This is a genomic window from Microbaculum mangrovi, assembly GCF_051390635.1.
Taxonomy (GTDB): Bacteria; Pseudomonadota; Alphaproteobacteria; order Rhizobiales; family Tepidamorphaceae; genus Microbaculum.
Genome location: NZ_JBPODT010000007.1, coordinates 1 through 52,580, shown reverse-complemented (window position 1 = coordinate 52,580; position 52,580 = coordinate 1). Strand labels below are relative to the sequence as shown.

The following is a 52,580-nucleotide window of genomic DNA, read 5'->3' as shown; positions in this document are numbered from 1 at the left end:
CCGACCTGCGGCAGGTCGCATACGAGGCCGACCAATCGGGCGGTAAGCTGGGAGACGCCCTCGCCGCGTTCGGCGAGACACGCGGCATCCGTCGTGTCCGGATCCTGAAGACCGAGAAGTCGGTCCGGATCGTCCGTCATGGCGACGGCTTCACCAAGGCCTATTCCCCCGGCGATAACCACCGCATCGAGATATACGCGCTGCCGGACGGCGAATGGGCCGGGGAAGGCGTCACTGTTTTCGACGCCAACCAGCCGGGCTTCGCGCCGGAATGGCGCAGGCGTCACCCGGCCGCCCGCCTCGTCATGCGGATCCACAATGGCGACCTGATCGAGGCCGACTTCGGAAGCGGACGCCAGATCGCCCGCGTCTATCGGCTCGAGCCGTCCGCCAAGCGGGTCCGGCTCGCCCTGCACAACGAGGCGGGCGCCATCGACGTTCGCCACAACGATCCGGACGATCCGCTTCGCTGGATCTTCGGCACCTACGCGCGCCTCAGGGCCGGCGGGGCCCGCCGCGTCCGGGTCGACCCGATCGGACGCGTCGCGCCGGCCGCGGAGAACCGATGATGGCCGCCATCTGGCGAAGTCGCACGGTTTCCTGACCCTCAGCGCGGACGACGCGGAGATCGGCCGGGTGCCGCTGGACGACATCGCGGCCGTCGTTGCCAGCGCCCACGCCATCACCTATTCCAACACCCTGCTCGTGGCGCTCGCCGAGCGGGGCGTGCCGTTGGTCGTTTGCGGTGCCAATCATCGGCCGGCGGCGGTTTTGTGGGCTGCCGACGGACACCACGACCAGGCCGGCCGCATGAGCGAGCAGGCCGCCGCCCCTCTACCCCTCAAGAAACGTCTTTGGGCGCAGGTCGTCAGCGCCAAGATCGAAAGCCAGGGCGCGACCCTGGAGACTGTCGGCGCGCCGCACGAAGGCTTCGCCCTTCTCGCGCGCAAGGTCAGGTCCGGCGACCCCGACAATGTCGAGGCGCAGGCGGCCCGCCGCTATTGGCCGCTGCTGTTCGGCGAGGACTTCCGGCGGGAGCGCGCCGGGGGCGGCGTCAATGCGATGCTGAACTACGCCTATACGGTGCTGCGGGCGGGCACCGCGCGCGCCATCATGGCGGCGGGGCTCCATCCCAGCCTTGGCCTTGCCCATCGCCAGCGCGGCAACGCCTTCGCCCTGGCGGACGATCTCATGGAGCCTTTTCGGCCGTTGGCCGATCTTCTGGTGCACGATGTCGTTTCCGGCGGCGCGACGGAGGTGGACAGGGAGACGAAGCCCGAGCTTGCGCGGATACTGATCACGGACATGAGCACGAGCGACGGGGTCAGCCCGGTCGCACCATGTCTGGAGCGCCTCGCTTTGTCGGCGGCGCGTTGCTTTGCCGGCACGGCGCGCAAGCTCGATCTGCCGCGGCGGACATTGCCCCTGGAGGGATGATCCGATGACCGCCCGGCGAGCGGCGTTGAGCGGGTACCGGACGATGTGGCTCTACGTGATGTTCGATCTGCCCGTGGGCACCGCCGCCGAGCGCAAGGCGGCGACCCGGTTTCGCAAGTTCCTGCTCGACCGGGGCTTCGAGATGGCGCAGTTTTCGGTCTATCTTCGCTTTGCCGAAAGCAAGGAGGCGGCCGAAACCCATATCGCGCGCATACGGGACGCGTTGCCGCGGAAGGGGAAGATCCACATCGTCGCGATAACCGACAAGCAGTATGGAAACGCACGAATCTTCACGGGACAAAAACGGGAACGCAGCTCCGGAAATCCGGATCAGCTTGCGCTCTTCTGATGCCGGCGCGCGGCTTTTTCCTGTTCTGCACAAGGAAAAAGCCCCTGAAAATCAGGGGCTTATCCAAGGGTCTATTGTAGCCGCTTAGAGATCGAGGGCCAGCCGCAACCCGAGATCGGTTCCTGCTCGATCGGCTCGGATTGTAGCCGCTTAGAGATCGAGGGCCAGCCGCAACCAATGCGGCTCATCCCTCTCCTTCCCCTCCATTGTAGCCGCTTAGAGATCGAGGGCCAGCCGCAACGACGCCGGCGCCGCCCTTCCGACCGATGCCGGGGTGGTTCGGTCGGCGCCCGCCGCGTGTCCGTTCACAATGCCATCCCTACGCCGAAACTGCCGGGAGCAGGCCCCGCGTTCACGCTGCTTGTTGGGGGCGGCCAAGGACGGTATACCCACCACGGAAGTCTGGAGCGCCGAGACAGGGCGTTGCCCGGTCGGCATGCGGGGCCCCGGTCCGGATGCGGCAAGGGCCGGCTCGATTCAGGTGCAAGACATCGTGACGGTTGCCGCTAATGCCTTACCGGTTGTCCGGCCGTGCTTCTTGTCGCCGCCTCATCCGATGGGTCGGCGGCCGTGAACCGACGCCCGGACACCTTTGGATTGCATGGGCGGCCGGGCCCGGCAGACGGGCAGGCCGGCAGGAGAAACGAATGGACGAACTCGCCGCGGTCTACGAGCGACACGCCAGTCGGTGCGACGAAACCGATTTCTGGGGGCAGGTCCGTCGCACCGTGAACGGCCAGCCCGTTCCCGAAGAGCAGATCCACCTGATCGTCGAGGCCATGGTTGCCGCGCTCGACCTGCGCGAAGACGACGTCCTGCTCGATATCTGCTGCGGCAACGGAGCGCTGAGCGCGCGGTTCTTCGAGCGCTGCGCCGGCGGGCTGGGGATCGACTATTCGCCGACCCTGATCGGCGTCGCGCGCAAGCATTTCGACGTCGGCCCCTCAGTCGCCTACGAGACCGGCGAGGCGGTTGCCTATGCGACCAATGCCCCCGATCCCGGCCGCTTCACCAAGGCGATCGTCTACGGCTCGATCAGCTATTTCCCGCGCGAGGCCACCGAGGCCCTCTTCGCGGCGCTGCGGCAGCGCTTCACGTCTCTGTCCCGCCTCGTCATCGGCAATGTCGCCGATCTCGCCCATATCCGCGAGTTCTTCGGCGACCGCTACGAGCCGGGCATCGAGGACCGGCCGGATTCGGCGATCGGCGTGTGGTGGTCGCGCGAGGAATTCGCGGCGATGGCCGCGCGCGCGGGCTGGAGCGTGGAGTATCAGCGGATGCCGGAGGCGTTCTACGCCAGCCACTACCGCTTCGACGCGATTTTGAAGCCGGTTTGAGCCGGGATGCCCCTGATGCGTGACGTGCTTTGGATTGCGGGCATGCCGAGGTCGGGGACGAGCTGGTTCGCGCAGATCATGGCGTCGCATCCCGACACGCGGCTTAAGCTCTGTCCGCTCTTTTCCTATTCCTTCAAGAACGCGCTGGACGAACGCAGCACCCGGCGGCATTGGGAGGATTTCTTCCGCGCCGTCTACGAAACCGACGACGCGTACATGGATCAGGATTTTCTGCGGAAGGACGGCCTGGTTCCCGAATTCGCCGAGAAGGCGGATAATCCCGACGTTCTGGTCATCAAGTCGAACCGGTTCCATCACCTGCTGCCGCACGCGATCGAGCAGGGCGTCGACGCCAGGTTCGTATTCATCGTTCGCGATCCGCGCGCGACCATCGCGTCCTGGCTGAGCAACCCGATGGAATTTCCCTCCGACCGCGCTCCGCTCGAGGAATGGCGCAGCGGCGCGTGCCGGAAGACGGCGCCCGGAGAATTTTGGGGCTTCGAGGACTGGATGCACGTCACGCGATTGCACCGCGATCTGGCTCGCCGTTACCCGGACCGCGCCCACGTGGTCAGATACGAGGATCTACTTCGTGATCCGTTGACGGTCGCCGAGGGCGAACTCTCCCGGGTGGGCCTCGAGATGCATCCCCGTACGCGCGATTTCATAGCGGCCTCGCGAAGTCGCCACAGCGACAACCCCCGTTCGGTGTACAAAGACCCGGGCCAGATCGGGGACTGGCGTGCGAAGCTGCCGGCCGCGATCCAGGAGACCATCTCTGCGGAAATCGAGAACTCGGATCTGCGGACTTTCCTTGCCAGTGATGCGGACTAGTTCGAATTGATCAAGCGCACTCTCGATGATCTGGCGGTATTCGGCGGCGAGCGGCTGTATGAGAGCCCGCGACCGACGGGGCAGCTCTACGCGCCCGATCGTGCGAAGTTCCTTGCGCGACTGGAGCAGATCCTGCACCGGCGCCGGTATTCGAACGGCGGTCCGATGCAGCTCGAACTCGAGGCCCGGCTGGCGGACATGCACCGGGTCGGCCATGTCGTCAGCTTCGCCAATGCGTCGCTGGCGCTGATCGCCCTGCTGCGCCATTGCTCGCGGGATGGCCGTCCGGACATCCTCCTGCCCTCGTTTTCCTATCGGGGGCTGCCGCATCTTATCCAGTGGGCCGGCAAACGGCCGTGGTTCTGCGACGTTGATCTGTCCACCCATACCCTGTCGGCGGAAACCGTGGAACGGGGCATTGGGACCAGTCGCGGGGTCGCGGCGATCCTCGCGGTCAACCATGTCAATGCGCCGGCGCACCTTTCCGAGCTGGAGCGGATCAGCCGGTCGCTGGACATCCCGCTGATCTACGACTCCGTTTACGCGATCTGTGCCGAATACGGTGGCCGCCCGTTCGGAGGCAACGGCAAGGCCGAGGTCTTCAGCCTCCACGCCACCAAGCTGATAAACGGCTTCGAGGGCGGATACGTCACGACGAATGACGACGCCCTTGCCAAGGCTCTGATCGCGATCCGGAATTTCGGCTACGAGCCGGACCGCCCCGAGATCAGCTATCTGGGCATGAACGGAAAGCTAAACGAGATTCACGCGGCGATGGCGCTCGGAAGCCTGGAGAACGCTTCGGCGATATTGCAGTCGAACGAGGCGATCTTCACCGCCTACAAGAAATCCATCTCCGGGATCGACGGGCTGCGTATCATAGATCCCGCCGCGGGCATGAGGGCCAATCACGAAATGGTGCTGATGCACGTGTCGCCCGAACTCGCCATCGACCGGGACACGATCCTGAAGGTGCTTCAGGCGGAGAACGCCCTGGCGAGGCCCTATTTCGCACCGCCGCTCCATCTCTCGAAGCATTGCCCGCCCGACGTGAAGGTCGGGGCGCTGCCGAACTCCGAGCATCTGGCCGGCGAGTTCATCCAGTTGCCGACCGGCGCCTTCGTGCACGCCGGAGACCCCGAGCGGCTGGCGGAAACGCTCGATTTCATCACCGGGCGGGGAGCGGATATCGCTGCGCGGCTCGGTCGCGCAGCGGGAAACGAGCCCGGAGACAAGCCCGGAGGCAAACAATGAGCACGGGCACGCCGAAGGGCCCATCGGCCCCCGACGAGAAGCAGCTTTATGTCGGGCAGCTGAATACGCCGTCGACCGACAAGGTCATCGATGCCATGAACGGCATTTTCGACCGGCGGTTCTACACGAACCACGGGCCGCTGGTGGCGGAGTTCGAAAAGCGCATCGCCGACTTTCTCGACGTCAAGCACGCGATTTGCATGACGAACGGCACGGTGGCCCTGATGGTCGCGGCAAAGTCGCTCGGGCTGCGCGGCGAGGCGGTCGTGCCGGCCTATACGTTTCCGGCGACCGCCCAGGCACTGTCCTACGCGGGCCTGCGCCCCGTTTTCTGCGACGTCGATCCCGATCGCCACACCATATCCGTCGAGACCGTACGCGCGGCGATGACGGACGAGACGACCGCAATCGTGCCCGTTCATCTGTGGGGACGGGCCTGCGATATCGATGGTCTTCAGGCCTTGGGCGACGAGGCCGGAGCCGCCCTCCTGCCCGATGCGGCCCATGCGTTCGGCTGCACCTACAAGGGGCGCAAGATCGGTGGTTTCGGACGCTGCGAGGTATTTTCCTTCCACGCCACCAAGATCCTCAACTGCACCGAGGGCGGTTGCGTCACGACCAATGACGACCAGGTGGCGTTCGCCGTGCGGACCGCGCGGAACTTTCACGATCAGGAAACCTTCGTCGACGTTCCGCTGCGGGTGAACGCCAAGATGTCCGAGGCGCAGGCCGCGATGGGACTGATCGCGCTCGACGAACTCCATACGCATATCGCCCGCAACCGCGAACGCTACGCCCGGTATCGTGGGCAATTGTCGGATGTGCCCGGCCTGCGTTTCATCGATCACGCCGCCGGCGAGGCGTCCAATTACCAGTATGTCGTCTTCCAGGTGGAAGAGGCCGACTTCGGGCTGACCCGGGACCAGCTGATCGCGCGCCTGAAGGACCGGGGTATCATCGCCCGGCGCTATTTCTATCCGGGCCTGCACCAGGCCTTTCCGTACTCGGAAGACCACTGGACATTGCCGGTGACCGACCGGCTGTGCGACTCGATCGTTCAGGTTCCCTCCGGCGACATGGTCACGGACGCCGATATCGACAGGGTCTGTGCGGCGATCCGGAGCGCTCGGAAGGACCCCGGCGGTTCGCGGCCCGGGATGGATTCCCCGGGAGCGTGACGACCATGCGTCTGGGCATCATGCAGCCCTATTTCTTTCCGTATGTCGGGTATTTCGACGTGATCCGGAAGACGGACAAATGGGTCGTCTTCGACGTCGTGAAGTACCAGTCCAAGCACTGGATGAACCGCAACCGGATCCTGGAACCCAACAAGGGCGAGCAGTATGTCACCGTACCCGTCGACAAGCGCTCGTCGCGGGAGCTGTCCGACATCGCGGTGAAGGATCCGCGCCAGGCGGGCGAGAAGATCCTGCGCCAGCTCGGCGTCTACCGCCACGCCGCGCCGCATTATGACGCCGTCCACGCGCTGGTGGAGGAAACCTTCGCGTCCGTTGGCGAGGGGCCGGTGCGGCTTCGCGATCTGAACGTCGCCGGGCTCGAGAAGACCTGCGCGATGCTCGGCATCGCGTTTGACTACGAGATCTGCTCCGGGCTTGGTCTCGATTTCTCGAACGTGCAGCACGCCGGCCAGTGGGCGCTCGAGATCTGCGACCAGCTCGGCGCCGCCGCCTACGTGAATCCGTCCGGCGGCAAGGCGATCTTCAAGCCCGAGGACTGGCGCGCGCGCGGTATCGACATCGCCTTCACACGCATGCCGGATTTTCGCTACGAGGTCGGCGGCAAGTTCACCTTCCTGCCGAACCTCTCGATCCTCGATTGCCTCATGTGGGTCGGTGCCGAGGAGGTCCGCGGCTATCTCGACACGCTGCCGCTCGATCGCGATTTCGCGGCTTAGGGCAGGCGGCGCCATGGACGAGGATCGGCGACGGCAATGAACACGGACGCTTCCGTACGCATCGACCGGGACTTCTATGCGCGCACCTACGCCGCCGAACTCGGCGGCGCGAGCCCTGAGGCGCATTTTGATGCGGTCGGCCGCGCGGCCGGGTTCCTTCCCAACGCCGGGCATGATCCGACGCTGGCGGTCGTCTCCGGCATTGCCGGAAGCGAGGCCCGACCGCTGCCGGAGCGATACGAAGCGCTCGCCCGGGCGGTGTTGAGACACTTCCCGGATCCCGCATACGACGGCTATTTCTGGACCTTTCTGGAAACCCACAAGCCCGCCGATCCGGCCGCGAAGCGTCCCTACGACGAAGACGTCCTGAAGGCCCCCGAAGACCGCGGCCGCATGACGTTCGACCACCGCGGAACGCTCCATGGGATAGGGCAACCATCGACCGGCGCATTCCTCGATGCGGTCGCCGGTTCCTCGCCCGTCTTCCATGCCCGCCTGCCGCACGGTTTCTGGGACGCGCTGGCGCGGGTCTTCGTGCTGAGGCGCATCCTGCTGGACCATTTCCCCGTTTCGGACCTGACCCCGGATGCGCTGCTGCGCCTCTGCGTGCGGCTTGCCTCGCATCTCCATCCGCATAACATCGTCTTTATCGAGAACTTCGTTTCCGAGGTGGCGGATCTGGCGCGGGGACTACCCTTGAACGTCCCGATCGCGGTTGCCTTCAAGGCGTTTCCCGACGGTGGGCCGGGGCTCTTCGGGTCCGCGCACGAGCTCCCGCCGCGCGCGCGTTACGTTTTCGACGCGGTCTCGACGGTGGTGCCGGAGCGGACCGGGTTCGATGACGCGATGCTGATGAAGCGCCTCGTCATGACCGGCGAATTTCCGCGGTTCATGGAGCTTCTCCGGGGGCGACCGGTGTTGCTGGTCGCCAATGAACTGTTTTCCGATTTCGGCGAGCGCTTCGACTTGGACGATACGGCTTTCCTCGAAGTCCCGCCGCGCGAGTCGCACCGATCCCGAAACGAGATCGTCGCGCGGTTCCGGGCCGCCTTGCGAACGCTATGCCGGGCTGGCACGCGGCCCGTCGTGCTGACGCGTTGCGGCGGATCGTTCGCCTTCCTCCTCCTCACCCGGCTCCGGGAGGAGTTCCCGGACGTCTCGTTCTTCGATGTCGGCCAAGCCATCAACCTCTGGTTCCTCGACCGCGACGGTATCGTTCGCACGGGCGGGCTGCCTTGGTCGCCGGGTGTCGAAAAACAGATCGAAATAAACCGGCTCAGCGATTTCTACCGATCCCGCCGGGGGATAGCGGACATCAAGGCATTCCACATCGAGCGGCATGGCGAACATGATCCGGACCGGCGCTGGGCGCGGTCGAGCCGGCATCTCCAGTATGCACAGTTCGTGTTTCAGCACGGCCTTCGCGACGCCGCCGACATCTTCGTCCGACGGGCGCTGGACGATACTGCCGACGATCCGGCACTGATGCGTTTCGTCGATCGGCTGCGGGCGAGCGAACGACCCGGCAGCTAGTTGCCGGCCCGCGCTTTCATCAAGGCTTCCAGCTTTCTGATCCGCTTGCGCACGCGCGGTTCGTCTCCCTGCAGCGCGATCCTGCGCTGCAAGAGGTCCAGGGCTTCCGCGTATCTGCCCTGACGTTCGTGAGCGGTGCTCATCTGCAAGAGCGGCAGCTCCCCGGACGGGAGGTCGATCGCGGCCACGGCTCGAAGGTAGCTTTCATCGTCGCCAAGATCGAAAAGAAGCTGGGCGTGGATCTGGCGAAGCTGCCGATGATCGGGCGCCAGCCCAATCCCGGTCTGCGCCATGGCGAGCGCCTCTTCGAGCCGGCCGAAGCGGCGGTAGAGACGTGTCAGCAGTACGATCGGCTGGATCGCATCGGTCGTCCTGGCGTGGGCGCGCTCCGCGAAAACCAGCGCGCGGTCCGGCAAATCGAACCGCAACAGGCGCGCGGCGAAGTCGCAATCGCCGCCGTGGCCGGGCAGTTTCCTCAGATAGTCCCCGTTGAAATAGGTCTCCCGGAAGAACGAACGGCTGTCGCCACCGGGAACGAGCGGGTCGTAGAAAGCAAACAGCTCGTTTGCGTCGAGAATGCGCTCCCAGAAATCCTGCAGCCACAGCATTTCAGGTTTCGCGGCGCCCGGATCGTCCATGAACCAGATGTTGATCGCCTGTCCGACATCGAAATAGCTGGCATGGGGAAAGCGACGCCAGAGTTCGTAGAGAAGCCATAGCGATAGCGATCCGCCTGCCTGGGTCAAAACGATCGCGGGCAGCCGGTCGTCCTTGCCGACGTCGAGCGCTTCGAAGGCCGCGGAAATCTCGTCAAGCAGTCTGTGGCGGATCAGGTGACTGGCTGCCGGCGGGATTTCCAGGTGGTGGAAATCGGTCAGGCCCCAGCGCTCTCCCAGCGCGGAGAAACCGCCATTGGCGATCAGCACCACCCGCCGGTTCCGCATGGCGTCGATCAGCGAGGCGATGCGGCCGGTCGCGGCGTACCGTTTCCAGGCGATGCCATCCTCGAATTCGTACCCGTCGGGAAAATGCCGCGCGACGACGTCCATTGCCGCTTCGTAGCGGATCGGGCTCGGGTCCGACGTGCCGAACAACCGGTCCGGACTGTCCGGGTGTGCCTTGAAAGCCAGGCAGATCGGGAACGAGGATCTGCTCGCAGCAAGGATCTGCAGGATTTCCTGGGTGAAGTTCTCGGTGAAGACCGGTGACTTCGGGTGCAGGACGCGGACGATGCGGATCGAGAAGCGCTCGATCTTTTCGTCGGTATTCAGAGCCGCGCCCCACAGGCCACGAACGATCGGTCGCACCGATGCGACCTGTCCCATTAGGTCGACGAAACCGTGCGGCAGGCGCGGCTGCAGGCAGGGCGTTCCGCTTGCGATCAGGTCCCGTACCTGTTCTGGCGAGCGCTTTCGTACGCTGTAGGACTTTTCCTGTGCCGCGAACGGTATAGTCCCTTCCGCATCGAGCTTGTCCCAGTCGGCGATGGTCGAAGCCGGTCGCCTGAAATGGTCCTTCTCCACCTGGGTGTCGGAGAAGCGCCAATGGAACGCGTCGGCGGCCTCGATGTGTGCAAGGACGTCGCGGGCAAGCGCCTGCATATGCGCCTCCAGCCCTTCGGCGGCGAGTGCCTTCGCCGCGGCCGCTTCGTCAAGGGCCGGGAACCGGATCGCCGCGACCAGCGGATCGAACTCCGGATTGGGCATCAGCCCCCGGGTGCGCCCGTCATCGTCGTAGTGGCGCGCCGGGTCCGTTCCCTCGAGGAGGGCGGCGTAATGCTGTCTGTAGAAGTCGGCGTCAACGAACACGGCAGGCTCCGAAGAGTCCGTCGCCGCGCCCCGCCACATTTTCGCATGCCATGGCCGCACGCCCGTCAGACCGCGTTCTTCTTGATGAAGACAAACGCATAGTCTCTTGGAGCCTGCGGTGCGTCCTGAAGATGCCGATGGCTGTTGATGTAGCGTATCAGCTTGCCGCACTTCTTCTTCATTTCCGGGTCGCCGGTGGCGTTGGAGAAATGTTCCATTGCGAACATGGTCATGGACAGGAATCGGTTGCCGTTCGGATAGACGTGTAGATCCAGATCGTGACGCGCGGCGAGGTCCTGGCAGAGCTCTATCGTCGGTGTGTCGCATTGCAGATGGTCGACGATCCAGCCGAGCGGCCCGTAGACATCCAGCAGGAACCGCTGGCGTTCCTCAGCGTCGCCCGTGTCGGTCGGATTGCACAAGATCACGCCCTTTGTCGATATGTCGACGAGCGACTCGAAGAACGAGGGCTTCAGATCGGCGGGAATGTGCTCGAACGTGTGGATCGACAGGGTCACGTCGAATTTGCGACCTGCCTCTACGAGGTCGTGCGAATACATGCAGTTGATGGACGGTTCGCAGAGAAGGTAGCGGGTCTCCGGCGCCATATGCGACATGATGCCGGTGTGGCCACCGACATCGACGACGCTGAGGGCGCCGTCGCCGAAATGCTCGGCGAGGAGGTCCGCCACGCGCATGTTGCGCTGGTACAGGCTGCCGCGCCCCTTGAGCTGGTCGTCGCTCAGCAGCGTTGCCTCGAGTTCGCCGTCCGGAACGTCTGCACCGAGGGTCTGCGCGCACCGCAACATGGTATGGGCGAGGACTGTCTGCTTCGCCTCGCGTGCGCGCTCGGCGGCGGCGAGGTAGGCCTGCGGATCGAGGAATTCTTCCTTTTGGACCCAGCGCACGTCCGGCGACAGTGCTGGCGTCGGCCCGACGGTTTTGGGCTGGTTGCCCGACGGACGGCCGTCGGCCGGCTGCGGGCGGGCCGGCCGGGCGCTACCCGTCGGTGCGGGCCCAGTATGGCCTCGCCTCATCCGCCTGATCGTCCTCTTCACCGAATTGGGCAAGACGGCTTTCGCGGCCGCGGTGCCCGCGGCGGCAAGACGGTCCAAGGGTGTTCGTGCCTTCACTTTGCGGCTCCTACTTGCGCAGTATCAGCCAGGACATCGCCGCCAGCGCCTTTTCGAGATCGAGCCCGGCATAGACCGGCTCGGCCTCGCGCGGCCGCGTCGGATCGTCGAACAGCTCCGCCGCCCCGAAATGGGTCCGCGCAACCGCCGCGTTTCCATCGGCGAAGCGCTCCAGAAGGGCGAGCCGCTCCTGGTAATGGACGACGGGGGCATCGCGGAAAAGGTCGCCGCCCTCGGTCGTTAGCTGCATCAGCTCGTGGTGAAAATGGCGTTTCTCGACGATCGAGATGGGCAGGCGGTTGATGACCCGCTGTATCTCCAAAAGATCCCGGCCGAGGCTGATATTGGTGCGGTCGCCCGCCGACCGTTCGACGTCGGGGAGTATCCCCGGGCAGACGATGCTCCAGAAGTCCGTCTGGAGTTCGCCCGGTGCATTCCGTCCCGGATAGCGCCGCACGACCATGCGGTCGACGCCGAACACGTCCGTCCAGCGGTCGAGCTCACGGCGATAGTCGCCAAGCCACGTGCTATCGGCGAGCGAGTCCGCGAACGTGCCGGAATAGCCCTGCGCCTTGACCATCTGGTTGTACCAGGAGACGAGCAGTTCGTCCTGCCGGCGCAGGTACACGATGATCCTGATATCCCGGTCGCGGTCCAGCCCGTGGTCGGACAGAAACCGGCGCAACTCGGCCGGGCGCGGAAACAGGTAGAAGTCCTCGCTGGAGAGAAGGACGTCCCCGGCGAAGTCGGCGCACTCCGTCGCGAGGTGTTTCGCCAGAACGTCCAGGGATTCGTCCTGCGGCTTCGCCCAGACCGGATAACCGCCGTCCAGCAGGAAGGCGATGTCGTGATGGCCGAAGCCGCGGCAGGCGGCTTGGGGATACAGCAGGCCGAGTTCCCGCAGTCGGCCCTGTGACGCCGTCGCGAAGCGTTGCAGCGCGGTGGATCCCGTCTTCGGCGCGCCGATGTGAATGAACAGCTTCTGGTCCGGCAATGTGGTGTCCATATGTGGTTTCGCACCGCGTTCCCGCTTTTATAGGCCCTCAAAGCCGAAGTCGATCCGGCGCGGACAGGCGCCGAGGCGGGTTTCCGGTTCACGACCCGGTCACGGCCGGCGGGGCAGCGCGAGCGGCCTGCGTGCCCGCCCGATCGCGCGACATCACCGCGTCGCAATCATCCAGCCATCGCCGGCAGCGCTGCGGCCACCGCCGGGCCATTGCCTCAATCAGCGGTCGATGCCGTTCGGCAAGCAGCGGCTTCAGTTCGGCCGGCACGATGCCCGACGCGTCTCCGCCTGCGCCGACCCGCCGCGATGCGGTCTCGACGAAAACGGCGCGATCGAAGGCGACGCCCAGATGGCCGGCAACCCTTTCGAGGACCCCGAACGGATCGGACGCGATATCCTCGTAGAACTCGACATGGATGGCATCGGGGCCGAAGACCTCACTCCACAGGTCCAGCGTCTCGGGATAGTTATTGCGTCGCCTGATCGAGGGCTGGTCCAGGTACTGGAGATAGGTCTCGACGGACCGGGCCTCGAACGCCTCTTCGACCATATGGAAATGCTGCTTGGCGTGGCTGAAGTCGCGGTCGATCGGATTGCGCAGCATCATGACGATCCTGACCCTCTCGCCAAGCGCCCTTTTGAACTTCGCGATCTGTCCGCGTTTGGCGATGCAGTAGACCGGCGAAATGTCCATGGTCACCGGCGAGGGGACGATACCGCGCATGAGCACGCGATAGTCGTCCTCGCTGTGGCGGTCCGCCGCGGCCCAGGCCTTCGCCCATAGCGCGTCGTATTCCCCGGGGTCCCGTGCGGCAGTCTCGGCAATCCGGGTTCGAACCTGCGGATTCGCCTTTCCCACGAACTGGCGAACTTCCTTGACGGGCGGCAGGAAGATGTCCGGATGCCGGCGCAGATTGCGGTAGAGCCACGTGGTTCCCGACCTGGGCGCCCCGATGCACAGGGCGGTCAGGTCGTTCAGGATCCGTGTTGAGGAGCTGGATTGCGCAAAGACGCTAATGGATTCCCCCATCGAAACTGCCGGGCCAAGCCATCAATACGTCACGTCGGCCGATGCGGTGTCAATCAGCGCATCCATCGTTCCGGTCGCCGTCCCGGCGCGGAACATGCTCGCGAGCGCGTCAGGCCTCACCAGGCTGGCGCCGCGTTCGATCTCGCACTAACAATCAACATGGATCGACTGGATCCGCCTGCGCCAAGACGCAGTTGCGCGCCCGATAAATTGAAGCCCCGGCGAGAAACGACTGTATGAAGCTGTTTGATAGCCTGTTCAACCGCGCCGGTCCCGTGTTCATTGGCCTGCATTTCGCCAAGACCGGGGGCACGAGCATCCTCGCCCATGTCGTGCAGCACATCGACGACCGGTTCGCGGTGCACGGATACGGCCCGCGCGCCAATACCGAGCGGTTGTTTTCTGGTGAACGGCTGCTGGAGGAGTACACCGACGCCGAGTTGCGCAGGGTCCGTTTCGTTTTCGGACACGGGGTCAACGCAGATGTTCCCGCGCTGTTTCCGGATGCGCGCGTGCGGCTGTTCACCGTCTGCCGCGATCCGTTCGATCGATTCATCAGCTCCTACAAGCATCATCTGCGGACCGGCAAGTCGAACAGGCAGCTGACCGCCAGGGCGTTTTTCGACCAGAGCGTCGAGAACCCTTTCGCCAGCGCCGTTCTGAACGGCTTCGGCGCCTACGTGCCGGACAATGGCGATGAGCGCCTTCGCGAGACGCTGCGCAATTTCGAGTTCGTGCTGACGACGGAGCACCTTGACACCCAGTCCGCGGCCCTGTTCGGCCAGCTCGACCTGCCGCCCCTGGCCATCCGGAAGCGCGTCTACCCGGGAACGCCCGACCTCGGCGACCTGACCCGCGAGGAGATCTACGCGCGCGACGATCTCGATACGACGGTCAACCGCAGCGTCAACGAGCGGTTTCTCGACACGGCCGACAGGGGCGGCGATACCCTGAATCCCTTCGGCTTGGACACATCGCGCCGGCGGGCGCATGGCGACACGGTGCGACGCGAGCTCGGGCGGGAAAAGCTCATCGAAAGGGCTTATGGCCGGCTTTTCGCGGACCTCGTCGAACAGGACCGGCTGGTGGCCGCGGAGCGCATTCTCGCCATTGCCGATCCGAATGCGGTGTTGCCGCGGCTGCGGCGATATTGTGCGCTGAACGAAATCTCGCTGGACGAGGATGCCCTCAGCGGCAACGGCTTCGGCTATCTCGGCGAAGCGCTGCTGCGGGCGGGACGGATCGACGAGGCGCGCGCCGTCCTGCGCCGCGCGATCGAACGCTATCCCAACAGCCTCCTGAGCTTCTATGTCCTCGGCCAGTCCTACCGGCGCACGGGCGACTGGCAGGAGGTGGCGGACTACTGCCAGCGGGCCGTCGACCTCAACGCGATGCACACGCCGTCCCTGGTGCTGCTGGGGCATGCGCAGCTGAACCTGGACCGGCTGCAGGAAGCGCGCGAGTCCCTTACCCGCGCCCTGAGCCTCGAGCCGGCGCGCCACAACGTGGCCAAACTGTTGGCCGACGTGGAGGCGCGACTGGGCTAGGTCCGGTGAGCCGGCCGAGGCGCGGCGGTCCCGTAGCTCGGGCGTATCCCGTCGAGATTCGGTCCACGGCTTTAGTATCCATTAACTAGACGATTGGAATTTGCTCCGTTACGAAATGGTTCGCACCGAATCGTGAGATCGGTGGGATGGCAATCGTCGCAGGATTGTTTTCGTTGTCTGATACGAAGCCAGACGGCAGCGTCCTGTTACCGGTTCTCTACTGACTTGGGCCGTGGGGGCGGTACGGTCAATGGCTGCTCGCTCGCGCACACGTTTCGGCATATCGGCGCTGCCCTGGCGCCGTCTCGATCGTCGTTCCCAAAGTGTCCACACCGATAACAAGGTCGCGGTCCGCGCCTCTTAGAGAGTACGAAATACCGATGTTTTCGTTCCCATTCCCGGTGTTGTGCCCCCCGCCAATCAACGGTCGCTCGGTGCGGCCGACCATCGGCCGAGACCTGGCCGGATTCCGGCGGCGGTTTTGATATGCCGGCAGATCTGACAGACGGCGAGAAGACGCTTCTACACGAACTCTTCTATGAGCCCTACTACCGGCGGTACGCACCCAGGCGGGTCTGGGGCGACGAAACGGCGTCCTTCGAACATTTCCTAGCGGAAGGATTAGCGGCAAACGCCTCGCCGGGGCCGTTCCTGTCGATCGACTACTGCGCCGCCAGGCTGGACAGCGGCGAGACCGCCAAGGCTGGAGTCGCGTTGGCGTGGCTGCGCGCGGGAGCGGACCAGGCCTTCGTGCCCAACAGGGTCTTCGATCCCGGATACTACGACAGCAAGATTCCCGGACGGCAGCGATCTGATCTTTCGGCCTTCCAGCACTTCATCCGGGAGGGCGAGGCGAAGGGGGTGCCCCCATGTGCCCCGCTGGAGGGGCTGGTCGCGGGCGAGGAGCTGCGCCGGGCGTTCAGCAGGCCGTATTCGCAGTATCTGGCACTCGTGCCCGATGGGCACGAGGTCGATATCCTTGATCCGGCCTACAGGGAGCTGATCCACAAATACATCGACAATGAATATTACGTCTGGGCGAACGGCTTGAGCATCGATCCGGACGACGATCGCGGCGTACACGACCACTTCTTCTCCGTCGGTCTTCTGAAGGGCTTCCGGCCGCACTACCTGTTCAACAAGGACCTCTACGCCAATCGCGTGCGCGACCGCATCGAGACGCAGCGGCACGAAAACGGTGCCGGGATCCCGCCGATCGACGACATCCAGGTCGGCGAGTCGGAGTTCCTCCACTGGTACTTCATCGGTCGAAAGGAACGCATCTCGCCTACGCCCTTCTACGATGACGAGATCTACATGGCGCACCCGGACATGGCGGGGGCCAAGGGGTGGGGCTTCGATCACTTCGTCATCCACGGCGTGAACGAGGATCGCCGCGCGAGCGTCTTCTTCGACGCGAATCGCGTCCGAAAGATCATGTTCCCGGACCGCGTCGAACTTGAAGTCGTGCCGGCGGCTGCCGACGTGTTCGAGGGCGTCGACATCGATTCCATCGCGACCAGACGGCACAGCCAACGCCGGCGACTGGTGCCGGAGCAGATCCGTCGCTCGAGGCGCATCGCACGTATCCGCAAGTCGGCCCGCATCGTCACAACCACGATCCGCGAGCAGATCGACAGCGTGCTGGGCCCGGTCCCTAGGCCGCCCAAACCGCTCCTCAGGCAGTATTTCATGTGGCCGGACAGAAACGTCACGGCGCCGACCGAAGACATCTTTATTCCCGGGGCCATGCGAAAGCCGGGGGACGAAGATCGCCGGTTCTGCGCGGTCGAGGATCTCGCGGCCGAACTCCTGCGCCGCGTCGAGCGGCTGAACAGCCCGACGCTTCGCGACGTCGTTCGCCGTGCCGCTGAGATCGAGCCGCTGATTCACCGTCCCTACGGCCCGCGGATGATCCAGCTCGCGCCGATCAAGCACATGTCGGCGGGCGCGATCCTGGCAAGCGAGAAACTCGTCGCCAGGCTGCCGGTGAAGCGGGCCGACATCGTCGTGACGATCCCCAGCTGCCGCATGTCGGGCGCCGCGCGCGTCGCGGGCGAGCTGACGCGCGGCCTTCGCCAGTTGTTTCCGGACGCGACAATCGTGGTGTTCGTGACCGACTTGTCGGATTTCGAGTATCCGGAATGGTTCGACGAAAAGGCACACGTCGTGCCTGTTTCCGACGCGGTCGCGCCGCTGCGCCAGGACGAGAAGACCGCGTGCCTCCTAGATCTCGTGCGGGGCTTGCGGGCAAAGCGCCTGTTCAACGCCAACAGCCGCCTGTGCTGGGACATGACCCAGCAGTTCAGTCAGCAGCTCGCCGAAATGATGGAGGTGTACTGCTATCTGTTCACCTGGGACCTGAACGAAATGGGGCACAAGGGCGGCTATCCCATCTCCTATTTCGAAGGCGTGTTCGAGCACGCCGACGCCTTCATCTGTGACAGCACGGCGCTGGATCAGGAACTGACCCATCGCTTCCAGCTGCCGCGCGTGCTTTCGGACAAGCTCCATGTCCTGCATACCCCGGGCCAGAAGAGCGAACTATCCCATGCCGCGGTTTTCGAGACGCGGCGCAGCGAGCGGCAGGGGCTGAGGGCGATCTGGGCGGGCCGCATGGATCGGCAGAAGCGCTTCGACGTCGTCAAGGCGATCGCGCTCGCCCGCCCCGATATCGAGATCCTCGCCTGGGGCAAGCCCGTGCTCGGCGACAGCGACGAGCTCGCCGATCTGCCCGGGAACATCAAGCTGATGGGGACTTACCAGTCCTTCGACGACATGCCCTGGGAGACGTCGGACTTCTATCTCTACACATCGCAATGGGACGGCGTGCCGACCGTTCTCATCGACGCCGCCAGCCGCGGGATCGCCACCGTTGCCAGTCGCGTCGGCGGCGTCGGGGACGTCGTTACCGAGGATACCGGCTGGCCCGTCGAGGACGTGCTCGATCCGGCCGCCTATGTCGCCGCGATCGAGCGGATGTGTGCGGATCCGGCCGAGGTCACGCGCCGCGCCACCAACCTGAAGCGGCATGTCGAAGAACGGTTCTCGCCGGAGGTCTATCTCGAGAGCCTTCGCACGATCGTCGGAAGGGATTGAGCAATGGCGCAATCGAAGCGGCCGGACATTTCGGCGATCCTGACCGCCCATGGCGAAGGCGTCATGGCGGGCGCCTCGTCGCTCAGCATGATCGAATGTAAGGACGAGGCGGAGCGGCGCGGCCTGAGCGTCGAGCTCATCGTCACACTCGATCGGGCCGACGACGTCACCCGTCAGATGTTCTCGGAAAGGGTCGGCGACGGCTGGCAGGTCCTGGAGACCGATTTCGGCGATCAGGGCAAGGCACGCAATTTCGCCGCCGAGAAGGCCAGAGGCCAGTTCGTCGCCTTCCTCGATGGTGACGACATCTGGAGCTACAACTGGCTGACGGCCGCGTGGGATCTATGCAACCAGGCCCCCGACACGTACATCGTTCATCCGGAATACAATTGCTTTTTCGAGGGAAGCAGCAACATCCTGATCAAGTGCGATCAGGAGGACCCGTTCTTCAATCCGGCGTTTCTGCGCTTCGGCAATTACTGGGACGCGCTGACCTTCGCCCGGAGGGACGTTTACATCGCAACGCCCTATGTCGCGCGCGAGATGAGCAAGGGATACGCCTTCGAGGACTGGAACTGGAACTGCCAGACCATCGAGAAGGGCTATGTCCACCGGATCGTGCCCGACACGATCCATTTCAAGCGGCGGCGCAAGATCTCGCAGACGATCAGGGCAAGCCAGCGCGGGGCGCTCGTCCGCCCCACGGAGCAATTCTACTTCGACAATCTTCCGGACTAGCGGTGCGCTCGGACTAGCGGTGCGCTGCTGAGCAGATTTTCGCGGGCGGCCTGCCTTGCGGCCTTTCGCCGGCCCGACGGGGTTTTCGGGCGCCGCCCCATTGCCTGGACGACGCCCGAAGACATGTGTTCGGCGCGAGCCGGCGTCCCAGGGCCGGGACCGCTTCGCGCCGCGGTTGGGATGGCGCCCTCAGATGACGCCCATGGCCCGCATGGCCTCCGCCACGCGGACGAAGCCGGTGACGTTCGCGCCAAGCACATAGTCGCCGGGCGCGCCGTATTCCTCCGCGGTGCTTGCGCACGCGTCATGGATATTGCGCATGATCGCCGCCAGGCGCTCCTCGGTCTTCTCGAAAGACCAGCTGTCGCGGCTGGCATTCTGCTGCATTTCCAGCGCGGAGGTGGCGACACCGCCTGCATTGGCGGCCTTGCCCGGGGCGAACAGGACCCCAGCCTTCCGGAAATTATGCACGGCCTCGGGCGTGCAGGGCATGTTCGCGCCTTCGCCGACCGCGACCACGCCGTTGTCGACAAGGGTCTTGGCATCGGCGCCGGTCAGTTCGTTCTGGGTCGCCGACGGTATCGCCACCTCGCAGGGAACATCCCAGATCGAGCCGCCCTTGACGTAGTGGCTTCCCACGCCCTTGAGCCGCGCGTACTCGGAAATCCTGCTCCGGCGGACCTCTTTGATTTCCTTGACCAGATCAAGGTCGATGCCGTTCTCGTCGACGACGTAGCCGTCGGAATCCGAACAGGCCACCACCTTGCCGCCGAAGGACAGGATCTTCTCCATCGCGTAGATGGCGACATTGCCGGTCCCCGAGACCACGCAGCGCTTGCCGTCGAAGCTGGTGCCGCGCGTGCCGAGCATCCGCTGCACGAAATAGACCGTGCCGTAGCCGGTCGCCTCGGTGCGGGCGCGCGAACCGCCGTATGACAGTCCCTTGCCGGTCAGCACCCCGGCCTCGTATCGGTTGGTCAGGCGCTTGTACATGCCGAACATGTAGCCGATCTCGCGCCCGCCGACGCCGATGTCACCGGCCGGAACGTCAATGTACTCGCCGATATGGCGGTGCAGTTCGATCATGAAGGACTGGCAGAAGCGCATGATCTCGCGATCCGAGCAGCCCTTGGGATCGAAATCGGTCCCGCCCTTGCCGCCGCCGATCGGAAGCCCGGTCAGGGCGTTCTTGAAGGTCTGCTCGAAGCCGAGGAACTTGATGATCCCGACATTCACCGACGGATGAAACCGCAACCCGCCCTTGTAGGGGCCGAGGGCCGAATTGAACTGCACGCGGAACCCGCGATTGATTCGCACATCGCCCTTGTCGTCGATCCACGGCACCCGGAAGATGATCTGGCGCTCGGGCTCGCAGATCCGCTCGATCAGCGCCTCGTCGGCATATTCGGGATGTTTCGAAATCACGCGTCCGAGGCTTTCCAGCACCTCGTGCACGGCCTGATGGAACTCCTGCTCGCCGGCATTGCGGTGCAGAACCGTGCTAAGGATCGGTCGCAGTTTCTCGTCGATTGAGTTCATGAATCCTCTTTCAGAATACCGGCGACGGGCCCGACGGCCTCCGGGAGGCTGGCGCGGGCCGTTTAACCGAGACGTGCGTATTGCACAGCCGTTGTTTCCGCCAGCCCCTTGCCGGGTCGGTCCGGCTGACCTGCGAGCGATGTCTCTTTCACGAGGCGTGAGCGTCCGCCCCGGCACTTGTCGGGCAGATGACGCGGAAGCGGTTCGCGGAAGATCAGATCATCTCTGTTGTGCGTGCGCACGAGGCGGGAACGAAGACGGGGATTTCTTAGCGGCTGCGACCGGACTTGCCAAGACGTGGGCCCGCGACCGATCGCGGCTGGCCCTCGATCTCTAAGCGGCTACAATAGAAGGGGGCGGCGTGATGACGGACTACAGTTGCGGCTGGCCCTCGATCTCTAAGCGGCTACAATGCTGTGATCGCCTCCCAGGCCAAGGATCTGGTTGCGGCTGGCCCTCGATCTCTAAGCGGCTACAATTGGACGGCGTTTACACGCTGGGATGATCCTGTTGCGGCTGGCCCTCGATCTCTAAGCGGCTACAATCGCGATCGCGCGGCTGGAAGGGAGCGCACCAGTTGCGGCTGGCCCTCGATCTCTAAGCGGCTACAATCGGGCGACGTCGATCGTGTCGCAGCCGCCAGTTGCGGCTGGCCCTCGATCTCTAAGCGGCTACAATCGAGCGCGGCATAGGCGTCGGCTTCCCGCTGTTGCGGCTGGCCCTCGATCTCTAAGCGGCTACAATGCACGTGCGCTCGCGGACCACGGACAAAGGGTTGCGGCTGGCCCTCGATCTCTAAGCGGCTACAATAGGTTTTCCATAACGCCTTTCTCTTCGATACGTTGCGGCTGGCCCTCGATCTCTAAGCGGCTACAATGGTCATCTCGCCACGGAAATACTCGATGGCGTTGCGGCTGGCCCTCGATCTCTAAGCGGCTACAATCGCCAGCCTTCACGCATATGACATCGCGACGTTGCGGCTGGCCCTCGATCTCTAAGCGGCTACAATAGCGTCCTGATCGTGTGGACGCAGGTGGAGGTTGCGGCTGGCCCTCGATCTCTAAGCGGCTACAATATATCGCCCAAAACCACACGGCTTCTGCTATGTTGCGGCTGGCCCTCGATCTCTAAGCGGCTACAATCCGCGCACTTCTCGTCGAACCACATCGCAGTTGCGGCTGGCCCTCGATCTCTAAGCGGCTACAATCCCCGCGCGCGCGCCCCGACGGTCAACTAGTTGCGGCTGGCCCTCGATCTCTAAGCGGCTACAATGGGTCGTCAGAAACTCCGCGACCGCGTTGCGTTGCGGCTGGCCCTCGATCTCTAAGCGGCTACAATAGAATCGAGATTCACTTGAGGCCATCAAGAGTTGCGGCTGGCCCTCGATCTCTAAGCGGCTACAATAGATCTTTGGATAACCCCCTGATTTTCAGGGGGTTTTTCCTTATTCGGCACGGGAAAAACCGCGCGCCGGCGTCGAAATTCGGCGCGCCGGTCCGGTTTTCCGGAGCCGTGTTCCCGTTTTCGTCCCGTACGGAATCGCGCGCTGGCGCGGGATTCCCCCGACGGTCATTCGCGATGCACCAATCATTAATGGCCATGCACCAATAAACTGGAACTTGGTTTTTCCGGAGCGGGTCGGAGGTCTGATCAGCGTGCCGTTCCCGATACGTGCCGGTCCTTGAGTTGATAGAGGTTGGCGTAGCGCCATTTACCTTACGATATCAGGTCTTGGGGTTCGATGGGGGCACGATCGGACCGGACCGGTTTCGGCGTAAGGACGAGAATTGAATATTTGGGTCTGACTGGTGGGCGTATCCGCGTTATATCGGGGCATGGTGAGTAGACGACGGACATGGATCGGACGATGGTCCCGCGGGCGACAGATCGCGACCTTCCTCGGAGGGGTCGCGTGTGCCGTCACGGTTACGTCCGCCGCGTTGTTCAACCCGACTCCCGTCGCGGCGCAGGAGGGTGAGGCGCAGCCCGCTGCGCGGGAACCCGGCGGTATCGCCTATTCGGTCACGATCACCGTCGACGGCGGCGAGGCGTCACTCCCGGACCTGATCGCGGAGTCCTCGAACCTCAAGGCGCTCGAATCCGATCCGCCGTCGGGCCCCTTGGGCCTGGTGCGGCGCGCCCAGTCGGACTTCCCGCGAATCCAGAAGGTCCTCAACTCCGAGGCCTATTTCGGCGGTCTGATCGATATTCGCGTCGCCGGCGTCCCGGTGGCGAACCAGCAGGCGGACGAGCAGGCCTCTGCGGCGGCGGCCGCACGCCAGCCCGTTCCGGTCACGGTCGACGTCAAGGCGGGCCCGCAATTCGTCATCGGCAGCGTCACGCTTGTCGACGCGGCGACCGGCGGGCCACCGCTCGTGCCGATCGACCGCGCGAAGATCGGCCTCGAACCGGGATCGCCGGCGAAGGGCATCCTGGTCATCGACGCCGAAACGCGCATCGTCGACGCGATGCAGAACCTCGGCTATCCGTTGGCCGCTGTGCCGAGACGGCAGGCGATCGCCGATCATTCCAGCAATACCCTCGATGTCACGTTCTTCCTGTCGCCGGGCAGGCAGGCGGATATTGGTCCGGTCCAGGTGCGCGGCGCCGAGGGCGTCAACGCGGACTTCATCGCCCGGCAGGCCGGCGTGAAGCCCGGCACCCGCTATTCGCCGGAAGAGATCCGGAGGATCCGCGAGAACATCACCGATCTCGGCGCCTTCCAGTCGGTGCGGATCGTCGAGGGCGACGAGATCACGGCCGACGGGCAGATCCCGCTCTTCATCGAGGTGGAAGAGCGCAAGCCCCGCTTCGTCGGTCTCGGCGCGAGCTACTCGTCGACCGACGGGGCGACCTTCAACGGCTACTGGGGCCACCGCAACCTGTTCGGCAATGCCGAGAAGCTGCGGATCGAAGGCGAGGTGTCGCGGCTGTTCGAGAATTCCATCGACGACCTGACCTATCTCGCCAGGGCGACGTTCGAGAAGCCGGGATTCGTGACGCCGATCGACGACCTTCTCGCCGAGGCGCGGGCGTTCCGCGAGACGCCGGACGCCTATACCTCGACGGGCGCGGGCGCCACGGCCACGTGGCGGCGGCGGTTCACGGACCGGATCGAAGGCCGTATCGGCGTCGAGATCGAACACGCGGAGATCACCGACGCGTTCGGCACCAACACCTATACACTCGTCGGCGTACCGATCAGCGGCACCTACGATTCGACCGACAACAAGCTCGACCCCTCGAGGGGCATCCGCGCCAGCCTGCAGGCCGAGCCGTTCCCGAAATTCCTCGGTTCGTCGCTCAACATGACGGTCTTCAAAGGGTTCGTTTCCGCCTATCACGCGATGGACGAGGCACAGCGGTTCATTCTGGCCGGCCGCATCGAGGCCGGGACGATCCAGGGACCCGACACGATCGCCGACATCCCGGCCGACCGGCGCTTCTATGCCGGCGGCGGCGGGTCGATCCGCGGCTACGACTACCAGGGCGTCAGCCCGCGGCTGCCGAACGGGCAGATTGTCGGCGGCAAGAGCCTGTTCGTCGCGTCCGCCGAGGTGCGGCTGAAGATCACGGAGACGATCGGCATCGTGCCGTTCGTCGACATGGGTGGTGCTTTCGTGTCGAGCGCGCCAGACTTCGATTCGAACTTCAAGATCGGCGCCGGCATTGGCCTGCGCTACTATACGGCTATCGGGCCGATCCGCTTCGACATCGCGGTGCCGCTCGACAAGGGGCCGTACGATCCGAGCGTCGCCTTCTATGTCGGGCTCGGGCAGGCGTTCTGAGCCGCAGAGGTCCACTTGCGATACACACGCCGCATAGCCGGGATCGTCTCGGGAATACTGCTGATTCCGCTCGTCCTCGTGGGCGGGCTGCTGCTGTTCGCGCAGATCGCGCCGGGGCGGGCGCTCATCGTCTGGGCGGCCGAGACCCTCGCCAGCAGCGACGACCAGAAGCTGCGTATCGGCGGCCTCACGGGACGGATCCCGTTCGACATGACGGTCAGCGATGTCGCGATAGCCGACGCGAACGGAACCTGGCTCGCCATCGACAAGGCGCGCCTCGTCTGGCGGCCTTTCTCGCTCGCCGCGGGCGTCCTGTCCATCCAGATGGTCGAGGTGGACACGGTCGATTTGCGCCGGCTCCCGCCGCCGGCGGAAGCCGCGCAAGATGATAGCGGTGGCGGCTTTCCTGTGCTGCCCTTCGAGGTGGTGCTCGACCGCCTGTCGGTTGGCGAAGTCGCGCTCGGCGAACCGGTGCTCGGCGTGCCGGCCGCCGTCTCGATCGAAGGCGAGGCCCGGCTTGGCGACCCGTCCGACGGTCTGTCGGTGCGCCTCGATGTCGACCGCATCGACGGAACCGATGGCCGGATCACGGCGCGGCTCGCCTATGCGCCGGATACCCAGGCCCTCGATCTCGATCTCGTCGTCGACGAGCCCGCCGGCGGGCTGGTATCGCGCCTGAGCGGTATACCCGGTCTCCCGCCGCTCCGCGCCGAACTTGCCGGGAACGGGCCGATCGACGACTGGACCGCCGACCTGAAGCTCGCCGCGGCCGACCAGGGAAATGCGGCGGGCCGCGCGACGATCAAGCGCCGGAGTGACGGGCGGATGATCACGGCCGACTTCGCCGGGTCGCTGGCCGGCCTGCTGCAGCCCGCCTACGCCCCGCTCGCCGAAGGCCGGTCGACGCTCACGGCCCAGGTCTTCGTTCCCACCGACGGTGCGATCGAGATTGAAAGGGCCGAGGTGCTCGCCGCCGCCGGCCTGGTGTCGGTCAAAGGCGCCTTCGATCCCGACAGCCAGGCGATGGCGCTCGACTACGAAGTGGTCGCCGGCCAGGCGCCGCGGTTCTCCGCCATCCTGCCGGTGCAGGCGGCCTGGCGCGGTATAGAGATCGTCGGCCGTGCCGGCGGATCGGTCTCGCAGCCCGATATCACCGCCCGGCTGGCGGGCGAGGGCCTGTCCTTCGAGGGCAACGCCGTGGAGATGCTGACGCTCGACCTGAGCGCCAGGGCGCAGGGCTCGGTCGAGGATCCGGACACCGAGATCGCGCTCAAGCTCACCGGCCGCGCCGACGGCTTCGCGCCGACGGACGCCGCCTATTCCTCCGCGGCCGGCGAGACGGTGACCCTCGACGTGGCCGGAACCGTGACGCCGGCGGGACGCTTCACCGCCGATCCGGCGCGGATCGTGCTCGGGTCCGGACAGATCCAATGGGTCGGCGTTGCCGGGCCGGACCGGGTCGACGGAGATCTGACCGTCAGCAATGTCGATCTGTCGGCCTTCGCCGGGCTCGCGGACATGGAGCTTCGCGGCGAGGCCAGCCTCAAGGCCAGGGTCTCGGGCCTCTTTGACGGGTCGATGGTGCAGGCGACGCTCGACGGCGGCGCGACGGGCTTCGGCACCGGCATCGCCCAGGTGGACGGCGCGCTCGGCGACGCCTTCACCATCGCCGGCGGCATCGAGCGCGGCGCGGACGGCAGCTTCGCCTTCGACAACCTCGTCGTTTCCGGTGCCGCGCTCAGGGTGACGGCCGACGGCAGCGCGGACATGAGCAGCGCCGACGTCACCGCCGAGATCGACCTGCCGGATCTCGCCCGCCTCGACCCGCAGGTCACCGGAGCGGCGACGGTGACGGCACGTCTGACCGGATCGATCGAGGACCTCGCCGTTCAGGCGACCGCCGCGATCGACGAGGCGACCGCCATGGGGCAGCCGATCACCGGACTGAAACTCACGATCGACGCCCAGGACGTCACCGGTCGCCCCTCGGGGACGCTGGCGCTCGAAGGCGCGGTCGATCGCCATCCGCTGACCGGCCGCGGTCGCCTGTCGTCGCTGGACAACGGCGGCGCCGATGTCCAGGGGCTCGATCTGACGGTCGGCTCGGTCCGGGTGTTCGGAGACCTCTCCGTCGATGGCGCCGGACTGGCGCAGGGCCAGCTGTCCCTGAAGGCGGCCGATCTCGGCGACCTGTCCTCGCTGCTGCTCACCGAACTCGCCGGCAAGGTCGATGCGACGGTCGACCTCGCGGTCGAGAACGGCGTCCAGGTCGCCAGCGTGAAGGGCGTGGCAAACGGCGTCGATGCCTTCGACGTCAGGATCGGGTCGGCGGATGTCGATGCGACGGTGCGGGACCCGGCCGGAACCCTGACGCTGGACGCGGATATCGCCGCCAAGGCGCTCGACGCGGGCGGCCAGCGCATCGACGAGCTCAAGCTCACCGCCCAGGGCGGCACCGACGAGAATACCGTCAGCCTGTCGGCGAGGGCGCTTGGCGCCAGCCTCGATACCCAGGGCGCCGTCGCGCTTGTCGACGGCAACGCGACCGTCACGCTGAACAGCCTGACACTGACCGGCGGCGGCCAGACCGGAACGCTCGCGAGACCGGCGACGATCCGCGTCGCCGATGGCGGCGTCGCGATAGAAGGATTCAACCTGACGACCGGCGGCGGCGGGATCGCCGTCGACGGCAGGGCGGGCGAGACGCTGGATCTGAACGTCGCGATCAACGCCCTGCCGCTTTCGCTCGCCGACATCGCCATGCCCGGCACCGGCATATCCGGCACGCTTTCGGGCCGGGCGAACCTCTCTGGCCCGGCCACCGCGCCGGGCGGTGACTTCACGCTGAAGGTCAGTGCCCTGTCGCTGCCGGCCATGCGGGAGGCGGGCGTCCGGCCCGCCGATATCGACGCGTCCGGTAGGCTCGCCAACGGGCGCTCGAGCATCGACGCGAGGATAACGAGTGCCAGTGCCGCGACCCTGAACGTCTCCGGCTCCGTCCCGCTGTCGGCCGACGGTGCGCTGGATGTCGCGCTCAAGGGCCGCATCGACCTGGCCATGCTCAACGACATGCTTGCCGCCTCCGGCGACCGCGTCGCGGGCCCGATCGACATCGACATGAAGGTGACCGGCCGGGCCGACGCGCCGGATGCCAACGGCACCATCCGGCTTGCCGGCGGCAGCTATTCGAGCCCGCTCAACGGCGTGTCTCTCGACAATATCGCGCTCGACGCCAGGGGGGGGCTCCAGGCGATCGAGATCACCCGCTTCTCCGCGACGGCGCCGAACGGCGGCACGCTGAGCGGATCCGGTCGCGTGCGGCTCGACGCCGCCAACGGGTTTCCGGCGGAGATCCGGATCACCGCCGACAATGCCGAGATCATCTCCAGCGAGCTGGTCGATGCGACGATCAGCGCCGACCTGACCCTGACGGGGCCGACCGCAACCGGTCCCGCCCTGAAGGGCTCGGTGACGATCAACCGGATGGATATCCAGCTTCCGGACCACCTGCCGACATCCGTGACGCCGATCGCCGTCGAACATGTCAACGCGTCGCCCGCCGTGCAGAGGCAGCTTCAAGAGGAGCAGGCTTTCGGCGCGGGCGGCGGTGGCGGTGGCTACCTCATCGATCTCGATCTGACGGTCAGCACGACGAACCGCATCTTCGTGCGCGGCATGGGCGTCGACGCCCAGCTCGGCGGATCGATCCAGGTGCGCGGAACGTCCGACCGGCCGCTCATCGTCGGTGGCTTCCAGCTCAGGCGCGGTTATGTCGACGTCATCGGCCAGCGCATCGAGTTCACGCGCGGGATCGTCACCTTCACCGGCTCGGACAAGATCGACCCGGAACTCGATCTGGTCGCGTCGACGACGACCTCCAGCATCACCGCCCAGGTCGCGATCACGGGCACGGCGTCGAACCCCGCCATCAATTTCTCCTCTTCCCCCGAGCTGCCGCAGGACGAAGTGCTGTCTCACCTTCTGTTCGACAAGGCGACCGGCCAGCTGTCGACAGGCGAGGCGATCCAGCTTGCCCAGGCCGCGGCGCAGTTCGCCGGCGTCGGCGGCAGCGGTCCGGGCATGATCGACAACATCCGTAAGAAGCTCGGTCTTGACGTGCTGCAGTTCACCACTGCGGGAGCCGACGGCGCCCCGGCGATCGGCATCGGCCGCTATATCAACGACAACATCTATCTGGGCGTGACGCAGGGCGCGACCGCGAATTCGAGCCGCGTCACCGTCGATATCGACGTGACCGACAGGATCCGTGCGCGCGGCGAGGTGGGCGCGGACGGCTCGTCGAGCGTCGGCGTCAACGTAGAATGGGACTACTAGGCGGATAGCGCGGGAGACGGACCTGCCGCCGCAAGATCCCCGTCCGGGGGGCGGTCAGGGCTCCTGTCGGCATTACCGCTGCTGCCGCGTGCCTCGTGCAGGAAGGGTTCCGCGCGAGTCCACGGTTCCAAGAAAATGATCTATTGTGACGGCCGCGCTGGTTCTTGATTGCGCCATTGGGGGGAAGCCCCGAAGGAACAGGCTGGACGGTGGGTCGCGACGCAGATCGTGCACCGATAAGAAGGTTTGAAGATGCGGTCAGGACCCGGTGCCCGGTTTTCCAATCGTGCATGGCCGGACGCCACGTTGCCCGCTGGTACGGCGGGCGAGGCCGCCGCATGACGCTCCTGACCATCCGCTCGGCCGATTTCCCCGCGCATGAGCGCATAGCGGCGTTTCAGGACGTCGTTTCGCACATCACCAAGCTCGAAGTCGTGCCGGAGGAGCCGGAGCGGTTCTGTTCGCAGACCAGCATCGGCGTCTTGCCGGGCGTGGTAACCGGCTGGGGCGGGCATTCCGCTTCGACGGCGACACGCACCGTCGCGCTCGCCGCGGACATGGTCGACAACGTGATGTTCCACATCCCGCTCGTCGGCGGCTATTCGATGCAGCAGCGCGGCGGCGAAAGGGTGGAGTGCACGCCCGGCACGATCTATCTGGACCCCTGCGAGGTGCCCGGCGTCGTGCAGTTCCATGGTGCCTGGAGCGAAGGCTTTTATGTTTCGGTGCCGCGCCCTTTCCTGATGTCGGCGGGGGCCGGTCTCGGTACCTCCCTGTGCCGTCTCGTCCCGATGACCGCGCAATGGCGGCTTCTCCTCGCCTATGCGCGCGGACTGCATGACGAACTGGGCTGTCTGGCGCCGCAAGAGGCTATGCGGTGCGCCGCGCATGTTCAGGATTTGGTGCTGATGGCACTGGACGGGGCGCGGGCGGCGGAGGTGACCGCGATCGGGCGTGGCGTCCGGGTCGCGCGGCTGAAGGAGATCAAGGCCGACATCGAGCGCGACCTGACGTCTGACACTCTCTCGATCGGTGCGCTGGCACGCCGCCATGGCGTTTCCGATCGCTACATTCGCGCCCTGTTCGCGTCCGAAGGGACCAGTTTCAGCGACTACGTTCGGCTGCGCCGGTTACTGCTGGCGCACCGGATGCTGTCGGATCCGGCCCGCGCGTCGCAGAAGATCGGCGACATCGCCTTGCAGGCGGGTTTCGGCGATCTTTCCTGGTTCAACACCGCCTTCCGACAGCATTTCGGCGCCACGCCGTCCGAGGTCCGCGCAGAGGCGCGGGCAGCACGCTAGGCGCGTGGTTGCCGGGTTGTACCGGCTGGCCATACTTCCGTTCCGCTCACCCCAAGATCGGCGGGCCGCGCGCGCCTATTATCGCCGCGCCTCGTACCGGCCCGCGGTCGGAACGCACACCCGTTGATAATGCCCGAGGGGCCGATGATCCGCACCGTCCTTGCCGTCCTGTTCCTGGCAGCCAGCCTTGGCGCCACTACCGCCCAGACCCCGGAAGCCGAGAGGGCAACCGTTCTGATTCTCGATGCATCGGGCTCCATGTGGGGGCAGCTCGATGATGGACGGACCAAGATCGAGGTCGCGCGCGATGTTCTCTCGGGTTTCCTTGCCTCCCGCGACATGTCGGTGCCCCTCGGCGTCATCGCCTACGGGCACAATCGCAAGGGCGACTGCTCCGACATCGAGGTGATCGCCCCGGTCGGCGGGCAGGGCGCGGCGGCCCTTTCGGGGCGCTTGGGACGCATCAATCCCAAGGGCAAGACGCCGCTGGGCCGGAGCCTGCGAAAGGCGGCGGGCGCGATTCCGCGCACGGCGGAAGAGGCCGATATCGTTCTGGTCACCGACGGGCTGGAGACCTGCGGCCTCGACCCCTGCGCGGTCGCCGACGAATTGGCGGCACAGGGGATCAGGATCCGCGCCCATGTCGTTGGCTTCGGCCTCACGGAGGCTGAAGCACAGGCGCTCGCCTGCGTGCCCGATCGCACCGGCGGGCTGCTGCTGCGGCCGCAGACAGGGGCCGAGCTTTCCGAGGCGTTGTCGCGCGCAACGGCCAAGGCGCCGCCGGCGGCCATGACGGGGGCGAGGCTGATCTTCTCCTATCCCGGCGCCATGCCGGAGAGCTATGAATGGCGCCTGCGCAACAGCGAGACCGGTGAGGATCGCGCGCTCGGAACGGTGACGGGCGAGGCCCGCTACCAGCCCTTCGCGCTGGAACTGGCTCCCGGCCGGTACACCGCAATCGTCACCGCGAAGGCGGGGCGCGGCGAGGCGGACTTCGCCGCCACCGGCGAGGGGCAGGACATCGTCGTCACACTGCAGGGCGCACTGCCCGTCACCGCGATCCGCGATCGCGGTCCCTATGCGGCGCGCGGCGAGACGGTGACGATCGACGCGGTCATCACGCAGGCCGGCCAGGAAACCGGGGGCGCGGCGCTGTCGCTCCGGCTCTTTCCGGCAGATGGCGGCGAGGCGATCACCTACAGCACGGTTGATGGCGAGGCCGGTGCCAAGTGGGCCGGCATAAACCTGCCCGACCGGCCGGGACGCTATCTCCTGCGTCTGGAGACCTGGGGCGGCGAGGTGCTGGAGGAGATGATGATCGTCGCAGAGCGCGATCCGGCCGTCACTCTCGTCGCGCCGCCGGCCGTGGCGCCGGGCCAACCGATCGCGGTCGAAAGCACCGGCAGCCAGCTCTCCAGCGACCGCATCGAGATATGGCAGGACGAGACGCGGATCGACTGGGGATTGACCCTTGGCGATTTCGCTTCCGGCAGCCAGCTTCGCGCTCCCGCCGAACCGGGGATCTACGATCTGGTCTATCGTGGCTACGATTCCGGCGGCAACGACGTGGACAAGGCGCGGGTGTCGATCGAGGTCGGCACCGTGACCGACGACGCCACCGGAGAGGATGCGCTGCGCCGGAAGGCCGAGGCCGACATGGGCCACGGGCCGGACGGCGGATCCGATGAAGGCATCGCCTGGGAGGACTATCCCTATCATTGCCTCGGGGGCGACAATTGCGAGGTGCAGGACGAAGCAACCGGCCTTTCCTTCTTCCTGCCTAAAGGGTGGGTGGCGACCAGCCCCTCCGTGACGCCGATGACCGCGGGGCCGGCCGCCGCCGGCGTGCGGAACCCGCTTCCCAATGTCGAGTTCTACCAGGCCGGCGGCGACCTCAATGCGATGGTGCTCAATCCGCATCAATGGATCGAGGCCAATGGCCGCTGCGTGGTGACGCGGGCCGGGCCGCTGTGCCTGATGCGCAATGACGCCGCGCCGGACGACGCGGCGGCGGCGAAGGCCGTGGGCATTCTGCAACATACGCTCACCACCGGTCGCGTTATCCGCCGTTGCGGCGCGGCGCCGTGCGACTTTGCCCATCCCAATCCGGCGATCGCCGGCAGAATGCCGTCGCTGTGGTCGGTCGAGGCGGCGCGCGTTCTTCCCGACGGGCGGTTGGCGACGTGGTACTTCGATCGCGACCGGGGCGGAAATTTCAAGCTGATCGGCCTCAATCAGCAAGGTGGCGACGGCTGCCTCGAAGCCGCGCCCGGCCAGCTGCTGTGCGAGTTCACGCCGTATATCTCGACCGAGGAATTCGAGCTGATCCGGTCCAGTCTGACGGTCGGGCCCGTGCGGCAGGCCGCGCCCCTGACGTCCGACGATATCGAGAATCTCCTCGACCGGCTCGCGCCCTCGCGGCAGCCCGCCGAATGACCGCGCGCCGGAGCCAGATCATGAAACGCGTTTTATCTTTTGCCGCACTTTGCTTTACCATTGCCGCCACGCCCGCACTGGCCGATAGCGCGATCATCGCCAGATGCACCGGCAACGGTGCCTTCTTCTACCTGTCCGAATTCAGTGAGGAACTGATCCAGGACGCTATGTCGGCCAATTATGATCTCGGGCCGGCCCCTTCTCCGGGAACGATTCTCGTGCTGCGCGAGGGCAAGGCGCCCAATTGGGACTCGCGGTCCCGAGCCGAGATCGACAGGGATTGCGGCGGTGACGGTGACGACGAGCTCGCATTGTTCGACGGTATACAGCCCCGTTCAGGGCTTTGGCAGGCCCGGTTGGGGGAAGCGCGGCTCGAAGGCTGCCCGGCGATGATGCAGCAATTTCTCCCCCGGTCCCCCGGCGCGCTTCCGGCCGAATGGACGCAGCCGCGTCGGCTGACCCTCAAGGTGCCTTTCCACCCCGATCAGCTTGCGCTGACCCGCAGCCTTTCGGCCGATGGCCGCAGCATCGTCATCTGGCGGAACGCGGGCGATGACGCCTGGCAGACGGAGGTGTTCCCGGATCTTTTCGGCCAGATTCCCGCCGGGCAGGGCCGCGGCAGCAAGATGACATGGAGGCTGACAGTGAGGAGCGAAAGCGAGATCGACCACGTATCGACCATCCACATCGCGCTGCCTGCCGAGGCCGCCGCCGTCATGGGCAGCGCCGCGGATTGCCGGCTCTACAGCGCTAATTCATGGGTGCGTGTGGGAGAGTGAGCCGTTTCGACGCCCCGTCATCAAGTTCCGGATCGGAAGCCGGACGCTGGAGCCACGCCTCGGTGAGGGGCGCTCAGGTGTCGGCGCGCTTGCGCAAAATGACGACGTCCTGGAACCCTGGAAAGCGCCGTCGCACCTCCACGATGTCCATGATCCGTCCCCAGGCATTGCGGATGTAGGCGTTCGTGTAGAACACGTTGCTGGAATAGGAGCGGTCGCTCTTCCAGCGGAACACCATCTTTTCCGATTGCATCGCGCCGGCATCCCGGCGGGCCTTGAATTCGGGGTGGTTCGCGAGCCCCTTGTAGAGCGGCCAGCTCTCCTCGAGTTCTTCCCAGGTATGCTCGGAGTGGACGGTGATCCAGGCGAGGCCGCCAGGGCGCAGGATACGCCTGAGTTCCATCAGCCAGTGGAGCTCGAAATGCTCGATATGCGTGAACACGGAGAAGGCCGAGACGAAATCGACCGAACCGTCCTCGAGCGGCAGGGAGGGGACCGAGTGGTTCTGGAACACCTCGATGTTCTCGGGCAGGTGCCGCAGAACCCAGTCGACGTGACGGCTGTTGATGTCGCAGCCGATGACCCGGCGCACGTCGCTGTTGATCGCGAAATGACGGACGACGCGTCCGGACGCGCAGCCGATATCGAGATAGGTGTCGAGCTTGGTGCCGTGCAGCGCCGCGCATTTCAGGATATTGTGCATGTCGCGGAAGCCGCTCGCCCAATAGCTGAAATGGTGCGGCCCGTAGTAGCCTTCCCGGTCCGCGATGGTCGGCAGCGGATAGCGATCCTTCTCCAGGCCTTCGTCATAGGGAAGGTTTTCGGCCGCCCAGTCCGTGCCGTGGCCATCGCTCGCGCGATACGTGATCGCCGGTTCGAGGACCTCGAAGTCCTTCGGTTCCGGGTTGAGAGAGATGAAGTTCTCCCAGATATCGGATCTCACAGACCTACTCCTCGGATTGGGACAGCATTCGGATCCCGTTGAGATGGCCGGGCAGGACCACCGGGACGTTCCTGTCGGCCACGTGCTTCGGCAGCCGGACATTTCCGCGCCATGCGACGCCCAGCACCTGCATCGTGTTATAGAGGCCGATCGACCAGCCCTGCGCCTCGAAGACCCTCAGCCCCGCCGCGACGTGCGGCGATGTGAGATCGTGAAAGACGACGACGGCCTTTCGCGCCATGTGTTTCGATACGGCCTCGGCGTCCGAGGCGGGCGCATCCTCGTCATGGTTGCCGTCGATGAAGGCGAACGACCAATCTGCCTTCTGAGTCGAGCGCACCGCGTCGACGATCCAAGGAGAGTATCCCGGCCACAGCCGTGCTTCGCCCTGTCCCGTATCGCGGTCCAGAGCCGTCTCGATCGCTTCACGGATATTCGTCCGTGCGAGTATCGGGTCGATGACATCCAGACGCAATCCGGCGGCGACGAGGTGGGCGGTGGACCATCCCACGTGGCAGCCGACTTCCAGGGCGCGCTCGCCTCGAAACGGTAACGCGAGGTTGTGAAGGAGCAGGGCTTCCTCGACGGACAGGACACCGATCCGGCTGAGTTTCTCGTCGGCGTCGCTGCGCCAGATATGCGGCACGCGGTGGCGCAGATACGGCCAGTTGATCCGCGTTGGGTCGCCGGGGCGCAGGTTCTCGAATGCGGGCGACAGGTCGATCTTCGCCAGGCCCGGGGGCACGTAGTCGTAGCGTTCGATCAGGGGCTTCGTCGGCTCGTCCGTCTTGATCGCGAGCCGGCCGGTATAGTCGACCGGCTGAAGTAGTGGCTTGCTGCCTTGCTCCAACGTGGCGAGGTACTGGTCGACCGCTATCCGGCAGCCCTTCCAGTGGCCGTAGTCGTCGATGATCATCACGCCGTTTTTCTGCAGGCGCGGATAGAGTTCCTCGAGTTCGACCAGCGTGCTGTCGAAGAAATCGGTATCGAGGCGCAACAAGGCGATCGGGCCCGTCTGGATCGTCGGCAGGACCGTGCGTACGTCACCCTTGATCAGATGGACCCGGCGCTTGTCGTAGCCGCTCAGCTCGAGGGTCGCGCGAACGTCTTCTTCGCTCGCCCGCGCCCATACCAATTCCTTGTCGCGGCCCTCTTCGGAGTCGTACATCAGGCTTTGAGCGGACCGCCCGAGCAGGTCGACGTCACTTTCACCTGGCGCCGTCATGCCCTCGAACGTGTCGAACAGATAGACGTCCCGAGCGGTCGGGCCGACCAGTTCGAGCGTTTTCAGGATGATCAGGGCGGAGCCGCCGCGCCAGACGCCGCACTCCACGATGGAACCGACGATCTTGTTCTCGACCAGGTATCGGACCGCCCGGTACAGCGCGTAGCCCCGCGCCGGCGAGGTCATGGTCTTTTCCGAAGCCGCGTCCCAGATCTCCCGGAATTCGGGATCCTCGAGAACCCACTTGTCGTCTTTCATCACAATCGGTGCGCCGATTCCAAAAATCAAACACGAGATCGGCCGCGCGACAGGCCGGTCGCCGGACGAGGGCCGTAACTAGTCACAGTCTCAATTGCCGTGCAACAGATTGTGGCGATGCCTGGCCGGATTGAATAGACCGCCCGGGATTATCGTTCAGGGCCTGTCGTTCTGGGCTTGTCGTCCCGGGTTATCGCCCGGGCATTTGACCAGCGGTCACCCCGGCGGGCGAATTGTGTATGCCGCACTCGGTCTTTTCGCGCCCGCGCCACCGTCCCGCGCGCATATCCTCGCCGGGCCGGACCCGGTCTGTGCAGGGCATGCAGCCGACGGAGGGATATCCCATGGCCTCCAGCGGGTGGCGCGGCAGTTCGTGCCGCGCGAAGTAGGCGTCGATGTCCTCGCGCGCCCAGGATGCGAGGGGGTTGGCCTTGATGAACTGTCCGTCCAGCTCCAGGACGGGGATCGTGCCGCGCGCCGCGCTTTGGTAGCGCTTGCGCCCGGTTATCCACGTATCGAACGCGCCGAGCGCCTGGTTGAGCGGCCGCGTCTTGCGCAACGTGCAGCAGGCATCGGGGTCGCGGCTCCACAGCATGCCGTCCGGATCGTCCCGGACCACGCAGGCCGGGTCGGCGCCGATTCGCCGAACGTCGGTAAGGCCGAGCTTTTTGGCGAGCCTTTCCTGGTACTGCAGCGTGTCGCCGAACAGTTTGCGGGTATCGACGAACAGAACCGGCAGCGACGGATCGATCGCGGTGACGAGATGCAAAAGCACCGCCGCCTCGGTGCCGAACGACGACACCAGCGCGATCCGGCCGAACCGGCTGTCGGACAGGATGGCGCGAACGAGTTTTTCGCCCGCCAATGCGCGGTAGTCCTGCTCGAGCGACGGAAATATGTCGAAGGCTGTCGCGGCTTTCATGCCCATCTCCCGGAGATCATTCAAAACGATTCCGTTGGCAGGAAAATGAATGCTTTCGCCAATCGGCGGGGCCGATTGCGCTTAAGCCGCATAGTATGTTTAAAGGTGCCACACTTCGCCTTTGGTTCCAACCACGGTAGCGGCAACAAGCATGAAAATCATGGTTCTGGGCGGTGACGGCTTCTGCGGCTGGCCGACGGCATTGCATCTCTCCAAGCTCGGCCACGACGTCGTGATCGTCGACAATCTGTCGCGTCGCATGATCGACGTCGAACTCGAGGTCGACTCGCTGACGCCGATCCGTCCGCTGGGCGAGCGGGTCGCCGCGTGGAAGGAGATTTCCGGCCGGGATATCCCGATACATCGCTTTACCGTCGGCGAGCACTATCACCGCCTGCTCACGCTGATTAAGGACGAGAAGCCGGACTCGATCGTCCATTTCGCCGAGCAGCGTGCCGCGCCCTATTCGATGAAATCGTCGTGGCACAAGCGCTACACGGTGCGAAACAACCTCGGCGCCACCAACGACCTTTGCGCCGCGATCGTCGAATCCGGCATGGACATCCACCTCGTCCATCTCGGCACGATGGGTGTCTACGGCTACGGCTCGGCCGGGATGAAGATCCCGGAGGGGTACCTGCAGGTCAAGGTCGAGACGGACACCGGCGATCTCGTCGAGCAGGAAATTCTGTATCCGGCCAATCCGGGGTCGATCTATCACATGACGAAGACCCAGGATCAGCTCTTCTTCGCCTTCTACAACAAGAACGACGGGCTGAAGGTCACCGATCTGCACCAGGGCATCGTCTGGGGCACGCAGACGGCCGAGACCCGCCTCGACGAACGGCTGATCAACCGCTTCGACTATGACGGCGACTACGGCACGGTGCTCAATCGTTTCCTCATGCAGGCCGCCGTCGGCTATCCGATGACCGTACATGGCACCGGCGGGCAGACCCGCGCCTTCATCAACATCCAGGACACGGTTCGCTGCATCCAGCTCGCGATCGAGAACCCGCCGCAGAGCCGCGAGCGGGTCAACATCCTCAACCAGATGACCGAGACCCATCGCGTGCGCGATCTCGCCCAGATGATCGCCGATATCACCGGCGCCTCCGTCGACTTCGTGGCAAATCCGCGCAACGAGGCGGACGAGAACGACCTGCACGTGCGCAACGACCGCCTGCTGCAGCTCGGCCTGGATCCGATCACGTTGAAGGAAGGGCTGCTGCACGAGATCACCGAGATCGCGGCCCGGTATGCCGATCGCTGTGACCGCTCGAAGATCCCCTGCCGCTCGACCTGGAATGTCAGTCGGGCCCAGGAGCTGCAGGCGCCCTGAAGGAGCGCCCCAAGATGCGTGTAACCGTACTCGGTGGCGGCGGATTCATCGGGACCAATCTGTGTCGGCGCCTGAAGGCCGCCGGCGCTGACGTCCGTGCCATCGGCCGGTCCCTGGCGTTTCCCGACGCGATGGTCGGTGTCCCCTGGACCCAGGCGGATTTCGATGACACCGCGTCCCTCGCCGCCGCGATCGCAGGCGCCGATACCGTGGTCCACCTGATCAGCACGACCACGCCGGCATCCTCCAACGTCGACATGGCCCAGGATGTCGCGGCCAACCTGCTGCCTACGCTCGCGCTTCTCGACAAGTGCCTAGAGCTTGGCATCCGCCGGGTCGTGTTCCTGTCCTCAGGCGGGACGGTCTACGGCATCCCGAAGTCTACCCCGATCCCGGAGACGGCGGCGACGGATCCCATCAGTTCCTACGGCGTCGTCCGGCTCACGATCGAGAAGTACCTCGGCCTCTACCGGCATCTGCACGGTCTCGATTCGATCGTTTTGCGGGTGGCGAACCCCTACGGGCCGTATCAGCGCCTGCGCGGCCACCAGGGTCTCGTCCCGGCCTTTCTCGAACGGATCCTGAACGACGAGCCGATCGAGATCTGGGGCGATGGCGAGACGGTGCGCGACTATGTTTTCGTCGAGGATGTCGCCGAAGCGATCCAACTTGCGATCGGCTACGAAGGCCGGGAGAAGCTGTTCAACATCGGCAGCGGTCACGGACGCACGGTCAACGAGGTGGCGCAGTCGTTGCGCGATGTCCTCGGCCTGCCGGTGCGCACGGACTACAGACAGGCCCGCCCCGTCGACGTGCCGCGCAACATCCTCGATATCAGCCGGGCGGACGCGACGCTCGACTGGCGCCCGCGCGTCTCGTGGGAGGAGGGCCTACGCCGGACGGTCGACTGGACTCGCGCCCGCCGCGACGGTATTGCCGAGAAAGCCCAGACCGTTCGCCTGAATGACGTTTGATCCGTCGACGGTGTGATCGTTTCCGCTGGCATTGCGCCAGGCGCGGTCCCGGAACAATGCAGCGAGCCCTTTGAGATCGTGACGTTTCCAGAGAAGAAGCTGGTCATCCTTGCGACGCAGCGCAGCGGTTCCACCCTGTTGTGCGAAGACCTGCGCAGCTACGGCGTGTTTGGGGATCCAGACGAGCATTTCCTGCTTATGCTCCGCCGTCACGCGGTGCCGGACTGGCCGCAGATGCTGCGCGAACTCGTCGACAAGCGGGCGCCGAACGGGGTGTTCGCGGTGAAGCTGATGGTCAACTATGCCCAGGCCGTGGACGACCGGCTGCGCGACTCCGGGATCGTCCCCGAGCAGCCGGACCCGTCTCTCTTCCCCCATATCCGCCGGTTTTCCGAAGGGGCCGACTGGATCTGGATTCGCCGGCGCGACGTCATCAGGCAGGCCGTTTCGCGGGAGATGTCGCGGCAGACGGGGGTGAACCACGCCGTCGAGCAGACCGGCCCGGTGCGGTACCTTGGTCGCACGATCAAAGGCTACACTGACGACTACAACGCCGATGCGGTTCTCGACGTCGATGCCATCGTCACGGATGTGGAGTCGATCGCGATGGAGGAAGCCGTCATCGCGCGATTTCTTGACGAGCACGCATTGCCCTGCCGCACCGTCTGGTACGAGGACTACGTCTCGAACTATATGTCGACCTTGAAGGAATGTGCCGCCGCGTTCGGGACGACGATCGCGGATCGCCCGCCGGAGCGTCGGCTCGTCAAGCTCTCCAACGACAAGAGCGAGCATTACGTCCGCTTGGCCACCGAGAAGATCAAGCAGGATATCCAGCTCGACCTGTAGTCCCGCCCGGGCCTGGCAGGCCTGGCGGCGGAACCGGCCGCTTGCCGCTACAGGCCCGGGGTCGCGCCGCCGTCGATGGCGAACCCGACGCCCTGGATGTGCCGCGCGCGCGGCGAGCACAGAAAGACCACCGCCTTGGCGACGTCCTCGGGCTGGCCGAGGGTGCTGTCAGACGAACGCGAACCGGTCTCAGTGTGGCCGAGATGGCAGAATTCAGGCGGCACCGAGTTGACGCCATTGCTCGAGCGCGGCGGCGCGATTGAGCTTGAAGATTTTTCTGCTGGAGAGACTACGTTCCTGGTTGAAGTGATTGGAGACGGAGGCATGGACGGCCGCGAATGTTTGCAGGCTTCGCATGCGCCGGAACCGGAGCATGGCCCGCTCCCGTCGTCGCAGCGGCAGATGAGCGTTCTCGACACGATTATTGAGCCAGCGTCCTGATGACTGAAGATCTTTTGCCCCCAGTTCCTTGAGCGCTGCGCCATAGGACGGCAACCGATCCGTCACGATCTCCCGCGGCCGACCGTAGCGTCGCAGCAGTTTCCTCAGGATTTTCAACGCGGCTTTCCTGTCGCGGCGCTTCGTAACAACGGCTTCAAGAACTTCGCCCTCGTGATCGACGGCACGCCAGAGGTAACGAACCTCGCCGTTGATCTTCACGAACATCTCGTCGACATGCCAGCGCCAGGTCGAGTAGATGCCCATCCGCTCGATGCGCCTGCGTCTGATTTCGGCGGCGAAGATCGGGCCGAACCTGTTCCACCAGAACCGGATGGTTTCGTGACTTACGTCAATCCCGCGCTCGTGCAGCAGGTCCTCGACATTCCTGAGTGAAAGCGGAAACCGGACATGCAGCATCACCGCCAGGCGGATGATCTCGGGCGAGGTCTTGAAGGAGCGGAAGGGATTGCGTTTGGTCATCGCGCAAGGCTTCGAGACCGCCACGTCCGCCTCAAGCCCGATTCCTCTGACACCACCCCCTGATAATCGGTCAAAAACGCGTAAAATTCCCTGTTCCGCCAAACTCACCCTTGCATCGGACACCTGGAGACGGCCGTCCGCACCGGCCCCGAATGCGGAGGATTCGTGGCTTGAAGTCGTCGGCGGGATTGGGATTGCACCGGGAAAAGGCGCCCGACACCCGGCGGTTGCGCCGATGCTCGGAAGCCAGGAGACGAGTGTCCAGACTTGTTGGCGGAGTGGTCAGTCCTCAGCGAATTTGTCTCGGGCGCATTTTCCCTGATCTGCGGGAATCTACAGGGTATTCTCGCAAACAAGCCAATTTTTGGTGGGGCATAGGGCGTTAGAAGCTCAAATTTCCAATATGTTAGGATGTAATTCCCTGTTCCTTGGAACAGGGAACGGTCTTCGGTGTATCAGGGTATGGAGCTGACGTATCTGCGAATATAAGCCTTCGACTCAAGATGCCTCGGCCACCCCCGCCCCGTAGAGTGTATCTGCTCAGTCGGAAGGCGGGGAATTCTGCTTCATCGTCGGACGGCTCCGATCAGTGACCTGCCGGTTCCGTCTTCAACCGACGGGCCTCAACCCCCTGACCACCGCCGCTCGAACTCGGCATTGAGAACCTCTTCTGCCAAGCGCAAAGCGAATGCTGACTGGCCACCAGTCGCTTTGATTCGTACGCGACGGGATAGCCTCGCTCGACGGTTTTGTCGACCGCATCGCGCTTGAAAGTCGTCTGCGAAATTGTCGGTCGTCATTACCACCTCTTTGGTGCCTAAGAATAAAGGAAGGGTGTTTACAAATCTGGGGTAATTCGTTGGATTGCTACTGGCATTCTGAAAAGTCACCTATTTGTTGGTTCTTGTTCCGACGTAGCCATAACGATGGGCTTAAGGCGCAATGGTCGCCTGCGGGATTGGGCGACAGTGATCAGGACGATAAGTACAACTGCGGCCCATAGGAATACGTCAACATCGGTCACAATCCACGCGACTGCGAGGCTACCCGCAAGACCAGCTCCGGCGCTTTCCCATCGCGTTGTGGAGACAAGGATATGGCGAAGGGTCAGCGCCAAGAACGCTATCGTTGCCGTAAACCACGCAAGCAACGGTTCGATCAGAGCAAATGGGGCCGGCGGAAACTGCAGAACTTCCGGTCGATAGATGAATAAAAAGGGAAGGATTAGGGGGCCGCTCATCACACGCATGGCCGCCCAAGCGGTGCGCCAGAAGCTAGTTTCAGCAATTCGGCTTGCCACTATAGCAGCTGTCGCGACCGGCGGCGTCACGGCCGCATAGACCGCAAAATAATAGACGAAGAGGTGAGATGCGAGTGGGTCGATGCCTATAGCCTTGAGCGCAGGTACCATCATAATAGCGACCATCGTGTATGCGGCGATCGTCGGCAGGCCACAACCGAGCAGGAGCGACGCGAATGCCACGAGCAGCAGTGCTGGAAGGATCTGACCACTAGCCAGTCCCGCAAGCGCGCTTGCGAATTTGGGTCCGAGAGCCGTGGTTATGAGTGACTGCGCCACAAGCGAGATCGCTGCCGTAATAATTGCGAGTGCGGCACCCTGCTCGGCACCTGAAATTAGCCCGCGAATGATTGAGTTAGCGGTTTCCCGGAACCCGTCGCGTGAACGCCATGTGCGGGGTCGCAGGATAGAGATAGCGATGACGGAGCTGATGGCGAGGACGACAGCGGTAGTCGCCGAATAGCCCTGCATCAGGAAGTACACGAGCGTGATTAGCGGCGCCAGGAAGGGCACGAGCTCGCCCCGAATAATAGAGAAATCGGCGGGCTCGCTCTCAGCGATCTTCCCCGCCTTGCGCACTAGGAAGAAGATCGAAATCAGCACAGAGGCATAGAAGGCAAGAGCCGGTACCAGTGCGCGCGCGGCGATCTCGATATAGCTGATGCCGAGATAGGCGGCCATTATGAAGGCGCCGGCTCCCATGACTGGCGGAAGAACCTGTCCGCCGCAGGAAGCGACAGCCTCAAGGGCTCCAGCGTCCTCCGCGCGGAAGCCCTGCTTTTTCATCGTGGGGATCGTGAACGTACCAGTGATCGCGACGTTTGCGACAGTTGCCCCTGTGACCGTGCCAAGAAGCGAGCTCGAAACAACGCACGTAACGGCCGCGCCTCCTCGCATGATACGTCCGAGCCAGTTGCCGAGCTCCATGAAGAGGCGCGTCACGCCGGTCGAAGCGAGAAGCGAACCAAATATCATAAACAGAAATATGACGCTCGCTGAGATCGGGGTGATCTGCCCGTATAGACCCGTGCCGCCGGACGAGATCAAGAAGGTCATGGCGTAGTCAAAGGACGGGTGCTTCGCCGCACGAAGCGGACCCGGGATAAGATAGCCGAGGAAGAAATATGCAAGACTTACGACCGCTAGGGCGGCGATGATGATGCCCCATTCCATCCAGCAAAGGATGACTACTGCGGCGATCATGGTGACGCCGGCCAAAAGCTGCGGATCGGTGAGCCCAATTCCGAACCGCATCTCGAGATCTTCGGTAACCGTAAAAAGGTAAACGCTTGCAACGAGCGAGCCGGCGAGACAGACGAAGGCAAGGCCGCGCAGCATGCCGACCCGCCTCCTCACTTGGTCCAGCCCGATCAATAGCGTCGCGAAGCCAACATGGATGATCGCATGCTCTCCTTCCGTGAGCGGGCGGGCATAGGCGAAATAGAGGTGATAGACCGCCGCTGTCAGTGCCAGTCCAACCGCGAGGCGCGAGACCGCATTCATGGCATCACTCCGGCATCGACTCGGCCGGTCGGACGGATGCGCCCGGCCGAGTGGGGAAGCCCTTCCTACGCAGTCAGAGGAGGCCAGCTTCCTCAAAGGCCCGTCTTGCGCCAGGATGCAGATCGTCCGCCTCCCAATTGCCGAGAAGCCCGTCGCCAGAGGCGATGACGGCCAGTGTCGCGGCATAAGTAGGCAAGGCGTCGGCATTCTCGATCATGAACTTCGTAAGCTCATAAGCCACCTCCTCCGGGAAATCCTTGTGGACGGCAAGCGATGCCGGAGAGTAGATCCATTGGACGGAGCGGCCGCAGGCAGTTTCGGGGATCGCCTTGCTGTCAACGGTGATAGGCTGGAACTCGAGCCCTGCCGCCGCAGCCCGTTCGAAGGCCTCATTCGGGAAGCCTACGAGGCAGATGTCATGGCCGGAGGCGAAGAGCTGGCTTACGACGCTCGGTTTGAACGCCTTGCTGCCGTCTGGCGACATGACAATCTGCGAAACAATGGCGTCCACGCGACCCTCGGGCAGCGACTCGTGCGAGGGTGTCGTGCCCATGAACTCCATTTCCGGTTGGACCTCGGGCAAGCCTTCTTCGAAGAATAAGGCGGGCAGGCCGCCCCAGTGTGCCTGCGCCCGGCGGCCGAGGGCAAGACGCTTACCGTCGAGATCTGTAGCGGATTCGATCGATGTGTCCGTAGTGAGAATTCCAATTGCGCCGTAGAACCCGTTGAAAAGAATTTTCACGTCATCGCGGATCTCGGGGTAGGCCTTGTCGAAGAATGGTTGCACGCCCTTCTCGGCATAGACGAAGTCGAGTACGCTAGTGCAACCGATCGATTGCGCCCATTCGCCGCCCGACATAATATTGACGGTCACCGCCGTCGAACCCGGTCCTTCAGCATTCGTGATGCGCAAGCTGGGATGACGCTTCTGCGTGAGATCCTGTATAGCGTTGCCGACCGTGTACATGATCGAGCCAAAGGGCGCACAGCGCAGGCCAATTTCCTGAGCTGACGCCGCCTGCGGCGGCAGCGTGGCAGCGAGCCAGAGCACAGACGCTGCCGTAAAACCGGCTTTCATCCTTGGCGTTCGGTCAATCCTCATCTTCCTCTCCCTCTCCCTGTAATCGCTTCTTCCCAAGTACGTCGTCATTTTTTGTCAGCGGTACCGTCCCGGCCGGTGCCAGCGGATGTCGTTACATGGAAGGCTCGAAGCGGCTGATGGCCGTCTCCCGAATGTCGAGCACTTCCGAACTGGTTAGGGCGCCTGAGGCGACCTCGATGGCATAATTGAGCAGTCTCGCGCCGGCATCACCGAGCGGTTCAGCGTTCTCGATGACGGCAGACACGTCGAAGTCAATATTGTCGCTGAAGGTATCCACGGTGTTGCGGTTGCCGGAGACCTTGACCGTTGTCGCGACGGTGCTGCCGATGGGGTTTCCGACGCCCGTCGAGAACAGGATCATCTGGCAGCCTCCAGCGGCTAGCCCGGTAAGTGATTCAACGGCCGGTGCCGGTGTCGCCATGAAGTGAAGTCCAGGCTTCTGTGGGGCCTCGCCGTATCGGAGCACCCCGACGAGCGGCGTGCTTCCGGCCTTCGCCATTGCACCAAGTGCCTTTTCCTCGATCGTCGTCAATCCGCCGCGAATATTGTCCTTCGAAGGGTTCGCCCCCCTGAGGTCGAGCCCACGCGACATCACCTCCCTTTCAAAGCTCAGCACCGCGTCAAGGAAGTCCTGAGCCACCTTTTCGTCGGCGGCGCGCCCAGCGAATAGCTCTTCGGCACCAAAGAACTCCGACGTTTCGGAAATAACGACCCTCCCACCGGCTTCAACGATCCGGTCGGCGACGACGCCGATGCTGGGATTGGAGGCAAGGCCGGATGTCGTATCCGAGCCGCCGCACTCAACCCCGACCGTCAGCTTTGAAATGGGGTAGGGCACCCTGCGTTGGCGCGTTACCTCGCGCACAAGGCGCGCCGCACGTCTGGTGCCGTTGGCTGTCGCTTCGATTGTTCCGCCCACGAGCTGGATATCGACGACTTCAACTGGCTTTCCGCAGCTCCGGATCCGCGAAGCAACTTCCTCTGTCGTCACCGGCTCAAGCCCGACTACGACAACTGCCGCTATGTTGGGATTGCGTGCGAGACCGGCGAGCGTGTCATACGCTATCTCTAGATCACGTCCGAGCTGGCCACGAACGAAGAGCGTGGTAATAGGAAGTGTCCCATTGACTGAGCGACAGATTGCGCGGGTGACGGGATTGCAGTTGTCCATCACGGAGACGATACCGACTTGGTTGCGCAGTCCCACTTGGCCGTCCGGCCGCTCATAGCCTAGAAACTCCATCGGATCTCTCCTCGCCTACCGGTCGCCACGCGCCCGCAGCGCTTCGACATTGTGGATATGAACGTGATCGCCGACGGCGATGTCAGCTGTGGCGCGGCCGATTACCTGTCCATATTTCAGGACGTCGTCACCGGTGCGAATCTCACTGACAGCGCATTTATGACCGTAGGGAATGTCAGCACGGAGCTCGATCATGCCACCCCGCTCGCCAGTCAGTTCGGCGGATGCACCGCCGCTGCCGGCATCTATTAACGTCGCCACGTTGTCGTCGGGATGGAGTACAATTGCTCGCGTCATCTGATGCTCCTTGATTATGCCGACTCCGTGCCGGCCGGAAATGGTAGGCCGACGTTCTCGCCGGCTTCCTGCAACTCTGGAAGGACAACCCTCGGAATGGACACTCCTATCTGGTCTGCCTCTTCTTCTGTTTGGTGGGCTCGCTCGCCCGGGATCCGAGCGTCTGGACCGCCCTCTCTGCTGTAGTGCGAGGTCCATGCCTCGACATGTTCGTTATACGAGGTCCTGCCGTAGACGAGGTCGGGATTGATGACGAGAATGAGCGCATTCATATGCCCCGTACCGCTTTTCACTCTGCCTTCTTGGTTGAGGCTTGCGTGGAAAGGTACGCCCGCGAGGCTGCCAGCTAGGATCTCGACCATCATTGCTAGGGCCATGCCCTTGTGACCGCCGAACGGCAGGAGCGAACCGAGCAGCGCAGCGTCCGGATCGGTCGTTGGCTGGCCCTGTTCGTTAAGTGCCCAACTCTCGGGGATCGGCTCCTTGTTACGTGCGGCGAGCAGAATATTTCCACGGGCGGCGACGCAACACGCCATGTCGATTACGATTGGCGGCCCGTTGGGTCGAGGTGCTGCAATAGCGAGCGGGTTGTTCCCTATGATCGGCTTGTTCGCACCGCGTAGGCCAATAATCGGTGGCGTAGCCTGGAACATCAGGGCTACCATACCCGCCTCTGCGGCCCGCAGAATGTTAATGCCAAGCGCGCCAAGATGCCCCGCATCCTGAAGCTGGCAGGCGACAATTGGGGTCGTACATGCAGCAGCGACAGCTTCGTCCACGGCTTTCGGCCCGGCTACCTGACCGAGTGCGCCGCCAGCATTAATTCGTAGGAGGCATCCGTCGAATGATCGCTTCGGCGTGAAATTCGCGACAATTTCACCAGTCTGGAGTTTGTCGAGGTAGCTTCGCATCCGCACGATCCCGTGCGTTCTGAAGCCGCGGGCATCGGTCCTCACTAGAGTCCGCGCCGCAAGGGCAGCATCCCCTCGGTCAAGGCCGGCGCTCGCGAGCATACCGGCCGACCAATCTTCCAGAGAAGTCCGTGCCACGCGCAAGCTCGCTTTTGCGGGTTCGTCGGACTTTGTCGTCTGGGTCGAGGTGCTCACAGAACAAACCTTTGGTAGCGTTTCAGATCTTCGATAGCGCTGCGGATTCCAGATCGGCGCAACTGTTCGGCCTCTTCAGCCTTCCCGTCCGCCATCGCCTTGAGAACAAGGCGCAGGTCCCGGATGCCGCGTTCCACTCTGCCCGGCAACACCAGCACTCTGCGCATGATGATTTGCGTCTGGTCTTGTACACTGTCCAACATAGACGCCAGGACAGGATTTCTTGCGGCTTCGATCAGCTTATTGCGGAACCGCGTGAATTCCTTCTCGTAGAGCTCAATGTCTCCGCCGACGACCTTGCGTTCGAACTCCTCGTCGTAGGTATCGAGAAATTCTTGCCAGACGTGCGGGTCCTCGCACTCGACCGCACGCCGCACCGCAAGTCCCTCCAGCACTTCCCGGACATCATAGATCTCAAAAACTTGGGGTAGCTCCAGCCGCCGGGCCACTGCCCCTTTATTGGGGATCCGTTCGACCAGACCGCGTAGCTCGAGTTCCGCCAGAGCCTCCCGGACACGCGTCCGCGACACACCGAACTCGCGTGCCAACTCTTGGTCCTTCAGCTTTCCGCCGGGAAGGATCTCATGCTCCGAGATTCGTCGACGCAGTTCCTGCACTAACTGGGGCGTCTCCCTGTTCGCGCGCGCACCATTTTTCCGGCGGACGGGCATGGGTCCTGGCTCCGTTGGACTAGCTAAACCATCATGCTTCAGCCTGACATCAGGAATGTCAACATTCATGCCGCCAGCTATGCGAATGAATTGATCGAAATGTTGTCCAGATCGGCTTGCGAGAAAGGCCCGGAACTCGCGATCTGTTTGATAGAAAAGCAACAAATCCCTGCAATTTGGCCCCCTCCCGGCTGGAGTGACAGAAGAACATAATGTCAATGATTCTGTCGACATTATTGACGAGTCAGAATCAGCTGATAGGCTCCGGATAATGTTCTGAGGGTAGTGGTGGGCCACCTTTTTGGCCAAATCTGAAGTGACGTGTGAAGGAGGTATAGGCAGATGTCCGGCACCTTTCTCGGATATGCGCGGCCCGACGGAAGTGCCGGCGTTCGCAATCGGGTGGCAATCCTGTCGATTGTCGATACCGCCGCAGGAACTGCGCGACGTATTGGCGCCATGGTGCGGGGGGCGACCGTAATCACCACCAGCTTCGGTCGAGGTCAGATTGGTTACGACTATGAGATGACAGTGCGGGCTCTGGCTGGCCTCGGATCAAACGCTAATGTCGCGGCTGTCCTCGTCGTTGGTCTTGAACCGGCCTCCGCCGAAATCGTCGCCGCGCAGATCAGGCCAACGGGAAAGCCAGTCGAGATTGTTACCGTTATGGGTGACGGGGGGCCACTTAGCGCAGCGCTCAAGGGTGCGCGCTGGGTCGCCGATCAAGTCATCGCGGCCTCGCGACAGCAGCGCGAGCCGCTGCCGCTATCAACCCTAACGGTCGGGGTGGAGTGCGGCGGCTCGGACACGACTTCGGGCATCGCGTCCAATCCCGCCGTCGGATGGGCCGCCGACGCGCTAGTCGACGCGGGAGGGACCGTTGTCTTGTCGGAGACATCGGAGTGGATGGGTGGCGAGCACCTTCTGGCGGAGCGAGCGGTTGATCCCGAGATCGGCCGCAAGATTATTGAGGCGGTCGGCCGGGTCGAGCAGGACGCTATTGCCCGCGGTGTCGACATCCGCGGGCAGCAGCCGACGCCGGACAATATCGCCGGTGGGTTGACTACGATCGAGGAGAAGACCCTCGGCGCGATCCGAAAGGCCGGGACGCGCCCGATCGTTGGTTTCTTAGAGTTTGCGCAGCGACCTGTGAAGTCGGGGCTCAACCTAATGGACACAGCAGCGCCGGCGGCGGAATCGATGACGGCACTGGCTGCCGGTGGCTGTCAGATCATCATGTTCTCGACAGGGCAGGGAAATCCAAGCGGCGATGCGATCGCTCCCACGCTCAAAGTCAGCGGCAATGCGGGAACGATCGCCCGCCTTGGGGACGCGATCGATGTCCAGGTCACCGAGATTATCAAGGGCACGGGCACGCTCGATGATGCCGGGCGCCGTGTTCAGGAGGCAATGCTCGCGGTCGCCGAGGGCATGCTCGTGCGCAGCGAAGTCTACAATGAAGAGGTGACTACGATCACACGGTTCGAGAAATCGCTCTAGGAAAACGAGGGAGGGAACAATGAAAAATTTTTCAGCTGCAAGTTTGGTCGCGATCTGTGGTGCCTTGATGGTGGCTCCGGTAGCGGCGCAGGAATATCCAAACAAGCCCATCACGATCGTCGTGCCGTTTGACCCAGGCGGGGGCAGCGACCTGATTGCCCGCACCGTAGACAAGTTCACCTCAGACGAGTTCGGCTCGACATTCACCTTCCAATACCGTCCTGGCGCGGGCGGCCACATTGGCACAAACAGTGTGGCCGGTGCCAAACCCGACGGCTACACTATCGGCACTTATAATTCACCTCATATCGCGCTCGGTCCGATCACCGGCGTAGCGCAGTACTTGCTGGAGGATTTCACTTGGCTCGGCCAGGTTGCAGCCGATCCTGGTGTGCTTGCGACGGCGCCCGGAAAGTACAGCTCTCTCGATGAGCTAATTTCCGCGGCGAAGGACAAACCCGGTACGGTAACTATCGGCTCGGCCGACCAGTTCGGTGGCACGCACCTCCTGGCGCTGCGGATTGCTGAAGAGAGCGGCGCCGATATTTCTGTCATACCCTTTCCCGGAGGCTCCCAACTGGTTGCGGCGGTACTCGGGGGTCACGTCGATGCCGGCGTGGCTGGACAGCCGGCCTGGATAGGGTCGAAGGAAGAGACGCAGTTCCTCGCAGTGACGGGCGACCGGCACAGCAATGCGCTTCCTGGCGTACCCACTCTGAAGGAACAGGGGTTGGACCTGACCTACATCACGGGTCGCATCTTTATCGCTCCAGCAGGACTCGATGACGCGGTGCGTGACCGTCTCCGGGAAGGGTTGCGTAACATCTACGAGAATCCACAGTTCCAGGCGGAGCTCAAGAAGGTCGGGCAAAACCCCAACTGGAAGTCCGGCGATGACCTGCAGGCTTCGATGGAGGAGTATAAGGACGTAGCGACGCGGTTATTTGAGAAAGTGAAATAGGCTTCAGGCCAAGACAATGCAGTCGCTTGATCTTCTGATCGATGGGTTCGCGGCGACGCTGACGTTCAAGATCATGCTGATCATGAGCGCCGCGATCACCGGCGGCATAGTCATTGGAACGCTGCCGGGTCTGACGTCAGTCATGGCGATTTCGCTAATGCTGCCGATCGCTTATAGTCTGGATCCAACCACCGGCCTCGCAATGCTGGGGGCCATATATTCGGCCGCGATTTATGGCGGGGCCAATTCAGCCATCTTGCTCAACACGCCTGGTACGCCGTCGTCATTAGCGACAACCTTCGACGGTTACCCGATGACGCAGCAGGGTCGTGCCGACGAGGCGCTCTACGCATCCCTCATCGCGTCGGTCATTGGTGGGCTGATCGGCACCGTCGTACTGATCGTCAGCTTCGAACCACTCGCGCGATTTTCGCTCGCCTTCGGTCCGCCAGAGTATTTCTGGCTGGCGATGCTGGGGCTCCTAACAATTGCGGCAATGTCGAGTGGCAGCCTGATCAAGGGGATACTCTCCGGTTCAATCGGTTTGCTGCTTGCGACTGTAGGCCTCGACCCTTCGGTAGGGCTGCCGCGATTCACCTTCGGCTTCCCGAGCCTAATCGAGGGCATCGGCATGGTCCCCGCGCTGCTCGGCATATTTTCCTTCTCACAGGCTTTGAAGCTTCTCGAGGACCAAGCCTCGTACATCGTTGACTACAAGCCGAAGCGTCAGGTGATACGCAGACTCGTTCCCATGTTCATCCAGAAATGGTGGCTTGTCCTGCGTTCGTCGCTGATCGGCACGGGTGTTGGAATCCTGCCGGGCGCCGGCGGCGTGATCGCGTCCTTGATCGCCTACAACGAAGCCCGCCGGTGGGATCGCGAACCACATCGCTACGGCAAGGGAGCCATCGAGGGGCTTATCGCCTCTGAGAGCGCCAACAACGGACAGGTGTCTGGCAGTCTCGTGCCCATGATGGGGCTCGGCATTCCCGGCAGTGCGAACGCGGCAGTGATCCTCGGAGCTCTGCTCGCTTTCGGAATTCAGCCGGGCATCGGACTTCTGCGCCAGAGCGGTGATGTAGCATTCGCTTTTATGGCCTCGCTCATCGTCGCCAACCTCCTCATGCTGGTGATCGGAGCGATCATGATCCGGGGCACCGTGAAGGTCCTCTTAGTGCCTTCCGCCTATATCGGCCCAACCATTATTGTCTTCTGTTGCATCGGAGCCTACTCTGCCTCCTATGACGTCTACAGCATTGCCGTCATGGCCGGGACCGGCACGCTAGCATATTTCTGTTCGAAAGCTGGGTTGCCGCTCGGGCCGATGGGACTGGGTCTTGTGCTCGGACCGGTCGCCGAACAAGGACTAGGATTGTCCCTTATGATGGCCCGAGCGACGGATAGCATTCTCGACGTTCTCGTCTTCCGGCCCATCTCACTCGTCCTGATAGGGTTTTGCGTTCTCGCCATAGCCTCATCCGTGTTCCTGCAGCGAAAGGAGCAGGACCTCCTCAAACGCGCTTCGGGAATGACAGGAGATTGACGGGCGATGGCAGTACGCTTCGGTCTAGTCGTCTACTTAACGTTGATACTGATTGCGGTAATTTTCTGGACCCAGCTCGATGGGCTTCTCTATCCTGCAGGCGTCTTTCCGCGGTTCATTCTTGTCGTGCTTGCGGCTTGCTCCGTGATCTCTCTGATTCGTGAGGTTGCAGCTCCAAAGCAGCAGCCCGCGATCAACAAGCGGGTCATCTTCGCCTTCGCTATCGCCGGGTCGACGGTCGTTTACATCTATGCAATCACCATCATCGGGTTTTACCTATCCTCCACAATATACCTGCTTCTCCTCTATCCGCTCGTAAACATCATCAAGGATGGCGCTGGCTTCTCGCGGCGCCTTTTCATCGGAACGATCTCGACGACAGCCATCGTCATCAGCGGGCTTTACATCGTATTCACGCTACTCCTGCGTATTAATGTGCCCGTGCTCCTCGCGAATGGTCCATTCTGATCGCGAAGAGGCTGAAGTATGGACCGCCGGGGGGCATATTCCTGAGCTGGCCAATTACGAAGTGGCTACTCCTCCTGGCCTGCTCCCCGGAAAGTGGCCATTGGTCTGAGTTAGAGTTCGGCTCCAATGAAGCGCTTGGGCTTGGTGGTCCGGGATCGACGCTAGTTTCCGACGGCCTGAAGCGCTTGGGCTTGGTGGTCCGGGATCGACGCTAGTTTCCGACGGCCATGAGCCTAGTACCTTCTTCGCACGGT

At 63.9% G+C, this 52,580-nt stretch carries 40 protein-coding genes and 1 CRISPR repeat array; of the genes, 24 read left to right on the top strand and 16 right to left on the bottom strand.

Annotated features, from left to right (window positions below):
- The 9 genes from ACSF9G_RS23300 to ACSF9G_RS23260 all read left to right on the top strand — a co-directional run.
- Nucleotides 1-569, top strand: a 569-nt coding sequence (locus ACSF9G_RS23300; protein ID WP_436644460.1) for a hypothetical protein, incomplete at its 5' end; no start/stop codon positions are given.
- 10 nt (nt 570-579) lie between these two features.
- Entirely contained in the window at nt 580-1,437 is an 858-nt protein-coding gene (gene cas1 / locus ACSF9G_RS23295) for a type II CRISPR-associated endonuclease Cas1 (protein WP_436644462.1), read from the top strand.
- Between the two features lie 55 nt (nt 1,438-1,492).
- Complete coding sequence (gene cas2, locus ACSF9G_RS23290) at nt 1,493-1,786, top strand: CRISPR-associated endonuclease Cas2 (RefSeq protein ID WP_436644459.1); 294 nt, start codon at nt 1,493-1,495, stop codon at nt 1,784-1,786.
- Nucleotides 1,787-2,433: 647 nt separating this feature from the next.
- Nucleotides 2,434-3,123: a class I SAM-dependent methyltransferase gene (locus tag ACSF9G_RS23285; protein ID WP_436644458.1), complete on the top strand. Its 690-nt coding sequence runs from the start codon at nt 2,434-2,436 to the stop codon at nt 3,121-3,123.
- A gap of 15 nt (nt 3,124-3,138) precedes the next feature.
- Nucleotides 3,139-3,957, top strand: a complete 819-nt coding sequence (locus tag ACSF9G_RS23280; RefSeq protein WP_436644457.1) for a sulfotransferase family protein — start codon at nt 3,139-3,141, stop codon at nt 3,955-3,957.
- A gap of 6 nt (nt 3,958-3,963) precedes the next feature.
- Complete coding sequence (locus ACSF9G_RS23275) at nt 3,964-5,211, top strand: DegT/DnrJ/EryC1/StrS family aminotransferase (RefSeq protein ID WP_436644456.1); 1,248 nt, start codon at nt 3,964-3,966, stop codon at nt 5,209-5,211.
- On the top strand, nt 5,208-6,389 hold the full coding sequence (locus tag ACSF9G_RS23270) for a DegT/DnrJ/EryC1/StrS family aminotransferase (RefSeq protein WP_436644455.1): 1,182 nt from the start codon (nt 5,208-5,210) through the stop codon (nt 6,387-6,389). The genes ACSF9G_RS23275 and ACSF9G_RS23270 overlap by 4 nt, the downstream gene beginning before the upstream one ends.
- A gap of 5 nt (nt 6,390-6,394) precedes the next feature.
- The gene (locus tag ACSF9G_RS23265; protein ID WP_436644454.1) at nt 6,395-7,126 is read left to right on the top strand and encodes a WbqC family protein; all 732 of its coding nucleotides are present in this window, start codon (nt 6,395-6,397) and stop codon (nt 7,124-7,126) included.
- A gap of 36 nt (nt 7,127-7,162) precedes the next feature.
- Nucleotides 7,163-8,659: a hypothetical protein gene (locus tag ACSF9G_RS23260; protein WP_436644453.1), complete on the top strand. Its 1,497-nt coding sequence runs from the start codon at nt 7,163-7,165 to the stop codon at nt 8,657-8,659.
- Here the strand turns inward: ACSF9G_RS23260 and ACSF9G_RS23255 are convergent.
- The 4 genes from ACSF9G_RS23255 to ACSF9G_RS23240 all read right to left on the bottom strand — a co-directional run bounded on the left by ACSF9G_RS23255 (nt 8,656) and on the right by ACSF9G_RS23240 (nt 13,636).
- On the bottom strand, nt 8,656-10,467 hold the full coding sequence (locus ACSF9G_RS23255) for a tetratricopeptide repeat protein (protein ID WP_436644452.1): 1,812 nt from the start codon (nt 10,465-10,467) through the stop codon (nt 8,656-8,658). The genes ACSF9G_RS23260 and ACSF9G_RS23255 overlap by 4 nt on opposite strands.
- 65 nt (nt 10,468-10,532) lie before the next feature.
- Nucleotides 10,533-11,375: a class I SAM-dependent methyltransferase gene (locus ACSF9G_RS23250; RefSeq protein WP_436644451.1), complete on the bottom strand. Its 843-nt coding sequence runs from the start codon at nt 11,373-11,375 to the stop codon at nt 10,533-10,535.
- A gap of 235 nt (nt 11,376-11,610) precedes the next feature.
- The gene (locus ACSF9G_RS23245; protein ID WP_436644450.1) at nt 11,611-12,606 is read right to left on the bottom strand and encodes a hypothetical protein; all 996 of its coding nucleotides are present in this window, start codon (nt 12,604-12,606) and stop codon (nt 11,611-11,613) included.
- A gap of 88 nt (nt 12,607-12,694) precedes the next feature.
- Nucleotides 12,695-13,636 carry a sulfotransferase family protein gene (locus tag ACSF9G_RS23240; protein WP_436644449.1) on the bottom strand — a complete coding sequence of 314 codons (942 nt, stop codon included), beginning with the start codon at nt 13,634-13,636 and terminating at the stop codon, nt 12,695-12,697.
- 236 nt (nt 13,637-13,872) lie between these two features.
- Here ACSF9G_RS23240 and ACSF9G_RS23235 point away from each other — a divergent pair, with 236 nt between their 5' ends.
- The 3 genes from ACSF9G_RS23235 to ACSF9G_RS23225 all read left to right on the top strand — a co-directional run bounded on the left by ACSF9G_RS23235 (nt 13,873) and on the right by ACSF9G_RS23225 (nt 19,020).
- Entirely contained in the window at nt 13,873-15,183 is a 1,311-nt protein-coding gene (locus tag ACSF9G_RS23235) for a tetratricopeptide repeat protein (RefSeq protein WP_436644448.1), read from the top strand.
- Nucleotides 15,184-15,669: 486 nt separating this feature from the next.
- Nucleotides 15,670-18,282 carry a glycosyltransferase family 4 protein gene (locus ACSF9G_RS23230; RefSeq protein ID WP_436644447.1) on the top strand — a complete coding sequence of 871 codons (2,613 nt, stop codon included), beginning with the start codon at nt 15,670-15,672 and terminating at the stop codon, nt 18,280-18,282.
- Nucleotides 18,283-18,285: 3 nt separating this feature from the next.
- Complete coding sequence (locus ACSF9G_RS23225) at nt 18,286-19,020, top strand: glycosyltransferase (RefSeq protein WP_436644446.1); 735 nt, start codon at nt 18,286-18,288, stop codon at nt 19,018-19,020.
- Between the two features lie 189 nt (nt 19,021-19,209).
- Here the strand turns inward: ACSF9G_RS23225 and gdhA are convergent, their stop codons facing one another.
- Nucleotides 19,210-20,559 carry an NADP-specific glutamate dehydrogenase gene (gene gdhA, locus ACSF9G_RS23220; RefSeq protein WP_436644445.1) on the bottom strand — a complete coding sequence of 450 codons (1,350 nt, stop codon included), beginning with the start codon at nt 20,557-20,559 and terminating at the stop codon, nt 19,210-19,212.
- A gap of 312 nt (nt 20,560-20,871) precedes the next feature.
- Nucleotides 20,872-21,963: a CRISPR direct-repeat array (repeat unit 36 nt; unit sequence GTTGCGGCTGGCCCTCGATCTCTAAGCGGCTACAAT).
- A gap of 536 nt (nt 21,964-22,499) precedes the next feature.
- On the opposite strand from gdhA, the gene ACSF9G_RS23215 reads away from it, so the two are divergent.
- The 5 genes from ACSF9G_RS23215 to ACSF9G_RS23195 all read left to right on the top strand — a co-directional run bounded on the left by ACSF9G_RS23215 (nt 22,500) and on the right by ACSF9G_RS23195 (nt 33,198).
- Nucleotides 22,500-24,347, top strand: coding sequence for an autotransporter assembly complex protein TamA (locus ACSF9G_RS23215; RefSeq protein ID WP_436644444.1), 1,848 nt, complete (start codon nt 22,500-22,502; stop codon nt 24,345-24,347).
- A 15-nt stretch (nt 24,348-24,362) separates the two neighbouring features.
- A complete protein-coding gene (locus ACSF9G_RS23210; RefSeq protein WP_436644443.1) occupies nt 24,363-28,682 on the top strand; it encodes a translocation/assembly module TamB domain-containing protein in 4,320 nt (1,439 codons plus the stop codon).
- Between the two features lie 209 nt (nt 28,683-28,891).
- A complete protein-coding gene (locus tag ACSF9G_RS23205) occupies nt 28,892-29,983 on the top strand; it encodes a helix-turn-helix transcriptional regulator (protein ID WP_436644442.1) in 1,092 nt (363 codons plus the stop codon).
- Nucleotides 29,984-30,127: 144 nt separating this feature from the next.
- Nucleotides 30,128-32,419, top strand: a complete 2,292-nt coding sequence (locus tag ACSF9G_RS23200) for a VWA domain-containing protein (RefSeq protein ID WP_436644441.1) — start codon at nt 30,128-30,130, stop codon at nt 32,417-32,419.
- 20 nt (nt 32,420-32,439) lie between these two features.
- Entirely contained in the window at nt 32,440-33,198 is a 759-nt protein-coding gene (locus ACSF9G_RS23195) for a hypothetical protein (RefSeq protein ID WP_436644440.1), read from the top strand.
- A gap of 73 nt (nt 33,199-33,271) precedes the next feature.
- Here ACSF9G_RS23195 and ACSF9G_RS23190 read toward each other — a convergent pair whose 3' ends face one another.
- From ACSF9G_RS23190 to ACSF9G_RS23180, 3 genes are all read right to left on the bottom strand, one after another.
- On the bottom strand, nt 33,272-34,141 hold the full coding sequence (locus ACSF9G_RS23190; RefSeq protein ID WP_436644439.1) for a class I SAM-dependent methyltransferase: 870 nt from the start codon (nt 34,139-34,141) through the stop codon (nt 33,272-33,274).
- A gap of 4 nt (nt 34,142-34,145) precedes the next feature.
- Nucleotides 34,146-35,624 (bottom strand): class I SAM-dependent methyltransferase, encoded by a 1,479-nt coding sequence (locus tag ACSF9G_RS23185; RefSeq protein WP_436644438.1) that lies wholly within the window; start codon nt 35,622-35,624, stop codon nt 34,146-34,148.
- Nucleotides 35,625-35,814: 190 nt separating this feature from the next.
- The gene (locus ACSF9G_RS23180; RefSeq protein WP_436644437.1) at nt 35,815-36,546 is read right to left on the bottom strand and encodes a phosphoadenylyl-sulfate reductase; all 732 of its coding nucleotides are present in this window, start codon (nt 36,544-36,546) and stop codon (nt 35,815-35,817) included.
- Between the two features lie 151 nt (nt 36,547-36,697).
- Between ACSF9G_RS23180 and ACSF9G_RS23175 the strand changes: the two genes are divergently transcribed.
- From ACSF9G_RS23175 to ACSF9G_RS23165, 3 genes are all read left to right on the top strand, one after another.
- Nucleotides 36,698-37,888, top strand: coding sequence for an NAD-dependent epimerase/dehydratase family protein (locus ACSF9G_RS23175; RefSeq protein WP_436644436.1), 1,191 nt, complete (start codon nt 36,698-36,700; stop codon nt 37,886-37,888).
- Nucleotides 37,889-37,902: 14 nt separating this feature from the next.
- Nucleotides 37,903-38,862, top strand: a complete 960-nt coding sequence (locus tag ACSF9G_RS23170) for an NAD-dependent epimerase/dehydratase family protein (RefSeq protein WP_436644435.1) — start codon at nt 37,903-37,905, stop codon at nt 38,860-38,862.
- 78 nt (nt 38,863-38,940) lie between these two features.
- Complete coding sequence (locus ACSF9G_RS23165; protein WP_436644434.1) at nt 38,941-39,711, top strand: Stf0 family sulfotransferase; 771 nt, start codon at nt 38,941-38,943, stop codon at nt 39,709-39,711.
- A 47-nt stretch (nt 39,712-39,758) separates the two neighbouring features.
- Here the strand turns inward: ACSF9G_RS23165 and ACSF9G_RS23160 are convergent, their stop codons facing one another.
- The 8 genes from ACSF9G_RS23160 to ACSF9G_RS23125 form a co-directional block, all read right to left on the bottom strand.
- Complete coding sequence (locus tag ACSF9G_RS23160) at nt 39,759-39,935, bottom strand: SDR family oxidoreductase (RefSeq protein ID WP_436644433.1); 177 nt, start codon at nt 39,933-39,935, stop codon at nt 39,759-39,761.
- Complete coding sequence (locus ACSF9G_RS23155; protein ID WP_436644432.1) at nt 39,925-40,632, bottom strand: IS6 family transposase; 708 nt, start codon at nt 40,630-40,632, stop codon at nt 39,925-39,927. Before ACSF9G_RS23155 ends, ACSF9G_RS23160 begins: the two co-directional genes overlap by 11 nt.
- A gap of 886 nt (nt 40,633-41,518) precedes the next feature.
- Nucleotides 41,519-43,435 carry a TRAP transporter permease gene (locus tag ACSF9G_RS23150; RefSeq protein WP_436644431.1) on the bottom strand — a complete coding sequence of 639 codons (1,917 nt, stop codon included), beginning with the start codon at nt 43,433-43,435 and terminating at the stop codon, nt 41,519-41,521.
- Nucleotides 43,436-43,508: 73 nt separating this feature from the next.
- Nucleotides 43,509-44,537, bottom strand: coding sequence for a TAXI family TRAP transporter solute-binding subunit (locus tag ACSF9G_RS23145; RefSeq protein ID WP_436644430.1), 1,029 nt, complete (start codon nt 44,535-44,537; stop codon nt 43,509-43,511).
- Between the two features lie 91 nt (nt 44,538-44,628).
- A complete protein-coding gene (locus ACSF9G_RS23140; RefSeq protein ID WP_436644429.1) occupies nt 44,629-45,780 on the bottom strand; it encodes a UxaA family hydrolase in 1,152 nt (383 codons plus the stop codon).
- 15 nt (nt 45,781-45,795) lie between these two features.
- Complete coding sequence (locus ACSF9G_RS23135) at nt 45,796-46,077, bottom strand: UxaA family hydrolase (RefSeq protein ID WP_436644428.1); 282 nt, start codon at nt 46,075-46,077, stop codon at nt 45,796-45,798.
- A gap of 14 nt (nt 46,078-46,091) precedes the next feature.
- Complete coding sequence (locus ACSF9G_RS23130) at nt 46,092-47,126, bottom strand: Ldh family oxidoreductase (RefSeq protein WP_436644461.1); 1,035 nt, start codon at nt 47,124-47,126, stop codon at nt 46,092-46,094.
- Nucleotides 47,127-47,179: 53 nt separating this feature from the next.
- Complete coding sequence (locus ACSF9G_RS23125; RefSeq protein WP_436644427.1) at nt 47,180-48,016, bottom strand: GntR family transcriptional regulator; 837 nt, start codon at nt 48,014-48,016, stop codon at nt 47,180-47,182.
- A gap of 180 nt (nt 48,017-48,196) precedes the next feature.
- Here ACSF9G_RS23125 and ACSF9G_RS23120 point away from each other — a divergent pair, with 180 nt between their 5' ends.
- The 4 genes from ACSF9G_RS23120 to ACSF9G_RS23105 are packed head-to-tail and all read left to right on the top strand — an operon-like array spanning nt 48,197 to nt 52,326.
- Nucleotides 48,197-49,354, top strand: coding sequence for a UxaA family hydrolase (locus tag ACSF9G_RS23120; protein ID WP_436644426.1), 1,158 nt, complete (start codon nt 48,197-48,199; stop codon nt 49,352-49,354).
- Between the two features lie 19 nt (nt 49,355-49,373).
- Nucleotides 49,374-50,315 (top strand): Bug family tripartite tricarboxylate transporter substrate binding protein, encoded by a 942-nt coding sequence (locus ACSF9G_RS23115; protein WP_436644425.1) that lies wholly within the window; start codon nt 49,374-49,376, stop codon nt 50,313-50,315.
- A 16-nt stretch (nt 50,316-50,331) separates the two neighbouring features.
- Nucleotides 50,332-51,858: a tripartite tricarboxylate transporter permease gene (locus ACSF9G_RS23110; RefSeq protein ID WP_436644424.1), complete on the top strand. Its 1,527-nt coding sequence runs from the start codon at nt 50,332-50,334 to the stop codon at nt 51,856-51,858.
- 6 nt (nt 51,859-51,864) lie between these two features.
- Entirely contained in the window at nt 51,865-52,326 is a 462-nt protein-coding gene (locus ACSF9G_RS23105) for a tripartite tricarboxylate transporter TctB family protein (RefSeq protein ID WP_436644423.1), read from the top strand.
- Nucleotides 52,327-52,580 lie beyond the last annotated feature (254 nt).

Excerpts from the sequence above, each read along its gene's own strand:
- ACSF9G_RS23185 (WP_436644438.1), bottom strand. The coding sequence starts at position 35,624 with ATGAAAGACGACAAGTGGGTTCTCGAGGATCCCGAATTCCGGGAGATC.
- ACSF9G_RS23140 (WP_436644429.1), bottom strand. The coding sequence starts at position 45,780 with ATGGAGTTTCTAGGCTATGAGCGGCCGGACGGCCAAGTGGGACTGCGC.
- ACSF9G_RS23150 (WP_436644431.1), bottom strand. The coding sequence starts at position 43,435 with ATGAATGCGGTCTCGCGCCTCGCGGTTGGACTGGCACTGACAGCGGCG.
- ACSF9G_RS23260 (WP_436644453.1), top strand. The coding sequence starts at position 7,163 with ATGAACACGGACGCTTCCGTACGCATCGACCGGGACTTCTATGCGCGC.
- ACSF9G_RS23285 (WP_436644458.1), top strand. The coding sequence starts at position 2,434 with ATGGACGAACTCGCCGCGGTCTACGAGCGACACGCCAGTCGGTGCGAC.
- ACSF9G_RS23155 (WP_436644432.1), bottom strand. The coding sequence starts at position 40,632 with ATGACCAAACGCAATCCCTTCCGCTCCTTCAAGACCTCGCCCGAGATC.
- ACSF9G_RS23230 (WP_436644447.1), top strand. The coding sequence starts at position 15,670 with ATGCCGGCAGATCTGACAGACGGCGAGAAGACGCTTCTACACGAACTC.
- ACSF9G_RS23225 (WP_436644446.1), top strand. The coding sequence starts at position 18,286 with ATGGCGCAATCGAAGCGGCCGGACATTTCGGCGATCCTGACCGCCCAT.
- ACSF9G_RS23145 (WP_436644430.1), bottom strand. The coding sequence starts at position 44,537 with ATGAGGATTGACCGAACGCCAAGGATGAAAGCCGGTTTTACGGCAGCG.
- gdhA (WP_436644445.1), bottom strand. The coding sequence starts at position 20,559 with ATGAACTCAATCGACGAGAAACTGCGACCGATCCTTAGCACGGTTCTG.
- ACSF9G_RS23240 (WP_436644449.1), bottom strand. The coding sequence starts at position 13,636 with ATGGGGGAATCCATTAGCGTCTTTGCGCAATCCAGCTCCTCAACACGG.
- ACSF9G_RS23270 (WP_436644455.1), top strand. The coding sequence starts at position 5,208 with ATGAGCACGGGCACGCCGAAGGGCCCATCGGCCCCCGACGAGAAGCAG.
- ACSF9G_RS23120 (WP_436644426.1), top strand. The coding sequence starts at position 48,197 with ATGTCCGGCACCTTTCTCGGATATGCGCGGCCCGACGGAAGTGCCGGC.
- ACSF9G_RS23175 (WP_436644436.1), top strand. The coding sequence starts at position 36,698 with ATGAAAATCATGGTTCTGGGCGGTGACGGCTTCTGCGGCTGGCCGACG.
- ACSF9G_RS23195 (WP_436644440.1), top strand. The coding sequence starts at position 32,440 with ATGAAACGCGTTTTATCTTTTGCCGCACTTTGCTTTACCATTGCCGCC.
- ACSF9G_RS23170 (WP_436644435.1), top strand. The coding sequence starts at position 37,903 with ATGCGTGTAACCGTACTCGGTGGCGGCGGATTCATCGGGACCAATCTG.
- ACSF9G_RS23135 (WP_436644428.1), bottom strand. The coding sequence starts at position 46,077 with ATGACGCGAGCAATTGTACTCCATCCCGACGACAACGTGGCGACGTTA.
- ACSF9G_RS23265 (WP_436644454.1), top strand. The coding sequence starts at position 6,395 with ATGCGTCTGGGCATCATGCAGCCCTATTTCTTTCCGTATGTCGGGTAT.
- ACSF9G_RS23245 (WP_436644450.1), bottom strand. The coding sequence starts at position 12,606 with ATGGACACCACATTGCCGGACCAGAAGCTGTTCATTCACATCGGCGCG.
- ACSF9G_RS23235 (WP_436644448.1), top strand. The coding sequence starts at position 13,873 with ATGAAGCTGTTTGATAGCCTGTTCAACCGCGCCGGTCCCGTGTTCATT.
- ACSF9G_RS23105 (WP_436644423.1), top strand. The coding sequence starts at position 51,865 with ATGGCAGTACGCTTCGGTCTAGTCGTCTACTTAACGTTGATACTGATT.
- ACSF9G_RS23110 (WP_436644424.1), top strand. The coding sequence starts at position 50,332 with ATGCAGTCGCTTGATCTTCTGATCGATGGGTTCGCGGCGACGCTGACG.
- ACSF9G_RS23180 (WP_436644437.1), bottom strand. The coding sequence starts at position 36,546 with ATGAAAGCCGCGACAGCCTTCGACATATTTCCGTCGCTCGAGCAGGAC.
- ACSF9G_RS23200 (WP_436644441.1), top strand. The coding sequence starts at position 30,128 with ATGATCCGCACCGTCCTTGCCGTCCTGTTCCTGGCAGCCAGCCTTGGC.
- ACSF9G_RS23115 (WP_436644425.1), top strand. The coding sequence starts at position 49,374 with ATGAAAAATTTTTCAGCTGCAAGTTTGGTCGCGATCTGTGGTGCCTTG.
- ACSF9G_RS23280 (WP_436644457.1), top strand. The coding sequence starts at position 3,139 with ATGCGTGACGTGCTTTGGATTGCGGGCATGCCGAGGTCGGGGACGAGC.